This is a genomic window from Rathayibacter sp. AY2B9 (assembly GCF_002931595.1).
Lineage (GTDB): Bacteria > Actinomycetota > Actinomycetes > Actinomycetales > Microbacteriaceae > Rathayibacter.
This window is the reverse complement of sequence record NZ_PSUB01000002.1, coordinates 57,672-114,473: the sequence shown is the minus strand read 5'-3', so window position 1 is coordinate 114,473 and position 56,802 is coordinate 57,672. Positions and strand designations below refer to the sequence as shown.

The window sequence follows — 56,802 nt, the reverse complement described above, 5'->3', positions numbered from 1 at the left end:
GGTCTCGACCGGGGGCGCGCCCGTTCTGCACGGGGTGCAGCTCTGGGTCGCGCTGCCCGAGGAGGCGCGGCTCGTCGATCCGTTCTTCGAGCACCACCGCGGCGTGCCCGTGGAGCTGCCCGGCGCGCTGGTGCGCGTCTTCGTCGGAGGGATGCTGGGCGCGTCGGTGCCCGCGAGCACCTTCACTCCGCTGGTCGCCGCTCAGATCGACCTCGAGCCGGGTGCCCGGGTCGAGCTGCCGGTCGAGGAGTCGTGGGAGTACGGCGTGCTCGTCGACGCCGGCCCGGTGGCGGTCGAGGGCGCGGACGTCCCGCGCTCGGACCTCGCCTACTTGGCGCCCGGCCGCTCGCACCTGATGCTGACCGCCGGGGACGCGGGCGCCCGCGTGGTGCTGCTCGGCGGCGAGCCGTTCGCCGAGGAGCTGGTGATGTGGTGGAACTTCGTCGGCCGCAGCCACGACGACGTGGCGGCCGCCCGCGCGCGCTGGCAGTCCGACGTGATCGCCGGGGCGGATCCCGCGGGACCGTTCGGCACCGTCGACGGGTACGGCGGACGCGCGCTCCCCGCGCCCGTGCTGCCGACCGTGCGCCTGAAGCCGCGCCGCCGGGCCTGAGCCGAGACCGTCAGGCCGAGGCGCTCCGAGGCGGGGCCGCCGACGCGGGAGCGCGGAAGTCGCGATGATCCCGCTCGACCACCGCGACTCCCGCGCTCTCACCGGCGCGTCAGGACGCGTCCGACTCCTTCTTCGCGGCGGCCTTCGCAGCGGCCTCGCGATCGGTGGCCTCGGCCGTCTCGCGGAAGGCGCGGCGCGGATCCTGCAGCGCGCTCATCGGCGAGAGGTCGCGCGGAGTGACGGCGTCGACGAGCCAGCCCGTGATGATCCGCCACTTGCGGTCCAGGGTCGGCATCGCCGCTCCGTGGTAGGCGCGGTGCGCGAGCCAGGCGGGGAGGCCGCGCAGCTTCACGCCCTTGATCAGGCCGGCGCCCTTGCCGATGCCGTACTCGGCGACGGTCCCGACGGAGGCGTGGCGGTACTCCTCCACGGTGCCTCCGGTGAGGTCGGCGATGATGTTGCGCGCCAGGAGCTTGGCCTGCCGGACCGCGTTCTGCGCGTTCGGCGGGTAGTACGCGGGCTGCTTCTCGCTGGTGAGGTCCGGCACCTGCGCGCCGTCGCCGGCCGCCCAGGCGCCGCCCACCGGCTCGCCGTCCTCGCGGATGACCCGCAGGCGCGCATCCGCCATGACGTGGCCCTTCGGCCCGCGGGGCGCGTCGGTCGCGTCGAGGATCGGGTTCGGCTTCACGCCGGCGGTCCACACGATCGTGGCCGTCGGGATGCGCTCGCCCGAGGAGAGCTCCACGACGCCGTCCTCGCAGGAGGGCATCGTCGTCTTCAGGTGCACGTGCACGCCGCGCGAGCGGAGGTGGTCGAGCGTCCACTTCGAGAGCTCGGGACCGACCTCGGGGGCGACCCGGTCCAGCGCCTCGACGAGGTGCCAGGTGACGTCGCCCATCGAGAGGGAGGGCTGTGCGGCGAGAGTCTTGCGGCTGAGGTCGAGCAACTCGCTCAGCGCCTCGACGCCGGTGTAGCCGCCGCCGACGAAGACGAAGGTGAGCAGGCGCCGGCGCTCGGCGGGATCGGTGGTGAGCGCCGCCTTCGCGATGTTCTCGATGACGCGGTCGCGCAGGTGCGCCGCCTCCTCCACCGTCTTGAAGCCGATGCCGTGCTCGGCGAGGCCCGGCGTGGGGAAGGTGCGGGTGACGGCTCCGAGCGCGAAGACGACCTGGTCGAACTCGATCGTGCGGGTGGAGCCGTCCATCGCGGCGACGGTGGCGCTGCGCTCGGCGAGGCTCACGCCGGTGATCGCGCCGCGGATCACGCGGGTGCGCTTGAGCGCGGAGACCAGCGGCACCGTGACGTGGCGCGGCTGGACGTGCCCGCCGGCGACCTCGGGCAGCAGCGGCTGGTAGGTCATGTAGGGGTTCGGCTCGACGACGGTGACGTCGATCGGCGCGTCCCCCCGCCTCTTCTCGAGGCCCCAGGCCGTGTACAGGCCGACGTAGCCGCCGCCGAGGATGAGGATGCGCGTCGTACGGGATGCCGTCATGTCCGTTCCCTTCTCGAACCCGGCGCCGGGCAGGCGGAACCGGATGGTGCTGAGGACGCTCCGACGCTACGCGGGGCGCGGCGGCCCGCACAGGGACTTGCGCGACGAGTCGGGGCCGCGCATCCTCCGCCGTCGGGCGGTGGCGCGGATCGCTACTGCAGTGCCGAAGTGAGCCGCGCCAGGTTGTCGAGCAGGGTCGAGCGGAGCGGCTGCTGCCGCCACTCGCGGAGGGTCAGCTCGCGGGAGTGCTCGCGGTAGTCCTGCTGCACCTGGCGCAGGTCCTCGACGAACTCCGAGCCGCGCACCATCAGCGAGACCTCGAGGTTGAGCGTGAAGGAGCGCATGTCCATGTTGCTCGAGCCGATCACGGCGACGTCGTCGTCGATCGTGAAGTGCTTCGCGTGCAGGATGGTCGGCTTGCGGTACATCCAGATGCGCACGCCCGCGGTCAGCAGCGTCTCGTAGTACGAGCGCTGGGCGTGGTAGACCACGGCCTGGTCGCCGATCTCGGAGACGAAGAGCTCCACGTGCACGCCCCGCCGGGTCGCCGTCGTGATCGCGTAGAGCATCGCCTCGTCGGGCACGAAGTACGGGCTGGTGATGATGATCGACTTCTGCGCCGAGTAGAGCAGCGTCAGGAACAGCCGCAAGTTGTTCTCGCCCTCGAACCCCGGGCCGCTCGGCACCACCTGGCAGTCGATCGTGTCGCGCTGCTGCAGCGCCTCCATCGGCTCCGACTCCCGCAGGAGCAGCTCGTCGGTCTCGCTGTACCAGTCGGTGATGAAGATGGCGTTGATGCCCTGCACCACCGGCCCCTCGAGGCGCACCATCAGGTCGTGCCAGTGCAGGCCGCGACGGATGTTGCCGCGCTTGTTGTAGCTGGAGTCGACGACGTTCTGCGAGCCCATGAAGGCCGCGTTGCCGTCGACGATCAGCAGCTTGCGGTGGTTGCGCAGGTCCGGCCGCTGGTACTGGCCGCGCCACGGCCGCACAGGGAGCATGTACGACCACGAGGCGCCCGCCCGCTCGAGGGCACGCAGCCGGCGATGGGTGCCGCTGTAGTAGCCGGGCACGCGGATCGACGCGATGTGGTCGAGGAGGATCCGCACCCGCACCCCGCGCGCCACCGCGCGGTCGAGCGCGTCGAAGAAGGGCGCGGTGGTCGAGTCGGCGGCGAGGATGTAGAACTCGCAGTGCACGTACCGGCGGGCGCGGTCGATCTCGGCGGCCATCGCGCGGATGGTCTGCTCGTAGTCGCCCTGGAGGCGCGCGTCGTTCCCGCCGACCAGCGGCATCGCGCCGAGGTTGCGGTTGAGGGTGACCACCGACTCCAGCCACTGCGGCCACGGGTGCTCCCGGGCGACGCGGTCGATGCCGTCGGTCGACTCCAGGATGAACCGGTTGATCTCCTGCTGCTTCCGGCGGCGCTTGCGCGGCAGCCGGTAGCTCCCGATGAAGAGGAACAGCAGGATGCCGACGTACGGGATGAGGAAGATCGCCATCAGCCAGGCGAGGCCGGTGGTCGGACGGCGGTTCCGCGGCACGACGATGACGGCGATCACGCGGACCACGAGCTCGACGACGACAGCCGCGATCGGGAGGATCACGGCCCAGTCGGGTGCGGGCACCGCGCCTCCTCGTTCGTCGTGCGGAGCCGCTCAGCGGGCGCGGGAGGCACCCGCGCGGCGGCGGTGGTCAGGAGGCGTCGCGGGGAGGCAGGCCGCGGCGCTCGCGCTCGCGGGCCTCGATGCGGTCGTACGCTCGGCGCTCGTTGCGGTCCGAGCGGATGAGGGCGCGCATCACGAACCAGAAGATGGCTCCGACCGTGATCGTCGGCACGAGGGCCCACAGCCCCTGGTTCCACAGCTCCCAGTCCATGCGGCGATCCTACCCGCGGCACCGGCGCGGGAGCCGTGAGCCCGGAGGCCCGTGCGCCCAGCGGCCTTCGCGGGCGCTGGGCGCTACTGGCTCTCGACCGACTTGTTCAGCGCCGCGGCATCGGAGTTGAGGCCTTCCAGCTCCGAGCGCAGGCCGTCGTACACGGCGATGTCCGCGTCGATGGCGGCGCGGGTGGCGTCGACGGCCTGGCTGCGAGCGAGCAGATCGGCGCGCTCCGTCTCGAACTCGGCCGTCGATCCGAAGTCGCCGCTGTCGGCGCGCGAGTTGAAGTCGTCGATCTCGACGTTGAGCGCGTCGTACTCGGCGTTGTTCGCATCGATCCGCGCCGTGAGGTCGGCGTACATCGTCTCGATCCGGGAGACCAGGTCCTCGATGCGGTTCTCGAGATCGGTGAAGACCGCCTCGTAGCGGGCGTTCAGGCCCACGACGACCGAGCGGTCGTCGAAGAACTCGGCGTAGTGCGCCTCGAGCGCCGGTGGCAGGTCGGCCACCTCGGTCCCCAGGATCGAGTGCAGCTCGTTGACGCGCTCGCCGAGGCCGCCGGTGCGGTACAGCTCGAGGCGCTCGGCGATCGTGCCGTCCTGCGGGAGGGTCTCGTACGCGGCCTCGAGCTCGTCGCCGAGCTCGGCCTGCTCCTCCGCGTCGAGCCGCACCCAGGCGGCGTGCAGCATCTCGTGGGCCGCCGTGACGTCGCGGATCCCGTCGAGGTCGGGATTGGCGACGTCCGAGATGTAGATGCTGGTGCCGGTGTAGCAGCCGAGGACGATGTCGTCGGAGGCGCCGTAGCCGCAGAGGTCGTTGAAGCCGGCGGTCGGCTCGACCGACGGGCTCGACGCGTAGTAGAGGGCGCGGCCGCGGTCCGACATGGCGGTCCGCTCCGCGAAGCCGGCGATCGTGGGGTCGGGCGTGAACGCCTCGGCCGCCCGCCGGTCGGCCAGCGCGGTGCCGACGTCGCCGGAGGAGGTGAGGACGCTCGCGGCGACCGCGGTCCCCACTCCGAACTGCGCGATCGTGAGGACGCCCGCCGCGACGGCCGCGACGATGCTCGATGCCCTGACCATGTCTCCCCCTCGGCTCCTGCGACCCTACTTGACGAGCGGGAAGAGGATCGTCTCGCGGATCCCGAGGCCGGTGATCGCCATCAGGAGGCGGTCGATGCCCATGCCCATGCCGCCGGTGGGGGGCATGCCGTGCTCGAGGGCGCGGAGGAAGTCCTCGTCCAGGCGCATCGCCTCGTCGTCGCCGGCGGCGGCCTGGCGGGCCTGCTCGACGAAGCGCTCGCGCTGCACGACCGGGTCGATCAGCTCGGAGTAGCCGGTGGCCAGCTCGAAGCCGCGGACGTAGAGGTCCCACTTCTCGACGACGCCCGGGATGCTGCGGTGCGCGCGCACGAGCGGCGAGGTGTCGACGGGGAAGTCCATCACGAAGGTCGGACGCGTCAGGCCGCCCTTCACGAAGTGCTCCCACAGCTCCTCGACGTACTTGCCGTGCGTGGGGACGTGCACCTCGACGCCCTCGCGCGCGGCGAGGGTCTCGAGCTCGGCGAGCTCCGTCTCCGGCGTGATCGCGATGCCGGCCGCGAGCGACAGGCTCTCGTACATCGAGATGCGGTCCCACCGGCCGCCGAGGTCGAACTCGGTGCCGTCGGCCCAGGTGACCACGTGCGAGCCCGCGACGGCCTGCGCCGCGTTCTGGATCAGCTCCTGGGTGAGGTCGGCGATCGAGTTGTAGTCGCCGTACGCCTGGTAGGCCTCGAGCATCGCGAACTCGGGCGAGTGGGTGGAGTCGGCGCCCTCGTTGCGGAAGTTGCGGTTGATCTCGAAGACCCGGTCGATGCCGCCGACGACCGCCCGCTTGAGGTAGAGCTCGGGCGCGATGCGCAGGTACAGCTCGGTGTCGAACGCGTTCGAGTGCGTGGCGAAGGGGCGGGCGGAGGCGCCGCCGTGCATCACCTGCAGCATCGGGGTCTCGACCTCGAGGAACTCGCGCGAGGCGAAGGTGTCGCGGAGGGAGGCGTTCACGCGGGCGCGGGTGACGACCGTCTCGCGGGCCTGGGGGCGCACGATCAGGTCGAGGTAGCGCTGGCGCATCCGGGTCTCGTCGCCGAGCTCGTTGTGCAGGTTCGGCAGCGGCAGGATCGCCTTCGCGGCGATCGTCCACTCCGACACCCACACGCTCAGCTCGCCGCGCTTGCTCGAGACGACCTCGCCCTCGACGAAGAGGTGGTCGCCCAGGTCGACGAGCTCCTTCCACGCCGCGAGCGACTCCTCGCCCACGTCGCCGAGCGAGACCATGGCCTGGATCCGCTCGCCGTCGCCGGCCTGCAGGGTCGCGAAGCAGAGCTTGCCCGTGTTGCGCTGGAACACCACGCGGCCCGCGAGGCCGACGCGCTCGCCGGTCTTCACGTCCGGCTCGATGCCCTCGTGGCGCGCCCGGACGGCCGCGATGGTGTCGGTGACTCCGACCGCGACGGGGTAGGCGCCGGCGCCGAGGTCGTCGCCCGCGAGCTCGAGCAGGCGCTCGCGCTTGGCGAGGCGGACGGCCTTCTGCTCGGAGGCCTCCTGCTGCGCGGCCCGCTCGGCGGCGGCCTGCTCGGAGTCGGCCTGCTCGGAGGCGGCCTGCTCGGAGGCGGGGGTCGTGGACTCGGGGACGTCGGGGGTGTCGGCCATGAGGGGTCGCGGTGCTTTCGGTTCGGGGCGGACGGCCGCGATCAGGCGAGCAGGATCGGGGCGTTGTCGAGGAGGCGGGTGGTGCCGACGATCGCGGCGACGAGAACGAGTGCCGGGCCGCGGTGGTCGGCGTCGACCGGGAGGAGCGTCGCGGGATCCACGACGACGAGATAGTCCAGCTTAACGAGCGGCTCGGCGTGCGCGACGGCCTCGGCGGCCTCGATCGCCGCGGCGGCACCGCGGTCCGCGGCTTCCGCGGCGGCCGCGAGGAGGCGCGGCAGCACGAGGCCCGCGCGGCGCTGCTCCTCGTCGAGGTAGCGGTTGCGGCTGGAGCGGGCGAGCCCGTCCTCCTCCCGCACGATGCCGACGCCCTCGATCTCCACGGGCAGGTCGAGGTCGCGGACCATGCGGCGCACGAGGAACAGCTGCTGCGCGTCCTTCTGCCCGAAGACCGCGACGTCCGGCTGGGCGATGCTCAGGAGCTTGGCGACGACGGTGAGCATCCCGTCGAAGTGGCCCGGCCGCGCGCGCCCCTCGTAGAGGCCGCCGACCTCCCCCGCGACGACCCTCGTGGAGGACGGCCCGTCGGGGTACATCTCGGCGACTCCCGGAGCGAAGAGGAGGTCGGCCCCGGCCGCGTCGAGCAGGGCGGTGTCGCCCTCGAGGTCGCGCGGGTAGCGGTCCAGGTCCTCGGTCGGACCGAACTGCAGCGGATTCACGAACACCGACACGACGACGACGTCGGCCAGCTCGCGCGCCCGCTCGACGAGGGCGAGGTGCCCGGCGTGCAGGGCGCCCATCGTCGGCACGAGCGCGATGCGCCGACCGGCCCGCCGCGCCTCCTGCAGCCGCTCGCGGAGGTCGCCGATGCGGTGGACGGTGCTGATCACCCGACGATGCTACCGGCGGTCCCACGGCCGCCCGGGCCCTCGGCACCGGGACGCCGTGCTCCTCCGCGAGGCACCGCCTCCCGAGCGGCGTCCCACCCGGGGAGCGGCGTCACGAGCGGCACCGCGCGTCAGCCCGCCGCGCGGCGCAGGGCGTCGTCGACGGAGGAGCGGACGAGGCTGGAGAGGAAGAAGCCCGGCTTCTCGACGCCGATGCCCGCCAGCAGGCCCGCCGCCTGGTCGACGATCGCGGTCGAGAAGGTCGTGGCGGTCGAGACGGCCTCCGCGTAGGCGGCGCGGTCCGACTCCGCCACGGTGACCGGCTCCCCGCCCATCTCGACCACCAGCGCCTGCGCGATCGGCAGCACCGGGCCCGGCGCCGACACGGCGAAGTAGGTCTCGGAGAGGCGCGCCAGGTCGAGGCTGGTGCCGCTGAAGGCCATCGCCGGGTGGACTGCCAGGGGGATGACCCCGGAGGCGAGCGCCGGAGCGAGCACCCCGTAGCCGTGCTCGGGTGCCGTGTGCAGCACCAGCTGGCCGGGCTGCCACGCTCCGGTCGCGGCGAGCCCCGCGACCAGGGCGGCGATCTCGCTCCCGGGGACGGCGACGATCACCAGCTCGCTGCGCTCGACGAGCTCGGGGATCGCGAGCACGGGGACTCCGGGGAGCAGCGCGTCGGCGCGCTCGCGGCCGCTCTCGCTGGTGGTGGCGATACCGATCACGGCGTGGCCGGCCCCGGCGAGCGCGGCACCGAGCACCGGGCCCACGCGTCCGGCACCGATCACGCCGACGCCCAGGCGTCCGTCGCGGCGGTTCTCAGGCATGCGGTTCCCCCTCCGGAGCGGGCCAGTCGGGCAGGGCGGGTGCGGCCGCCCGCCGCCCCCACTGGTGGCTCGCGTCGCGGTCGGCGGCCCGCACTCCGGCCGTCGCGAGGCTCTCGAAGAAGGCGAGTCCGTCGGCTGCGCTCATCACCGGCACGAGCGGAGTGACGGGGCCGGCCACCGTGTGCACGCGCGCCGAGGCCAGCCCGAGCAGGCGCTGGAGCGGTCCCTGCTGGACCCCGACGCTCTGCATCCGCGCCAGGGGCACCACGGCGACCCGCCGCCAGACCGCTCCGCTGCGCAGGATCGCGACCTCGTCCGTCAGCCGGTACCCGGTCCTCCGGAACGAGAAGGGGCGGAGCCACACCGCCGAGCGCGGCGCCCGGGTGAAGCCGGCCGCGTCGCGGTGCCGAAGCGCGTCTCCGACGGGCGTCGACTCCGCTCCCTCGGCCGGTCCGGGCAGCAGGAGGGCGAGGACGCGCTCGACGGCGGCGAGGTCGCCCACGGGCAGGATCGTGGTGTTCGGCTCGCCGTTCGCCCCGCGGGAGGCCGCGTGGCCGGCGCGGTCGATCCGCACCTGCCACCAGCCGAAGGGGCGCCAGAGCAGCGGCTGCGTGATCTCGACGGCGTGGATCCGGCCGGGCGGGATCGTGTCGCTGCTGGTCGAGAGCACGCCGTAGCCGACCCGCACGCCGTCGGGCGTCGCGGCGATCGAGTACCGGAGCGAGCGCACGAACTGGCGGACGTAGTAGCTGCCCGAGCCGATCAGGCCCGGCAGGATCGCGAAGAGCACGTAGGGCGAGCCGTAGACGGCGACGAACACCACGGCGACGACCGAGGCGGCCAGGAACAGCGTGAAGCCGCTGAAGACGAGCGAGCCGAGGAGCCGGCCCGGCGGGATCGAGACGACCGACTCGGGCGGCGTCTCGTCCTGAGGCTCGCCGAACTCCTCCAGCCGGCGCGCCAGGAACCCGCCCGCCGGAGCCGCACCGTCGACCGTCGCCTCCCGCTCGCGCACCCCGGACGCGAGCCGCAGGATGTCGCGGCGCAGGGCGTCAACCAAGCGCGACCCGAGGTACGACAGCTGGACGTTCGCGTCCTGCCCGGCCACGCTCACCTCGAGCTTCGCGGCTCCGAACAGCCGCGCGAACAGCGGACGCTGCACCGCGATGCCCTGGATGCGGTCCAGCCGCGCCCGCCGGTTGGTCCGGAAGAGCACGCCGGAGCGCACCTCGACGAGCTCGTCCGTGATGCGGAAGGTGTGCATCCGCCAGGACAGCCAGAACGCGAAGACGGCGACCGCCAGGCCCACCGCGACCGCCAGCAGCGCCCAGCCGACGAGACCGCGGCGCAGCAGCTCGTCGACCGGATCGCCACTCTCGAACCCCTCCGGCCCGGGCAGGAACAGCTCGACCAGGCGCTCGCGGAGGTTCGTGATCACGATGCCGAGGACGACCAGCAGGCCGATCCCGCCCTTGAGGACCGGGGTCGCGGGATGGAGGCGGTGCCACTCCCCGTCGGCGAGGTCCGTCTCGACGGCGCGGAGCTCGGTCACAGGCCGGCCCGGCGCGACTCGGCGAGCTCGACCAGGCGGTCGCGGAGCTCCTCCGCGTCCTGCTCGGCCAGGCCCGGGATGCTGACGCCGGTCGCCGCGGCGGCGGTGACGAAGCGGAGGTCGGCGAGGCCGAGCGCCCGGGCGAGCGGCCCGCGGTTGACGTCGATGAGCTGCATCCGCCCGTACGGCACCGACACGAAGCGCTGGAACATGATGCCGCGGCGGAAGAGGAGGTCGTCCTGGCGCAGGAGGTAGCCGTAGGCGCGCGCACGGCGCGGGGCCACGATCAGGAGGGTCACCGCGAGGGCGGCCGCGGCGGCCAGCGGGATCCAGCCCCACGGCAGGCCGATCAGCATCAGCACCACGGGCACGGCGAGCAGCATCACGCTCGACACGACGGCCGACACGATCTCGACCGCGACGTACCGGGGCGAGACGCGGCGCCACTCCCCCGTGATGTCGAGGCGGTCCCGCCGGCGTCCCCTCGCGTCGCGGCGGGTCGTCGGCGACGCGTCCTCGGGCTCGGCGGGCATGGCGTCGTCCTCACTGCCCGCGGCGATCCGGGCGTCGGCGTCAGGCGTGGTTCACCTCGCCGACGGCGCTGTCGTCGTCGTCGCTCGGCGGGATGGTGCACAGGTGCTCGGCGACCAGGCCGGCCACCAGCAGGACGAGCGCACCCACGATGGTCGCGACGTCCTGCCACACGGAGCCTAGCGAAGGGATCGCACGGCTCAGCAGGTACACCAGGATGCCGCCGGAGGCTCCGAGCAGCAGAGCACCGACGTGGCTGGACGCCTTCGCCAGTACCACGACGCGCATCGCCCGGAACGGATCGATGGGCCGGCGCAGCGTGCCCTTCGTGGCGCGGTGGATCGGGACGGCGAAGCCGAGCACGAGGGCCGCGACCACGATCAGGGTCAGCGGAACCGTCAGCGGCGGGATGAGCACGGGGCGGCCGGCGGCGGCGATCGCGAGGTCGAGGAGGAACCCCGCGACGGCCCCGGCGAGGCCGAGTCCGAGCAGGGTGCTGATGCGGGTGCGCCTCATGGGGTCCTGCTCTCGGGGTCGGCGGTGGTGCCGCGGGCGGAGTCGCGCCCCGGCCAGGTCAACCCGGCCGGGTGGTCGGTCACGCGGTCGGTCGCCCGTGCGCGCAGCTCGGCCACGGGTCCGGCTCCGGGAAGGACCGCCGCCGGCTCGGCGTCGAGCCACGGCTCGAGCACGAACGCCCGCTCGGCGGCCCGCGGGTGCGGGAGGGTCAGGTGCGCGTCGTCGCGGAGCACGCCGCCGACCGCGATCACGTCGATGTCGAGGGTCCGGTCGCCCCAGCGCTCCTCGCCCTCGCCGCGGATCCGGCCGCCGGCCGATTCGATCGCCGCCGTCGCCGCGAGCAGGTCGTCGGGCTCGAGGACGGTCGAGCCGGTCACGACCGCGTTGAGGTACCCGGGCGCGTCCGCGTCGACGCCCTCGGGCTTCCACGCGGGCGACTCGACGACCTTGGACACCGCCTCGATGCGCAGGCCCGGCGTCGTGGCGAGGGCCCGCAGCGCCTCCTCGAGGTGCGCCAGGCGGTCGCCGAGGTTGCTGCCGAGCGCGAGCACGACGTGGCGCACCGGGCGGACGCGCTCCTGCCGCGGCCTCACGAGCGGGTCCTCGTGATCTGCACGGCCACGTCCTCGAACGGCAGCGGGATCGGCGCGTCCGGCTTGTGGACGGTGATGCGGACGACGTCGGCGGCGGCGAAGCCCAGTGCCACCCGGGCGAGGCGCTCGGCCAGGGTCTCGATGAGGTCGACCGGGTCGCGGGTCACCGCGTCGGCCAGGGCGATCGCGAGCTCGCCGTAGTGCACCGTCTCGGCCAGCGCGTCGCCCTCGGCCGCCGGCGCGGTGTCGAGCCAGACCGTCGCGTCGATCACGAAGTCCTGGCCGTTCTCGCGCTCGAAGTCGAAGACGCCGTGGTGCGCGCGCACGCGCAGCCCGGTGAGGGTGATGGAGTCGCGCACGGCCAGGGCGGCGGGGTCGATCGCGGTCACGGGGTCTCCTCCTGGAGTCGGGCGGCGAGGGCCAGGGCGCGGGCGGACGAGCGGACGTCGTGGACCCGGACGCCCCAGGCGCCGTGCTCGGCGGCGACGAGGCTCAGCATGGCGGAGACCTCGTCGCGCTCGGCGGCCGGGGCGCCGGCGGGGGCGAACGGAGCGAGGAACCGCTTGCGCGAGTGGCCGACCAGGACCGGGAAGCCCAGCGAGACGATCGCGTCGAGCCCGGCCAGCAGCGCCCAGTCGTGCGCGCCGACCTTCGCGAAGCCGAGGCCCGGGTCGAGCAGGAGGCGGTCGTCCCGGATCCCGGCCTCACGGGCGGCGTCGACGCGGCGCTCGAGCTCGCCGCGGACGTCCGCCACCACGTCGCCGTAGGAGGCGAGAGCGGTCATGCCCGCGCTGTGCCCGCGCCAGTGCATCGCGATGTACACTGCGCCGCGCTCGGCGACGAGCTGGAGCATCCGCGGATCGGCGAGGCCGCCGGAGACGTCGTTGACGACGACGGCGCCCGCGTCCAGAGCGGCCTCCGCCGTGGCGGCGCTCATCGTGTCGATGCTGACGCGCACCCCCTCCGCGGCGAGGGCGCGGACGACGGGCAGCACGCGGCCCTGCTCGGCGGCGGAGTCGACGCGGGCCGCACCGGGGCGGGTGCTCTCTCCGCCGACGTCGACCAGGTCCGCGCCGAACGCGGCGGGTCCGTCCCCGGCGGGCCGGGTCAGGTCGAGGCCGTGGCGGACGGCGTCGTCGACGGACAGCCAGCGTCCGCCGTCGCTGAACGAGTCCGGAGTGACGTTGAGGATCCCGAGGAGCGCGGCGCGGCCGGTCGGCGTGAGGTCGGCGACGGTGGTGGCCACGTCACTCCCCCCGCGCGGCGCCGATCAGCGCGATGATCTCGGCGCGGGCGGCCGGGTCGGCGAGGGAGCCGCGGGCGGCGACCGTCACGGTCGAGCTCGCGGTCTGGCGCGGCCCGCGCATCCGCACGCAGCCGTGCTCGGCGTCGACCACGACGAGCACTCCCTCGGGAGCGAGGCCCTGCTCGAGCGCGTCGGCGATCTGCTCGGTCATCCGCTCCTGGATCTGCGGTCGCGACGCGACCGTCTCGACCACGCGCGGCAGCCGGCCGAGGCCGACGACCCGCTCGCGCGGCCGGTAGGCGATGTGCGCGACGCCGAGGAACGGCAGGAGGTGGTGCTCGCAGACGGAGCGGAAGGCGAGGTCGCGCACGACCACCGTCTGGTCGAGCGGCGACTCCTGGCCGCCCTCCACCACCGCGAACGTCTCGGTCAGCTGGGCCGCGGCGTCGTCGTCGAACCCGCCGAAGAACTCCTCGTACGCCTCGGCGAACCGCCGCGGCGTGTCGAGGAGTCCCTCGCGGCCCGGGTCGTCCCCGATGGCCGCGAGGATCTCGGCGACGGCCGCCTCGATGCGCGCCTTGTCGACGGGCACGCGCGCGCTACGCCGTCGCGGGGCGCGGGTTGATCAGCGGCGGGCGCTTCGGCGCGACCTCGTCGGCACCGGCGGAGGAGACTCCCCCGTCGGTCGCACCCGAGTCGATCGGCGCCTTGGCGACCGGGACCGCGATGGGCGGCAGGTCGGACAGGGGGCGCTTGTCGCTCGAGAGCCACTGCGGGCGCTCGTCGATGCGGCGGACGTCCTTGAAGATCTCGGCCAGCTGGTCGTGGTCGAGCGTCTCCTTCTCGAGCAGCTCCATCGCGAGGCGGTCGAGGATGTCGCGGTTGTCGTTGATGACCTGCCACGCCTCGTCGTGCGCCTGCTCGATGAGCTGGCGCGTCTCGGCGTCGACCGTCTCGGCGATCTGCTCGGAGTAGTCGCGCTGGTGGCCCATGTCGCGGCCGAGGAACATCTCGCCCGACGACTGGCCGAGCTTGACCGCTCCGACGTTCGCGGACATGCCGTAGTCGGTGACCATCTTGCGGGCGATGGAGGTCGCCTTCTCGATGTCGTTCGACGCTCCGGTGGTGGGGTCGTGGAAGACGATCTCCTCCGCGACGCGGCCGCCCATCGCGTACGTGAGCTGGTCGAGGAGCTCGTTGCGGGTCGTGGAGTACTTGTCCTCCAGCGGGAGCACCATCGTGTAGCCGAGGGCACGACCGCGCGGAAGGATCGTGACCTTGGTCACGGGGTCGGTGTGGCGCATCGCCGCCGCCGCCAGAGCGTGTCCGCCCTCGTGGTAGGCGGTGATCAGCTTCTCCTTGTCGCGCATGACCCGCGTGCGGCGCTGCGGCCCCGCGATGACGCGGTCGATCGCCTCGTCGAGCGCACGGTTGTCGATCAGCTGCGCGTTGGAGCGGGCTGTGAGCAGCGCGGCCTCGTTGAGGACGTTGGCCAGGTCGGCGCCGGTGAAGCCCGGGGTCTTGCGGGCGACGACCTCGAGGTCGACTCCGCCGGCGAGCGGCTTGCCGCGGCCGTGGACCTCGAGGATCCGCTTGCGGCCGAGCAGGTCGGGGGCGTCGACGCCGATCTGGCGGTCGAAGCGGCCCGGACGCAGCAGCGCGGGGTCGAGGATGTCGGGGCGGTTCGTCGCCGCGATCAGGATGACGTTCGTCTTGACGTCGAAGCCGTCCATCTCGACCAGCAGCTGGTTGAGGGTCTGCTCGCGCTCGTCGTGACCGCCGCCCATGCCGGCGCCGCGGTGGCGGCCGACGGCGTCGATCTCGTCGACGAAGATGATGGCCGGCGAGTTCTCCTTCGCCTGCTGGAAGAGATCGCGGACACGGCTCGCGCCGACGCCGACGAACATCTCGACGAAGTCCGATCCGGAGATGGAGTAGAAGGGGACGCCCGCCTCGCCCGCGACCGCGCGCGCCAGCAGGGTCTTGCCGGTGCCGGGAGGGCCGTAGAGCAGGACGCCCTTCGGGATGCGGGCGCCGACGGCCTGGAACTTCGCGGGCTCCTTGAGGAACTCCTTGATCTCGTGCAGCTCCTCGATCGCCTCGTCGGCGCCGGCGACATCGCCGAACGTGACCTTGGGCGACTCCTTCGAGACGAGCTTCGCCTTCGACTTGCCGAACTGCATGACGCGGTTGCCGCCGCCCTGCATGCCCGAGAGCATCAGCCAGAAGAACGCGCCGATCAGCAGGATGGGGAGCAGGAAGCCGAGAGCCGAGAGGAACCAGTTGGTCTGCGGGACCTCGTCGTTGTAGCCGGTGCTGCCGAGATCGGCCGCGGACACCGCGTCGACGACCTCCGCGCCGCGAGGTGCCACGTAGTAGAACTGCACCTGCGTGCCGTTGTCGCCGTCGGCCTGCTTGAGCGTGAGGTCGACGCGCTGCTCGCCGTCCACGATCTTCGCCGAGTCGACCTTGCCGTCCTTCAGGAGGTCGAGACCCTCCTGCGTCGTGACCGGCCGGAAGCCGGACATGGTGATCAGCGAGGAGCCGATCCACACCGCGACGATCGCCAGGACGACGTAGAGGATGGGACCCCGGAAGATGCGCTTCACGTTCATGCTTGTTGCGGGTGCGACACCCGGCGCCTTTCTGACGAGGAGATTGTGCCTGCCAGGCTACCTCCCGCACTCTGAGCGCCGCCCACGCGTTCGCCGTGGGCCGAACGGCCGCGGGCTGTGTTGTCCGGCGGGGATGCGGCGGGCGGCATCCCCGCGCGCGGTCGGCTTCACGAGATGGTGCGTTCCGCAGAGCGGGTCTCGTCGGACTGCCGGGAAACGCTGACACGCGTCGGCACCGTCCGGCGGGGATGCGGCGGGCCGCATCCCCGCGCGCGGTCGGCTTCGCGAGATGGTGCGTTCCGCAGAGCGGGGTGCGTCGGACTGCCGGGAAACGCTGGCACGCGTTTCCCGGTCCGCGTCCTCTGCCTTGCGGGTGGAGGTCGCGGGGATCGGCGCTTCGGCGGTAGGGACGCGCCGCGAGAACGCAGGAGTTGTCGCACTCGAGCTCGACAGCGACAACTACTGCGGTCTCGGGAAGGAGGCGAAGGTGTCCGAGCGGGCGCGCCGCGAGAGCGCAGGAGTTGTCGCACTCGAGCTCGACAGCGACGACTACTGCGGTCTCGGAGGGGGCGAAGGTGTCCGGGCGGGGCCGCCGCGAGAAGGGGCGGCAGACGCGGACGGACCGGGCCCGCACAGCCCGGGTCAGGCCGACTCGAGGAGGGGCTCCGGGTCGCGGAGGGCGGGCACGAGGCCGCGGCGGCGGCGGGCGGCGGCCAGCACGGTCACGGCGAGCGCCCCGACCAGCCAGAGCACGAGCACCAGGACCGCGTGCGCGACTCCGATGCTGCCGCCGGCGATCAGCGAGCGGAACGCCTCCACCGTCCAGGTCAGCGGCAGCACGCCGTGGATCGCCTGGAAGAAGGCGGGAGCGGTCTCGACCGGGTAGGTGCCTCCGGCCGAGGACAGCTGCAGCACGATCATCAGCAGCGCCAGGAACCGGCCCGGGGCGTCCAGCAGCGCGATCAGCGCCTGGTTGATCGCCACGAAGGTGAGGCTCGTGAGCACGGCGATCCCGATCAGCCCGGGCAGGTTCGACGCCTCGACGCCCACTCCGAAGCGGATGACGAGCGCGGCCAGGACGCCCTGGGCGACCGCCATCAGCGCGCCGGGCAGGTAGCTGCGCAGCGCGATGACCCAGGCGGGACGGCGCGCGGCGAGGAGGCGGGAGCTGAGCGGGGCGCTCATCAGGTAGAAGGCGAGCGCGCCGACCCAGAGCGCGAGCGCCATGAAGTAGGGGGCGAGGCCGTAGCCGTAGGACGGCACGCGGTTCATCCGCTCGGCGTCGATCCCGACCGGGGCGGCCGCGACGGTGCTGAGCTCCTGCGCCTGCTCACCGGTGTAGGTGGGCACGTCGTCCGCGCCGTCCGAGAGCTTCGTGTCGAGGGTGCGCGATCCGGAGGCGAGCGAGTCGATCCCGTCGGCGAGGTCCTGCGAACCGGTGGCCGCGTCGGCCGAGCCGGTCGCGGCGGTCTCGGCGCCGTCCGCGAGGTCCGAGGCGCCCGTCGCGAGGGCGGCCGTCCCGGAGGCGAGGTCGGAGGCGCCGGCGGCCGCGGAGGCGATTCCGCTGGTGAGCGGGCCGACCGCGCCGGAGAGGGTGTCCACTCCGCCGGCGACCTGCGCGGCTCCGCTGTCGAGGGTCGCAGCTCCCTGGGCGAGGGCCTGCGCACCGGTCTGCAGCTTCTGGGCGCCGTCTGCGGCGGAGGTCGCCCCGGTGGACAGAGCGGCGGTGCCGGTCGCGAGGTCGGCGGCTCCGCCCGAGACCGTGGCGGCACCGGCGGCGAGCGCCGTCAGTCCGCTGCCGTCGTCGCCGACGAGCGCGGTCGCACCGGAGGCGAGCGTCTGCGCGCCCGCGTCCGCCGAGGCGGCTCCGCCCGCGAGGGCGGCCGCACCCTGCTCGAGGGCGGTCAGCTCGGCCACGCGCTGGGCGTCGGACAGCGAGTCGTACCGCGAGAGCAGGGAGGCGAGGCCGGAGTCGACGCCGGTCGCCCCGGTGGCGAGTTGCGGAGTGGCGGTCGCGAGCGCTCCCGCGCCGGTCGCGAGCTGCTGGGCTCCTGCGAGGGCCTTCCCCGCTCCGTCGGAGAGGGAGGCGGACCCGGTGGCCAGCGCCTCGGCGCCGGACGCCGCCGAGGCCGCGCCGTCCTTCAGGGTCGACGTCCCCGCGGCGAGGTCGGCGGCGCCCGAGGCGAGCGACGCCGCTCCGCCGTCGAGCTGCTGGGCGCCGTCGGCGACCGTGCGGGCTCCCGTGTCGAGCGCCGCCGCCTGGTCGGGCAGCTGCCCGGTCCCGCTCGCGATCCGCTGGAGTCCCGACGAGAGGTCGGACGCTCCGGAGGCCGCGCTCCCCGCGCCCGAGCGGAGGGAGTCGGCGCCGGTCGCCAGCTGCGCGGTGCCGTCCTGCAGCTGCGCGAGCCCGACGACCAGCTCGGAGGAGCCGGACGCGGCGGTCCCGGCGCCGTCCGCCAGCTGAGCGGCGCCGTCGGCCGCCTGCTCGAGGCTCGAGTGCACATCGGTGAAGCCGAGGTAGACGTTCTCGAGGTAGGTCGCGCCGACCTTCTCCTCCAGCGTCTTCGTCACGGTGGTGCCGATGGTGGAGGCGATGTTGCCGACGATCAGGTTGGCCGCGTCGTTCGTCTCGATCGACAGCTTCGCCTGCACGGCCGCGGCGGGGTCGTCGCCGCCGACGGAGGCGACGTCGGCCGAGAAGCCGGCCGGCACCGTCAGCACGGCGAGGACGTCGCCGGAGGCGAGCTCGTGGGACGCCTCGTCGGCACCGGTCGCCGTCCAGGCGAAGTCCGAGCCGGACGTGTCGGTGGTGAGCTGCTCGGTCAGGTCGTCGCCGAGGGCGAGCGCGGAGCCGTCCGAGGCGGTCGCGCCGGTGTCCTCGTTGACGATCGCGGCGGGCACCGTGTCGAGGTGGTGCGTGGGATCGAGGTTGGCCGAGGTCAGCAGTCCCGCGTAGATCAGCGGGATGAGCGCGATCGCGGCGAAGACGACGACGAGGCGCGGGTTCACGGCGCGCAGGGCGCGGCGGAGCGGGGAGGTGGTCATGGTCCTTCTACTTCGTGGAGTGCAGGGCGGCGAGCCGCGGCGAGGCGACTCCGGTGACGAGGAGCTCGGCGATGTCGGCGGAGGCCGAGGCCACGGGACGGCGGGCGTCGCCGTCGAGGAGCCAGCCGACGACCAGCCAGGTGGTGCCGGCGGCGAGGAGGACGGCGAAGCGCTCGACGCGGGCGTGGTCGCCGCCGCCCGATCCGCGCTCGGCGAGGGGCGAGAAGGCGAGGAGCCGCTGCGCGAGGAACGCGACGACCGACTCCTGCACGGCGCGGGCCGTGCCTCCGCTCAGCACGCGGCGGTAGAAGTCGGCGTGCACGAGCAGGCCCTCGAGGAGCCCGCGGACGATGCGGGGGACCGCGCCCTCCCAGTCGGCGGGGGCGGTGCCGGGAGCGACGTCGCCGAACAGCGCGTGCATCCGCTCCACCGCGGCGGCCTCGATCAGGGACGGCACATCGCCGAAGTGCTGGTAGAACGTGGGGCGGCTGACGCCCGCGGCGCCGCAGAGCTCCGTGATGGAGGGCTGGTCGTCGCCCGGGCGGTCGAGGGCCGTCGTGATCGCGGTGAGCAGGAGCTCGCGCGAGCGGGTGAGCCGCGGATCGGTCACGGGGTCCTTCTTCCCGGCGCGAGAAGCGCCTTCTTTACGTCCGTCAGATAACTTACAACCGTAAAGAAGAGCGCGCAAGCGTCAGGAGGAGGGCGGCTCCGGGAGCAGCGTCGCGATGGCGGACGTGTCGACGATCACCGAGTCGTGCGGAGTCAGTCCCGGGCTCCGGGGCGTCGGCACCGGCAGGCGCACGAGGAGGGCGCCCGGATCCACGCCGAAGCGCCCGGAGCGGGTGCGGCCGACCGGATCGCCGTCCAGCTCGGCGAGCACCGGCTGGTCGAGCTCGAACGAGAACTCGCGGCCGGGCCACTGCCGGAGGGAGGCGAGCCCGTTGCGGTTGCCGGTCGCGACATCCAGCGCGAGGCCGAAGCGCCGACGCAGCAGCACCAGCTCCAGGTCGCCGTCGTCGAGCACCGCGCCCGCGGCCAGCTCGATGTTCGCCACCACGGAGCTGCAGTTGCAGGCCAGCACCATGAAGCAGCGCTGCGGAGGCTCCTCCGCGCCGTCGATCGTGAGGGTCACCTCGAATCCGGCCTTGAACATCGCCGGCGCGCCCGCCGCGAAGTAGGCGCCCCAGCCCACCCGCTTCTTCAGCTCCTCGTCCGTCTTGTCCATGATCTCGGCGTCCAGGCCCACCCCGCCCATCACCATGAACACCCGCTCCTCGCCGTCGTCGAACGCGGCCGTGCCCACGTCGATGGCGCGGTCCTGCCCGAGCAGGGCGATCTCGACCGCCTCGGGCAGCGAGCCGAGCGGGATCCCGAGGTTCCGCGCGAGGAGGTTGCCCGTGCCGCTGGGCAGCAGGCCGTAGGGGACGCCGGTCCCCCGCAGCACTGTGGCGACGGCGCGGACGGTGCCGTCGCCTCCCATCGAGCACACCAGGTCCGGGCCCGCCTCGAGCGCGGCGCGGGCCGCGGCGGCACCGGAGTCGCCCGGGCTGGTCTCGAACCAGAGCGGCTCGTTCCAGCCGTGGCGGCGCGCGATCGTCGCGACCAGGTCCTCCGCGGCGCCGACGTCGTCGAACTTGCTCGGGTTGATCACGACGGCGACGGTGCGCTTCTCGGGTGCCTTCACCCCGTCAGTCTGACGGCACCGGCGACCGGTCCAGTCGCGCTGACGCCTCCAGCGCGAGCACGGCGCCGATCTCGGCCGAGAGCGTGGCGGGCAGCGACGGAGGCGCGTCCCACCGGGGCCCGGCCAGCAGCACGCCGCGGCGGACGCTCGAGCTCTGCAGCGCGGCGACGCTGCCGGTGACGAAACCGCGGACGCGAGCCGCCACCGCGGGCGCGACTCCGCTCGTCGTGGCGAGGTCGACGAGGTGCCGGTAGGCGATGCCGCCGAACAGGGCGCCGTCCCCCGATCCCTGGTCGACGAAGACGCCGTCGGGGGCGAGCCGGTCCAGCAGGTCCTCGGCCGTGCGGGAGGCGTGGGCGACCAGGCGGGGGTCGGGCCGCAGGCGGTGCAGGGCGAGCGCCGCGCCGATGTAGACGGCGTAGTTGTAGCTGAAGGCCCAGTCGTCGCGCGCAGAACCTCCCTCGCGGCCGATGCCGTCGGCGACGAAGCCGGTGTCGTCGTCGCGGAGGCGCACGTGCATCCAGTCGAGGGCGGCGCGCGAGAGCTCCTCCCGGCCGTCGGGCCGCAGCCGCTCCAGGCGCGCGCCGAGGATCGCGAACGGGCCGTTCGCGGGCGCGTTCTTGTAGTCCAGCTGCCGGCGGCGCCAGGCGAGGCTCGCCCCGTGGCGGAGGTTCCAGCCCTTCGCGACGGCGAAGCGCCACAGGCGGTCGGCCCGGTCGAGGAAGCGCGGGTCGCCCGAGGCCTCCCCGAGGCGGGCGAGCGCGCCACCGAGCCACATCATGTCGTCGAAGTAGCCGTTGACCAGGCGCCCGCCGTTGCGGAGGCGGATCGCGCGATGGATCCGCCGGGCACGCTCCAGGTGCGCCTCGTCGCCCGTGCGCTCGAAGGCGTCGACGGCCGCGTCGATCGCGTGCGCGAGCCACCAGTAGTTGAACTCGAGGTCGGCCCGCAGCGAGGTCGGGTAGCTCATGTGGTAGCCCAGCAGCGGCACCGCGAAGAGCCGCTCGAGGCTCTCCTGCGCGGTGTCCGAGGGGCTACTCGTAGACGTGCGGGGCGAGGACGGCGACATCGCGGAGGTTGCGGTAGCGCTCGGCGTAGTCGAGCCCGTAGCCGATCACGAACTCGTTCGGGATGTCGAAGCCGACGTAGGCCACGTCGACCTCGACCTTGGCGGCCGCGGGCTTGCGGAAGAGCGCGCAGATCTCGACGGACTCGGCGCCGCGGCTGCGGAGGTTGCCCTGCAGCCACGAGAGCGTGAGGCCGGAGTCGATGATGTCCTCGACGATCAGCACCTTGCGGTTCGTGATGTCGGAGTCGAGGTCCTTCAGGATCCGCACGACGCCGGAGGACTTGGTGCCGCTCCCGTAGGACGAGACGGCCATCCAGTCCATGACGATGTCGAGCTTGAGCTCGCGGGCCAGATCGGCCATCACCATCACGGCGCCGCGCAGCACCCCGACGATGAGCAGGTTCTCGCCCGCGTAGTCGCGCTCGATGGCGCGGGCCAGGGCGCGGATCCGCTCGTGGATCTCGGCCTCGGTGTAGAGGACCTCGGTGATGTCGTCGGCGATGTCGGCTGCTTCCACCCGGCCACTCTACGGGTGACCGGCGCCCGTCTCCCCTCCGCGAGACGCCGCTCTCGTACACCTCCGTCGGCGAGTCGCGTGCCGGAGCGGCATCTCGCGGGGAGGGGCCGGGCGTCGCGCGGGGACCGGCGTCGCGGGGACAGGGTCAGGGGGCTGCGGGTGCGAAGACGAGGGTGGTGCCGCGGCGGGTGGCGAGGACGCCGGGGAGGTCGACGCCCTTCTGGCCGTGCCAGTCGGTGACCAGCGCGGCGACCGCCAGCGTCTGCGAGCGCGAGAGCGCGACTCCGAACTCGTTCGCCACGACCAGGCGGATGATCCGCTGCCGCAGCGCCGGCGGGTCCGCGGCGAGCCCGCGCGCGTCGACCGTGACGTGCCCCGCCTCGTCCTGGCCCACCAGCTCGAGCGCCCAGTCGAGGGCGAGCGCGTCGAGCGCGTCCCCGTCCTCCCGCAGCTGCTCGGCCGTGCGCGCCAGGGCCTGCGCCACTCCCGGCCCGAGCTCGTCCTCCAGCACGGGCAGCACGCGGTTCCGCACCCGGACCCGCGAGTAGCGGGGGTCGTCGTTGTGCGGGTCGTCCCACGGCACGAGCCCCTGGTCGGCGCAGGCGAGGCGGGTCGTCTCGCGCCGCAGGCCCAGAATCGGCCGACGCAGCGGCCCGCTGACCGGCGCCATCCCGTGCAGCGAGGCCGCACCGGCTCCGCGGGCGAGCCCCAGCAGCACCGTCTCGGCCTGGTCGTCGAGGGTGTGGCCCAGGAGGATCGCGGCGGCGCCCGTCGCGGTCAGCGCGTCGTCGAAGGCGCGGTAGCGCGCGCTGCGGGCGGCCGCCTCCGGACCGCCCTCGGCGGACACCGTCACCACCTGGCGCAGCACCGGCGCGAGCCCCAGCCCGTGCGCCTGCTCCGCGGCCCGCCGCGCGACCTCCGCCGACGCCTCCTGCAGCCCGTGGTCGACGATCACCGCGCCGGCCCGCCTCCCGCCCCGCGGGGCCTCGAAGGCGACCGCCGCCGCGAGCGCGAGCGAATCCGCTCCCCCGCTCAGCGCGACCAGCACGAGCGCTCCGGGGTCGAGCCCGTCGAGGCTCTCGCGCACCGCCCGCCGCAGATCGGCGACGGCGGGGGTCAGGCGGGGGCGATCGGGCACATCAAGTAACGTAATGCCAGCGATCCGCCCCTCCCGCGCGCGCACCCGCGCGAGCGTTCCGGAGGCCGATCCGTCCGCCGATGCGCCGCTCACGGCGCCACCGACTCAAGGAGAGAGCATGGCCGCATACGACGTCGTCGTCGAGATCCCCAAGGGGAGCCGCAACAAGTACGAGGTCGACCACGAGACCGGTCGCGTCTACCTCGACCGCGTGCTCTTCACCTCCTTCGTCTACCCGACGGACTACGGGTACTTCGAGAACACCCTCGGCCTCGACGGCGACCCCGTCGACGCGCTGGTGCTGCTCGAGTACCCCGTCTTCCCGGGCGTGGGCGTCTCCGTCCGCCCGGTCGGCGTGCTCAACATGAGCGACGAGGCCGGCTCCGACGCGAAGGTGATCGTGGTCCCCGCGAAGGACCCGCGCTGGCAGCACATCCAGGACATCGGCGACGTCCCGGAGCAGACGAAGAACGAGATCAAGCACTTCTTCGAGCGCTACAAGGACCTCGAGCCCGGCAAGTGGGTCAAGGTCGACGCGTGGGGCGACGCCGCCGAGGCGGAGCAGATCGTCCAGGACGGCATCAAGAAGCTGGCCGAAGAGGGTCACTGACCCCTCGCATCAACGAAGGAACCCCCTCCCGTCGTCTCGACAGGAGGGGGTTCTCTCGTTGTGCGGTGCGGCCGCGGCTCAGGCGGCCGGGCGGCCGACCATGCCGGCGGGCGTGCCCCAGGTGTTCCAGATGCGCACGGGCTTGCCGTAGTCGGCGGCCTCGATGATCTGGTTGTTCCCGAGGTAGATGGCCACGTGGTAGTAGTCTCCGCCGCCGCCCCAGAAGATCAGGTCGCCGCGCTGGCGCTGGCTGTAGGGGACGAGCTTGCCGGCGCCGGCCATAGTGTTGTACTGGTTCGTCGCCGAGTGGGTGCCGATGTAGATGCCCGAGGACGCGTACGAGGCCTTGGTGAGGCCGGAGCAGTCCCACTGGTCCGGGCCCATGCCGCCGAGGACGTACTCCTCGCCGAGCTGAGCCATCGCGTACGAGATCGCGTTCTCGACGGCGCCGCTGGTCGGCACCAGGACCGGAGCGGTCACCGGCTGCGGGAGCGGCTGAGCCGCCGGCTGGGCGACCGGCTGAGCAGCGGGCTGGGCCGGAGCAGGAGCGGGCTGCTGCTGCGCGGGCTGCGGCGCGGCGGGCTGCGGGAGGGACGCGGTCTGACGCGACGGGGCGGCGGTGTCGGCCTGCGCCGAGGACTGCTGCTGGGCGGAGCGGGCGGTGGACTGCGCCTGAGCGGCGGCCTCCGCCTCGGCCTGCGCCTGAGCGGCGGCCTCGTCGGCCTGGCGCTTCTGCTCGCCCGCGAGGTACTGGGTCTCGGCCTCGACCGAGGAGTCCTTCAGCAGCGCGAGCTGGGCGACCAGCTCCTGCGACTTCTCCTCCTGCGTCGAGAGCGACGCGCGGGCCGACTCGGCGGCGGCGTCGGCGTCCTTGCGGGCGGCGTCCGCCTCGTCCGAGAGCGCCTGGTGCTCGGTGACGGCGCGGTCGGCCTGGTCGCCGAGCGACTCCGCGTTCTGCTTGTCGGCGAGGGCGTCGGCGTAGACCTTCTGCGACTGCTCCGAGAGCTGCGACATCGCGCCGAGCTGGTAGAGCAGGTCGCCCGCGTCCTTGCCCTTGGCCACGAGGCTGGCGGAGAGGTCGCCGCCGGCGGCGCGAGAGAGGTGCGCGGCCAGCAGGCCGGCGCGCATCTTCGAGGTCTGGGCCTTGGCGGAGGCGGTGGTCGCCTTCTCCTCGAGGTCGGCGACGGCCTTCGCAGCGGCGTCGAGCGCCTCCTTGGCCTGGCGCCAGGCCTCGGCCTTCTTCATCGCGGTGATCGACTTCTCGTCGACCGCGGTCTGCAGGCTCGCGATGAGGCCGGTGATCGAGTCGATCTCGGCCTGCTTGCTCGCCTCGTCCTTCTTGGCGTTCTGCACGTCGTCCCACGAGGGGTACTTCGCGTCGTCGGCGAGGGCCGGGGTGATGCCGAGGGACGCGGTGACCGCCGTGACCGCGAAGGCGGCGGAGATGACGAGCGGGAGGCGGCCCTTCCAGGCGCGCTCCCGGGGTGCCGGGGTGAAGGTGCGTGCGGTCGTCTGTGCGTCAGCCAAGGGTGACTCCTCGTTGGGCCATGAAAGGTTGGGCGTCGACGGCGGAGCCGTTGACGCGGGTCTCGAAGTGCAGGTGGCAGCCGGTGGACGCGCCGGTCGAGCCGACGGCGGCGATCTGCTCGCCCGCCTGGACCTGCTGGCCGACGCGGACGTAGATCCCGCCGGACATGATGTGGGCGTAGCCGGTGCTGATGCCGCTGCCGTGGTCGATCAGCACCCAGTTGCCGTAGGTGCCGTTGGGGCCCGCGTAGGAGACGGTGCCGCTGTGCGCCGCGAAGATCGGGATGCCGCAGCCGCCCGCGAGGTCGGTGCCGCGATGGTACGAGCCGGAGGATCCTCCGCCGGTCGAGATGCTGTCGCGCGGGCCGAAGGTGCCGGTGATGCGGCCCCCGGCAGGGCGGACCCAGCCGGAGTCGCTGACGGCGCTGGAGCCGCCGCCGCCCGAGGGGGCGACGTACCCGCCGCCACCGCCACCGCTTCCGCCGCTGGACGCGGCCGCGGCTCGGGCGGCCTCGCGGCGCGCGGCCTCGGCCTGGGCGGCGGCCTGACGGGCGGCCTCCTCCTCGGCGAGCTTCCGGAGGCGCTCGGCCTCGCGGGCGGCGACGCCGGCCTCGTACTCGGCCACGGTCTTCGACTCGGTGTCGCGGAGCGCGGCGAGCTGCTGCTCGAGCACGACGCTCTGCTCCTGCTGCTCGGCGAGCGCGGCCTCGGACGCCTCCTGAGCGGCGGTCGCCTCGGCCAGCTTCTGCTCGGCGGCGACGCGGAGGCGCTCGCGCTCCGTCTGCGCGACCTCGGCCTGGTCGGCGAGGGACGACGCGGTGTTGCGGGCGGTGCTGGCCTGCTCGTAGATCGCGGAGGAGCGCTCGACCAGCTTGGTCATGCTCCCGATCTTCGACAGCAGCTGGTCGGCCTGGCCGGCCTTCTGGTCGAGGAAGATGTTGACGGACAGGTCGGTGCCGGTGCTGCGGTAGAGCTGCGCGGCGAGGAGGCCCGCCTGCTGCGAGGCCTTGTCGGCCTCCTCGGCGCTGGCGGCGGCCCGGTCCTCGAGCTTCTTCGACTGGTCCGAGGCCTCGTCGAACGCCTGCTGAGCGGCGAAGTGCTCGTCGCCGCGCTGCTGCGCGAGCTGCTGAGCGGAGGCGACCTCGCTCTGGAGGTCGCCGATCAGGGACGTGATCCGGTCGACCTGAGCGGCCGCGGCGGCGGTGTCGCCCTTCGCCGCCTCGACGTCGGCCCACGACGGGTACTCGACCGCCTGGGCGGGAGTGGCGACGAGCAGGCCGGCGACGAGCGCGACGACGGCGGAGGCCAGGGCAGCACCTCGGAGTCGCCCGAGTCGCGGCGCGCCGGGGAGGCGAGCGGAACGCGGACGGCGCAGGGAGTGGGGCATGGGACCTCGGGGATAGGGGGCCCTCCCTCCGCGGCGGTGCGGCTCCGGCGCGCGGGTGGGGGGAAGAGCGATTCCGCCCCACCCTAACCGCGGCCCTGCCCGATCTCCTAGACCCGGGTCAACCCCGGACGGGGTGCACGTCGCCTGCGGAACCGTCGATTTTGCATCCTGCGCCGCGGCCCTCTATGCTTGCGTGTCGGTAGTCATGGGGGGTCGGCCGCAGGGTCGCCCCGCGAGTCTCCGGCCCCATCGTTTAGTGGCCTAGGACACCGCCCTTTCACGGCGGCAGCACGGGTTCGAATCCCGTTGGGGTCACGGATGGGTCGGTACTACCAGCACCACCAGAAGTACCAGCACCACCGGAAAGTGCGCCGGCTCGAGAGGGTCGGGGCGTGAAAATAGAACAGCCTCGAAGGCAGTATGCTTGTCTTCGCAACGAGGCCCTGTAGCGCAGTTGGTTAGCGTGCCGCCCTGTCACGGCGGAGGTCGCGGGTTCAAGTCCCGTCAGGGTCGCAAAGAGGCCCTTCCGAGAGGAAGGGCCTTTTTCAGGAGATCACCTCTCCAGCGACATCACGTCGCAACGGCTCTGTAGCTCAGTTGGTAGAGCGCACGACTGAAAATCGTGAGGTCACGGGATCGACGCCCGTCGGAGCCACTGGAACCCTCGCCTAGCTTCTACATGGCGGGGGTTTCTTCGTACCCGGAGGTCCCCGCCGCCGCGATCCGCTACGTGCGTCCGTCCTGCCGATCCGGACCGCGCCGAGCAGTGACGGCAGCCCGGATCTCGTCCAGGCGGTCTGCGTAGGCTGGCCCGGCCATGCAACCCGACGCCTTCCCGCCACCCGATCCCGCGACGCTCGCGCCCGACTCCGCTGCGACGACGTCGTGGCCGGCCGAGCCCCTCCCCTCGGTCCACGCGCCCTACTCCTCCCTCCTCTACCTGCCCGATCCTCGGGTCCGCTGGGGCCTGCCGACCGCCGTGCTCACGATCGTCGGGATCGTCCTGCCGCTGGCCGTGCTCATCCTGCTGTTCGGGTTCGGCGTGCTCCCCTACTCCGCCGGACTCGCCTTCGCGGGGGCGCTCGCGAGCTACCTCGTCGCGCTGATCGTCCCGTTCGCGGCGTCTCGGCTGCGCGGGCTGGGCACGATGGCGGCCGACTTCGGGCTGCGGTTCCGCTGGATCGACGTGCCCATCGGGATCGGGCTCGGCATCGCGGTGCGCGTCGTGATCCTGTTCGTGCTCGCCGCGTTCGCTCCGCTCCTCCAGGACGCGCAGGGGAACCTCGACATCGACCCCGACCCGCTGTGGTTCGTGCTGAGCTCGGTCCTCATCCCCGTCGTCGTCGCGCCGCTGGTCGAGGAGGTCCTCTGCCGCGGCGTCGTGATGCGCGCGGTGCGGAACCGGATGCTCCGGGGCTCCGCGGAGTCGGCGCCGCCCACCCGCGGCCGCCGGGTCTGGGCGATGGTGTTCAGCATCCTGGCGTCCACGGCGGTCTTCGCCCTGCTGCACGGGCACCAGATGGTGAACCCGGCGACGATCGTGACGCTCGGCGTGACGACGGTCACCGCGGGACTCGCGCACGGCTGGATCGCGACGATCACCGGGCGGCTCGGAGCGGCGATCGTCTCGCACGCGACGCTGAACGGCTCCGCGGTGCTGCTGCTGGCGCTGCTGCCGCTGCTGACTCCGTAAGGGGGGATCTCGAGACGCCCGCTGCGCGGGCTGCTCGATCGGCAGGAGTCGGAGCGGCCCGATCGGCGGCGTGGGGCGGCCCGTCAGACGTCGTAGGTGCGCGCCCCGGGCAGCGGGCCGCGGACCTGGCGGTGGAGGCGCTCCATGTCGGCGTCGAGGGTGGCAGCGGTGCGGGCCGCGTCGGCGAGGCCGTCGAGGAGCTCCTGCGGGACCTGGCGGTCGTACTTGTAGTAGATCTTGTGCTCCAGGCTCGCCCAGAAGTCCATCGCGATGGTCCGGAACTGCACCTCGACGCAGACGTCGACCGATCCGCCGGAGAGGAACACCGGCACTTCGACGATCGCGTGCAGGCTCTTGTAGCCGTTCTCCTTCGGCTCGGCGATGTAGTCCTTCACCTCGAGCACCGTCACGTCGGACTGCGAGGTGAGCAGGTCGAAGACGCGGTAGACGTCCGAGACGAAGCTGCAGGTGATCCGCACGCCGGCGATGTCGGTGATCGCGTCGGCGATGCCCTCGAAGGTCGTCTCGCAGCCCTTGCGCTCGATCTTCTCGATCAGGCTGTCGGCCGACTTGAGCCGGCTCGTGACGTGCTCGATCGGGTTGTACTCCTGCAACTCGCGGAACTCCTCCTGCAGGATCGACACCTTCGTGACGATCTCGTCCATCCCGAACTTGTACTGGAGCATGAAGCGCGCGAAGTCGTCGCGCAGTGCGCGGATCTCGGCGACGGTGGTGGCGTCGAGCGCCTCGGCGACGGCGTCCGTCAGCGGAGGGACGGCGTGCGCGGGTTCGGGGATGCGGGATTCCACAGTCGGACACCCTACGCGCGGAGTCGTTCGAGACCGGTGGGAGGCACCCGGCCTAGCCTGGGAGCGTGATCACCGAGCCCCGCCCGCTGCGCTTCTGCGCGTTCGTCATGAACACCGCCTCCCACATCCAGCACGGCCTCTGGCGCCACCCCGACGCCCGGCAGCACGAGTTCGACGACGTGCAGCTCTGGATCGACCTCGCCCGGACGCTGGAGCGCGGCCGCTTCGACGCGATGTTCTTCGCCGACGTGGCGGGGCTCTACGGTCCGGCGGACGGCGACTGGGACGTCAACGCCCGCGAGGGGCTGCAGCTGCCCAGCAACGACCCGTCGGTGCTGCTCTCGGCCCTGGCGGTGAGCACCGAGCACCTCGGCTTCGCGTTCACGAGCTCGGTGCTGCAGTCGCATCCGTTCGACTTCGCCCGGAAGGTCTCGACCCTCGACCACCTCTCGAAGGGGCGGATCGCCTGGAACATCGTCACCAGCGCCCTCGACGGCGCGGCCCGCAACTTCGGCTACGACCGGCTCGAGGAGCACGACGAGCGCTACGCCTGGGCGCAGGAGTACCTCGACGTGGTCTACAAGCTGTGGGAGGGCTCGTGGGACGACGGCGCGCTCCTGCGCGACAAGAGCGGCTCCTTCGCCGACCCGGCGCGCATCCACCGCATCGACCACGTCGGGAAGCGCTACCGCGTGCAGGGGCCGCACCTCTCGGCTCCGTCGCCCCAGCGCACGCCCGTGCTCTTCCAGGCCGGCTCCTCCCCCGCGGGCCGGCGCTTCGCCGCGCGGAACGCGGAGGCGCAGTTCGTGTTCTCGGGGTCGCCGGAGAAGACCCGCGAGCTGATCGAGGACACGCGGGCCCTCGCCGCGGCGGCCGGTCGCGGAGCGGGTGCGCCCTCCTTCTACCTGGGCCTCTCCTTCATCACCGGCGACACGGAGGAGGAGGCGCGCCGCGCCGAGCGCGAGATCGACGAGTACCTCTCCTCGGACGCGTTCCTCGTGCACTCGAACCTCGGCTTCGACCCGGCGACGGGCGAGAAGCTCGACCCCGACCTGCCGCTCTCGGCGATCGAGACCTACGCCGGCCAGAGCCACCTGCAGTGGATCCGCGACGCCTCCCCCGACCGCGAGCCGACCGTCCGCGATCTGGCCCGGCTCTCGGCGAAGCTGCGCGGACGGGTCGTCGGCACTCCGGAGCAGATCGCCGACCACCTGGCGGGCTGGCGCGACGCGGGGATCGACGGGATCAACGTCGTCAACTGGATCCTGCCCGGCAGCTACGAGGAGTTCGTCGACAGGGTGATGCCGGTGCTCCAGGAGCGGGGCCTCGCGCAGACCGAGTACGCCGAGGGGACGCTGCGCCGCAAGCTGTTCGGGACGGACGAGCTGCCGGCGACGCACCCGGCGCGGGCGTACCGCGGGGCGTTCGCGGGCTGACCCCCTGCGGGCAGGGCTCTGCGCGTCCGCTGCCCCTGCACGGGCCGCTCGCCCCGCCCCGCGCACTCCGTCGGGCGGGGGACGCGAGGGCGGGTGCGGCTCCGTAGCGTCGAGGGATGATCCAGACCTGGGGAGTCCTGACCGCGCTGTACGGAGTCGTCGTGACGGCGGTCGCGGTGCTCGCGATCGTGCTGCTGGTGCTGCTGTGCCGCCTGGTGCTCGCCGCGCGCGAGAACCTGCAGGCCTCGACGCGGCTGCGCGAGCTGCAGATCGAGCGGATGCTGCTCGAGGACGAGTAGCGGGCCGCGCGTCGCCGGCCGCGACCAGGTCTCCTCGGCGAGGAGCACTCGCGGCCGACGACGCGCGGACCGGTCAGGGCAGAGCGGGTCGCGCCTCCGGGCGGGGCGCCCGCGGGATGAGCAGGCCGAGGGCGACGGCGACCAGCGCTCCGATCGCGCCGATCACGAACGTGGTCTCGAAGCCCTGCGAGCTCGGCAGCTGCACGTCGCCGACCGACACGGTCAGCTGCGCGAGCACGCCCGCGGTCACGGCGGAGGAGAGCGTCGTGCCGAGGGTGCGCATCAGCGAGTTCAGCCCGTTCGCGGCGGCGGTCTCCGAGGCGGGGACGGCGTGCATGATGAGCGTCGGCATCGCGGCGTAGGCGAGGCCCAGCCCGACGCCGATGAGGGCGTTGATCACCAGGATCTGCCACACCTCGCCGCCGAACGGGAGGATCAGCAGGTACGAGACCGCGATCAGCCCGGAGCCGGCGATCAGCACGAGCCGCGGCCCGGACTGCGCCGAGAGGCGGGCGGCGAGCGGGGACGTCGCCATCATCGCCAGGCCCGAGGGCGCGAGCACGAGGCTCGCCACGATCAGGCTCAGGCCGAAGCCGACGCCGGACGCGGTCGGCAGCTCGAGGCGCTGCGGCAGCGTGATCTGGGCGCCGAAGAACGCGAAGCCGACCGCCACCGAGGCGAGGTTGGTGAAGAGGACGGCGGGGCGGGCGGCCACCCGGAGGTCGACGAGCGGGCTCTCCTGCCGCAGCTCGTACCAGCCCCAGAGGAGCAGGACGGCGATGCCGCCGAGGCCGGAGCCCAGGATCGCGGGACTGGTCCAGCCGGAGTCGTTGCCGCGCGAGACGGCGATCAGCACGCCGCTCAGTCCGAGGGCGAGGCCGATCGTGCCGACCACGTCGAAGGTGCCCGGCGAGCGCAGCGTCGACACCGGCACGACCAGGAGGACGAGGACGATGTCGAGGACACCGAGGCCAGCGGACATCCAGAACAGGACGTGCCAGTCGGTGTTCTGCGCGATGAGGGCGCTGAGCGGCAGGCCGAGCGCGCCGCCGATGCCGAGGGTCGCGCTGACCAGGGCGATCGCGCCGGGGAGCCGGTCGCGGTGGAGTGTGTCGCGGAGGATCGAGATGCCGAGCGGGATGACGCCCATCACCGCGCCCTGGAGGGCGCGGCCCACGACCAGCGTCCACACGTCCCCCGCGAAGGCGCACACGATCGAGCCGATCACGAGCACGACCAGCGCGGCCACGGCCATCCGCCGCTTGCCGTAGAGGTCGCCGAGGCGGCCGGAGACCGGGGTGAGGATGCAGGCGCTGAGCAGCGTCGCGGTGATCACCCACGCGGTCTCGGTGCGGTCGGCGCCGAGCAGCGTCGGCAGCTCGGACTGGATCGGCACGACCAGCGTCTGCATGAAGGAGGCGCTCATCCCCGCGAAGGCGAGGACGGCGGTGATGAGGCGCGGGTCCGGCGAGCGGGTCAGGGAGCGTCTGTCGGAGTCGGGCACGGCTGTCCTTCGTGTCGGCGGCGGACGCGCACCCGGACCGCGGCGGCGGGCGGGCCGTCGTCGGCGGGATCGTATCGCTCGGCTCTGCTTTCGACCGGCTCGGGGCTCAACAGCGCGGGCCGCCGCTTTGTTCCCTCCTCCTCCTTCCCGCGCGCGTCGGGCAGGACGAGGATGGGCGGATGATCGACATCGAGAGCTGGATCACCGGCTACGAGAAGGCCTGGGCCACGGACGACGCGGCCGACGTGGCCGCACTGTTCACCGAGGACGCCGAGTACTTCACGGCGCCGCACCGCGACGCGATCACTCCGCGCGACGCGATCGTCGAGTGGTGGCTGGCGGAGGAGGAGCCCGCCGACCCGACGTTCGCGTGGGGCCTGGTCGCGCTGACGGAGGAGACCGCGGTGGTGGAGGCGCGCACCGTCTACCCGGGCGACCGCACCTACCTGAACCTCTGGGTCATCCGCTTCGCCCCCGACGGGCGGGCGCGCTCGTTCACCGAGTGGTACATGGAGGAGCCGGCCGACTCCGTGTCCTGACCCGCAGGGGTCCGCAGGCAGCGGCGAGGAGCCCTCAGCGGCGTCCGGTCAGAGCTGCGCGGCCGTGAAGGTGTCGCAGCTGGTGGCATCGCCCTCGAAGCCGGCCTCGAACCAGCGCTGCCGCTGCTCGGCCGAGCCGTGCGTCCACCCCTCGGGATCGACGGTGCCGGTCGCCTGCTCCTGGATACGGTCGTCGCCGACGGCGGCCGCGGCGCCGAGCGCGTCCTGGTACTCCTGCGCCGTCACCGGCTTGAGGTAGGGCGTGCCGGTCTCGTCGGGCACCGTCGAGGCGTCGCCCACCCAGGCTCCGGCGAAGCAGTCGGCCTGCAGCTCGAGGCGCACCGAGTCCGACTCGGGGCCGGTGCCGGAGCGGTCCGCCGACTCCATCGCGCCGGTCAGGTTCTGGATGTGGTGGCCCCACTCGTGGGCGAGGATGTACATCTGCGCGAGCGATCCGCCCGAGGTGTCGAACCGGGTGCGCAGCTCGTCGAAGAAGTCGGTGTCGAGGTAGATCGTCCGGTCCGGCGGGCAGTAGAACGGGCCGACCGCGGCGGTCGCGCTCCCGCAGCCGGTGGTGGTGCTGTCCTCGAACAGGTCGACGCCGGTCGGGGTCGTGTAGGCGACTCCGAGGGTCGGAGTCTGCTCGCCCCAGTAGCGGTCGAGCGACTCGGCCGCACCCTCGAGGCGGCAGTCGACCTGCGTGTTCGCGTCGGCGCCGCTGTCGCAGGCCACCGCGGTGGAGGTGACGCCCTCCGGCGAGGACCCGCCTCCGCCGAACACCTCGCCGAGGCCCGAGAGGTTCACGCCGAGCAGCTGCGAGAGCAGCGCGAGCACGACCACGCCCACCGCGCCCCCGCCGACGGCGATGCCGGTGGTGCGGCCGCGACGGCGGACCTTGCCGCCGCTGAGCTGGGAGTCGTCGTTGAAGGTCATGCCGACGAAGCTAGCGCTCCGCGGACGGGCTCCGCTCGGGCTTGCGGTCAGCCCCAGCGCGACTCGCTGGCCGAGCGGATGATCTCGAGCAGCGCCTCGCGCAGGGGGCCGTGCTCGAGCGAGCCCGGGAACATGTCGACCTCGAGGCGGTGCGCCCGGCGCCAGGCCTCGCCGCCCACGTCGGTGAGCGCGACGAGCTGCCGGCGGCGGTCCGACGGATCCGTGGTGCGCGAGACGTGGCCCTCGCGCTCGAGGCGCTCGATGGTGCGCGACATGGTCTGCACCTCGACGTGGGCCGCGGCGGCCAGCTCCTTCTGCGCGACGGGACCCGCCTGCAGGAGGTGCAGCACGATCAGGCCGGCGTGGGTGAGGCCGATCTCGGCGAGGGCGCCGTGCCAGGCGTGCTCGACCATCCGGGAGGCGGTGGAGAGCAGCCGGCCGGTGGGCCAGTCCTCCATCCCGGAGGCGTCGTCCGCGCGCATCTGATCAGGGTAGACCCGCTCCCGGGACACGACGGCACCGGGCGCGGGACGCTCAGGCACGGGCGCCCGGGCATCCCGGCCGCGAGGCGCGGACCGCCCCGCGCGTCAGGACGCGAAGCGGTCCGTCGCCTCGATCAGCGCGTCGAGGATCCCCGGCTCGTCGAAGGCGTGGCCCGCGTCGGCGATCATCCGGAAGTCGGCCTCGGGCCAGGCCCGGTGCAGGTCCCAGGCGGTGAAGGCCGGGGTGCACATGTCGTAGCGGCCCTGCACGATGACGGCCGGGATGTCGCGGAGGACACCGGCGTCGCGGATCAGCTGCCCCTCCTCCAGCCAGCCCCTGTGCACGAAGAAATGGTTCTCGATGCGGGCGAAGGCGAGCGCGAAGACGGGATCGGACCAGTCCGCGATCAGCTCCGGCTTCTGCAGGAGGGTGATGGTCGACGCCTCCCAGGTGGTCCAGGCGACACCGGCGGGGCCGTGCACGGCGGGGTCCGCGTCGTGGAGGAGGCGGTAGTACGCCTCGATGAGGCTGCCCCGCTCGCCGGCCGGGACGACGGAGGTGTAGCCCTCCCAGAGGTCCGGGTAGACCGCGGCGGCGCCGCCCTCGTAGAACCACTCGAGCTCGGCGCGGCGGAGGGTGAAGATCCCGCGGAGGACGATCTCGCTGACCCGCTCGGGGTGGGTCTCCGCGTAGGCGAGGGCGAGGGTCGAGCCCCAGGAGCCGCCGAGCACGAGCCAGCGCTCGACGCCGAGGTGCTCGCGGAGGCGCTCGATGTCGGCGACGAGGTACCAGGTGGTGTTGGTCGAGAGGTCGGCCTCCGGCTCGCCGGCGTGCGGGGTGGAGCGGCCGCACATGCGCTGGTCGAACAGCACGATGCGGTACTTCTCGGGGTCGAACAGCCGCCGGTGGGCGGGCGAGGTGCCGGCCCCGGGGCCGCCGTGCAGGAACACGACGGGCTTGCCCTCGGGGTTGCCCGAGACCTCCCAGTAGAGCGAGTGGCCGTCGCCGACGTCGAGCATGCCGGAGTCGTGGGGCTCGATCTCGGGGTACAGAGTGCGCATGGCCCGCACCCTACCGACTGTCAGGGTCGCGGTCCGCGAGGCGGGCGGCCCGGCCCCGGAGTGGGCGGGAGCGCCCGCGTCCACCCGGCGCACCCGCCTCCCGCGGTCGTTACTGTGGATCGGACCTGCACGCCCCCGTCGAAGGAGCCCCCATGCCCACCACTGTGCGCGGCGTCATCGCCCGGTCGAAGGGCGCTCCCGTGGAGCTCGTCGACATCGTCGTCCCCGACCCGGGCCCGGGCGAGGCCGTGGTCGACATCGAGACCTGCGGTGTCTGCCACACCGACTTCCACTACCGCGAGGGCGGGATCAGCGACGACTTCCCCTTCCTCCTCGGTCACGAGGCGGCCGGACGGGTCAGCGCGATCGGAGAGGGAGTCACCCATGTCGCGGTCGGCGACTTCGTGGTCCTCAACTGGCGCGCGGTCTGCGGCGAGTGCCGGGCCTGCACCCGGGCCGAGCCCTGGTACTGCTTCGACACCTTCAACGCGACGCAGCGGATGACCCTGGAGGACGGCACCGAGCTCAGCCCCGCCCTCGGGATCGGCGCCTTCGCCGAGAAGACCCTCGTGCACGCGAAGCAGTGCACGAAGGTCGATCCGGAGGCGGACCCCGCCGCGGTGGGCCTGCTCGGCTGCGGGATCATGGCCGGCCTCGGCGCGGCGATGAACACCGGGAACGTGACGCGCGGCGACTCCGTCGCGGTCATCGGCTGCGGAGGAGTCGGCACGGCCGCCGTGGTCGGCGCCGCTCTCGCGGGCGCCGGCACGGTCATCGCGATCGACCGGGACCCCAAGAAGCTGGTCGCGGCCGAGAAGCTCGGCGCCACGCACGTCATCGACTCCAGCGGCCTCGACGAGGCGGGCGTCGTCGCGGCGGTGCAGGCTCTGACGAACGACTTCGGAGCGGACGTCGTCATCGACGCCGTGGGCCGCCCCGAGACCTGGCGCCAGGCGTTCTACGCCCGCGACCTCGCCGGGACCGTGGTGCTGGTCGGGGTGCCGACTCCCGAGATGACGCTCGAGATCCCCCTGCTCGACGTCTTCGGCCGCGGCGGCTCGCTGAAGTCGAGCTGGTACGGCGACTGCCTGCCGGAGAGGGACTTCCCGATGCTGACCGGCCTCTACCTCCAGGGCCGACTTCCCCTGGACGAGTTCGTGAGCGAGCGGATCGGGATCGAGGACATCGAGGAGGCCTTCGCCACGATGGCCGGCGGCGACGTGCTCCGCTCGGTGGTGGTGCTCTGATGGGCGCGCGGATCGAGCAGCTCGTCACGAGCGGCACCTTCAGCCTCGACGGCGGCACCTGGGACGTCGACAACAACGTCTGGATCGTCGGCGACGACTCCGAGTGCGTCGTCATCGACGCGGCCCACGACGCGGACGCGATCCTCGCGGCCGTCGGCGAGCGCCGGCTCCTCGCCGTACTGCTGACCCACGGGCACGACGACCACCTCGACGCGGTCGAGGGAGTCCGCGCTGCGACCGGCGCTCCGGTGCTGCTCCACGAGGCCGACCGGATGCTGTGGGACGCCGTGCACCCCGGCACGGCCCCGAGCGGCGGTCTGGTCGACGGGCGGATCGTGCCCGTCGCCGGCGTCGAGCTCGAGGTGCGGCACACCCCGGGCCACACCCCCGGCGCCGTCTGCTTCGTCGCCGAGGCGCTCGGCACGGTGTTCACCGGCGACACCCTCTTCCAGGGCGGGCCGGGGGCCACCGGCCGCTCGTACAGCGACTTCCCGACGATCATCGACTCGATCACGGAGCGCCTGCTGACGCTGCCCGCCGAGACGGTGGTCCGGACCGGCCACGGCGACTCGACGACGATCGGGGCGGAGGCGCCGCACCGCGAGGAGTGGATCGCGCGCGGGCACTGACCGGGCGGGGCCGGCGCAGAGGCTGCCGGCCCTCCCGCTTCGGCGTTCTGCTCGCCCGGATGTCCGACGGGTGTGGGAGTTTCGCAACCGATGGTCGTGCTCCCTTGTTACCGTGAACAATCGCCGGTACCGTGCGATGACCACACCGCAGGCGGGATCCCCCGTCCGCCCACCGGTTCGCTGCAGAACCCGAGAGGACACGTCGACGATGACGTCACGACCCCCGGGCGGAGGCAGGCCCTCGCGCCTGCTCGCCGCCACCCTCGCCGCATCCGCGACGATCGCCCTCGCCGCCGGCGCCGCCGTGCCGGTCGCCGTCGCCGCGACAGCGGCGACCACTCCCGCGCAGAGCCTGCTCGCGGACTTCACCTTCGACACCGCCCCGAGCGGAGGCGCCTTCACCGACAGGTCGACCCGCGCCGCCGTGAAGGGCACGCCGACCCTCGTCGCCGGCCGCACCGGGCAGGGCAGCGCCGTCTCGCTGTCGTCCTCGTTCTGGCTCGACCTCACTGCGACCGACGGGCAGCCGCTGCTGAAGGGTCGCGACTCCGTCACTCTGTCGTACGACTCCAAGCCCGCCGCCGCGGACAACGTCGGCTGGTCGGTCTTCGCCGCGCGCTCGGCCGCGACCCAGGACTACGCCCAGGAGAAGTACGTCGGCGTCCTCGACAGGACGAACGGCATCACCGTCGAGCGGTACGCCAACAGCGGCGCCCGCGACTCCTCGGGCAACCTCACCGGCCCGAGCAGCACGGAGTGGAAGCACGTCGATCTCGTGCTGAGCGCCGGCACCGCCCGCCTCTACGTCGACGCGAAGCCCGTCGCCGTCACGACGGCCGGCCCCTCGCTCGCGACGGTCCTCGGATCGACCGGCGGAGTCCTGCAGATCGGCAAGGCCAACTGGGGCGGCGGGGAGTACTTCACCGGACTCCTCGACAATCTGCGCGTCTACGACCGCGCCCTGACCGGGGCCGAGCTGGGCGCGACGAGCAGCACCGTGGCGACCGACCTGCGCGCCGCCCTCGACGTCCCCACGACCGTGCTCGGCGACCTGCCCGCGCAGGTCCTCGGGAACACCGTGACGTGGACCGCCTCCGGCGCCGGCGCCGCGCGCGTCTCCTCCACCGGCGCCGTGAACCTCTCGGGCCTCACCGCTCCCGTCGCCGTCCGCCTCCAGGCAGCCGTCGCCGGGCAGACCTACGCGTGGGACAGCACCCTCGCCGTGCCCGGCGGGCGCATCGCCACCTCCGTCAAGACCGTCACCACGACGAACGGAGTGAAGGACGACCCGCTGGCGTACAACGACGACCGCCGCGCGGACTCGCTCTTCACGGCCGCACTGCCCGCCGGCGCGACCACCTGGGAGCCGCTGAACCGCTCGCAGTCGATCCTCTCCGTCCTCAAGGACGGCGATCAGGCGCAGCGCCCGAACGCCCAGATGGGCTCGCCGCTGCTGTTCCGCTCGAAGGACGGCTCGCTCGGCGCGGTCTCGTCGCAGAACAACGCCACGGACTCCGTCTACCTCTGGAGCTCCGCCGACGGCCGCACGTTCCGCGACCAGCGCGTCCTCCGGGTCGCGCCGGGCTCGGTCGTGACCGACCCGCGGATCGTCTTCGACTCCGCCCTCGGCGTCTACAAGCTGTTCTGGACCGATCTGCTCACCACCGAGGGCCGCGTGACGCTGTTCACGGACCTCGCCTCCGGCACCGCTCCCGGAGCGACCACCCGCGCCGACGCCCGCGTCCCCGGTGTCCAGGGCTCGGGTCTCCCCGCCGGGTTCACCCAGGGCCAGGCCGGCGAGACGGCGCTGACCTCGACCGAGTTCAGCACGTTCTACCGCGAGTACGTCGACCTGAAGAACACCGGTGTGAAGTCGCTCAGCGGCTCCGTCGACTCCGGCGCCGGATCCGCTGCGATCGCCGCAGCGCTCCCGGGGCAGGCCGTGATGGAGTACAACGACGGCTCGACCAAGTCGCTCAACGTCGACTGGCAGGACGATCTGACCACCGCCGTCGACACCTCGCGTCCCGGGACCTACCGGGTCACCGGCTCCGTCCAGCAGGACCCCGAGGCGATGGTCAACGAGGCCCGCGCGGATCCGCACGTCTTCTTCAACGAGGACGACGGCTACTACTACCTCACGGGCTCGCACTACGGTCAGGACTCGCTCGGCCCGATCGAGGAGAGCTCCAGCTACCGCAAGATCGGCCTCAAGCGCTCGAAGACCATCGCCGGTCTCGACTCCGCTCCCGAGCAGATCGTGATCGACCCCGACGCCGGCACGCCCGGTCGCCAGAGCCAGTACCCGAACACCTTCTACGGCTGGGGCGGATACATCTGGGCGCAGGAGTTCCACAAGATCAACGGCACCTGGTGGATCGTCGCCGGCATGAACAAGGGCTACGCGCCTGTGGGCGGCTGGTGCGACAACACCGTCCTGATCCCCTACACCGGGACCGACGCCTCGATCGCCCAGGGCGGATTCCTCGACCAGACGAAGTGGGGCGAGCCGGTCGTCCTCGAGGGCGCGGCCTTCGACGTCAGCTACATCGACCGCCAGGAGAACGGCGCCACCCAGGGCTACTGGGTCCTGCCCAACGGCAACACGCTCTCCCTCGCCAAGGCGACGATGGGGCCCAAGGGCACCGTCCCGCTGGTGACCGGTGCGGTCACCCGCATCTACGGCGAGAGCCAGCCGTGGGAGTCGGGCAAGCGCTCGCCGACCCCGTCCGACACCACCGAGGGCAACGACCAGGGCGTCGTCGAGGCGCCGTTCATCGTGTCCAAGGGAGGACGCATGTACCTCACCTACTCGGGCGGAACGGTCGACAAGTACTACTCGCTCGGCCTGCTCACGGCCGACGCGAGTGCCGACCTCCTCAACCCCGCGACGTGGACGCAGACCGCGTTCCCCGTGCTGGACACCGAGGACACCTACCTGGGCCGCCTCGGCGCGGACGAGACGCAGTACTTCTCGCGCCAGCAGGCCGGCACCGGGCACAACTCGTTCGTCGAGGACGAGTCGGGCAACCTGCTCCTCGCCTACCACGCCCGCCCCTACCCGGACCCGCACACGGCGACCGATCCGCAGAACGCGGGCGGCCTGTTCGATTCGGACCGCAACACCTGGTTCAAGGGCGTGAACATCCGCGCGAGCGGCCGGCTCGACCTCTCGCTCTCGAAGGAGCAGGAGGTGGCCTCGGCCAACCGCACCGTCACGGCGACGATCACCGTGAAGGCGCCGGCTGTGCCCGTCACCGCCACTGCAGCGGCTCGCTGCGTCGCGGGCAAGGTGGTGGTCACGCTGACCACTGTCAACAAGGCCGCGTCGACCGCCGACCTCCGCTGGAACACCCTGTGGGGCGCGAAGACGCAGCAGATCGATGCGGGCCGGACCGCCTCGCTGGCCGTGACCACGCGGGCCGCCTCGGTCGCCGCCGGCACCGTCCAGGGGGTCGCCACCGTCGGCAGCGCCTCCGCTCCCGTGAGCGCCGCCTACCCGGCGCTCCGCTGCGGCTGACCTGACCGGGTCCTCCGACCGACGACGCCCGGCCGCCTCTCACCTGAGGGCGGCCGGGCGTCGTCGTTCCGGTCTGCGGTGATGTGCCGGGCGACCGGGTCGCGACCCTCGATGATCTCGGCGGTGCAGCCGGCATCGCGGGAGAAGACCCACCGGATGACGCGGCCGCGTCGGACGACCGGACCGTTGCGATCCACGAACGACTCCCCATCGAGGGGAGGTCGTCGGTCGGCGACGTACGGGGTGTCGTGAGTCGGACGGGAAGAGGCGAGCCGGTCTGCCGCTGCTGCACGAACCGGCCCGCCCCTTCGGCATCGTCTCAGTGGACGAGGGCGGCCTCCGCCTCGTCCCAGGCGGGGTTCAGGTCTTCCTTCTTCCCTCGGATGAGGAGGAATCCGGTGAGAGAGGCGGCGACCATGGTCACTGCTGCGGCCAGGAACACGGCCTTGTAGCCGTCGGTGAATGTGGTGAGCTCGGCCGTTCCGGACGCGATGGCGGAGTCCGCGGTGCTCGCGTAGAACACGGTGAACACCGCGAGACCGATGGACCCGCCGATGTGGAAGACGGAGTTGACGACGGCGGAGGCCACTCCGGCGTCCTCGTTCTCGACCCCGAGAAGGGCGAGGTTCTGGACGGGCACGAAGAGCATGGAGAGTCCGATTCCGAGCACGACCAGGGCGGGCAGGACCTGGAGGAAGTAGTTTCCGTCCGGGGTGATGCCGAGGAGCAGGAAGAGCCCTGCTGCCGAGACGAGCGGCCCGACGATCATCAGGGGTCGGGGGCCGAACGTGTTGAGGATCTTCGTGGTGACGGGCGAGAACGCCATGATCGCGACGGTCATGGCGAGGTTCGCGAGTCCTGCCATCAGCGGTCCCATTCCGAGCACGATCTGGAAGTAGAACGCGAGATAGAGGATGGCCCCGATCATCACGGCGCCATTGGCGGCCTGGATCAGGATCGCGCCGCCTCGCACACGACGCAGGATGACGCGCAGGGGCAGCAACGGCTGGTCGACCGTGCGTTCGATGAGCACGAAGACGGTCAGCAGGACGATGCCGAGTGCGAGGAAGGCGACGGTGTCGATCGCGCCCCATCCGTGCTCGGCTCGGGTGAACCCGTAGACGATCGCGCCCAGTCCCAGGGTCACGGTGACAGTTCCCCAGACGTCGTAGCGGTTGTCTCCTTCCGCCTTGCTCTCGCGGAGCACGAGAGCCCCGCCGACGAGGCCGAAGGCGACGAAGATGAGGTTGACGAAGAGGCACCAGCGCCAGTCGGTGAATTCGGTGAGCACGCCGCCCAGGATCAGGCCGATTGCGGCTCCGGATCCGGCGACCGTGCCGAAGACGGCGAAGGCGAGATTGCGCTCCTTGCCGTGGGCGAACGTCACGGTGAGCATGGCGAGTGCGGCGGGGGCGAGCAGTGCCGCGAAGGCGCCCTGGACGCCGCGAGCGATGACGAGTTCCATGCCGCTCTGCGACAGTCCGGCCCAGAGCGAGGCCGCTCCGAAGCCGATCATTCCGACCATGAAGGTGCGCTTGCGGCCCCAGTAATCGGCGATCCGACCGCCCAGAAGGAGAAGTGCTCCGAAGGCGAGGGCGTAGGCGGTGACGACCCACTGGCGCAGGCTGTCACTCATCCCGAGATCCACTTGGGCCTGAGGCAGGGCGATGGTGACGATCATCGTGTCGAGGACGACGACGAGCTGGGTCATGGCGAGAACGGCGAGCGCCCACCAGCGGGCGTTCGGCTTGTCCGCGATTCTGGACATGAAGAAACCTCCAGGCTTCTGAGGAATGAAGTCACTGGAGGTTTTCAGCCTCGGATCCCGCACCGGCAGTGCATCTGACCGCCCGCAGCTCCGAAGCTGGGCAGGCCGTTACCGTACCACAACTGTACAATCATGAATGTACAGTTGCTTTCTGATTCGTCGACCGTGACAGCCGTCCCTCCGGCTGCAGTCCGTCGTCAGGACGACTCGACACCGAGGGGGTCGAGCCTCACCTTCCGACGTCGGCAGGAGAGGATGGCAGACTGGCGGCCGACGCTGTCGCACCCGCTCGTGCGGTGACGCGTCGACACCCTCCGGGCGCCTCAGCACCCGCCGTCCCTAGCCGCTCACTCGGACCGAGGGAGCGGCGGAATCGATCACGACATGGAACCGAACCCGCCCAGCGGTGAGGGGGTCCTGCCTTCTCCTCGGACGTCTCCTCGCGCGACGCGACCCAACAACCGGACTCGGATCCTCGACGCAGCGGTCCGTGTCGCGGCGAGGGAAGGTTCTGTTCGCGTCACGCTCGAAGCGACTGCCGAAGAGGCTGGGCTGACACGCGGTGGAATGATGTACCACTTCCGCGATCGAGCCGATCTCGCCCATGCTCTCCAGGAGCACGTCGCGGCCGGCTGGGAAGCCCAGCTGATCGACGTCGCGGGGAAGACCGCGGACGAGGCCACCTTGACGGAGCGCGTGAGTGCCTACGTCGCCGTCGCCCTGACGCCGTCGACGCACATGCAGATCGGACTCCTCCAGGCCACGGGCAGCGACACCGCTCTCCGAGCGCCGGTAGCGGAGGTGCGCCGAAGGTGGACGCCCTCCGCAGAGGAGACCGCGACCGATCCGATCGCTCTCCGCCAGTTCATCGCCTGCCTTGCGGCTGACGGCCTGTGGTCGCACCACTCCCTCGGAGGCGATCGGATACCGGACGACACTCGAGCCGCGGTGATCTCCGAGATCATCCAGCTCTCCAGCACGGGGTGATGCACGAAGGGCGCGTTCCGGCGTGAGGCGGGTCCCCCGCCCGCCTCACACTGCTGAGGATGCAGCAGCGACGGCGTCCTCGAGGAGCGCCGCCACCGCCTCGCGCCGCGGCAGCACGGTCGCGAGCGCGGCGCCCATGACGGTCGGCGATGCCTCGTGCTGCCCCGGAGCGCTCGGGACGCGGTCGGAGGCGACGCACGTGTCGAAGTCGCTCCACCTGGAGCGTCACCGACACGACCGGTCCGACGACGGCCGACCAGGAGACGTCCCGCGTGCGCCCGCACTGGCACTCCGCTCGTCAGCGGGACAGCAGCGCGACGTGGATCTCCTCGGCGAGGAGGTCCAGCGCTCTCGCGTGGGACGCCAGGAAGGCCCGGCCGTCGCGCGTGATCGAGAAGCGCTCGATGCGCTGCAGTGCGGTCCTCCTGCCTCTCTCCAGGAGCACCAGGCCCCGGCGGGAGAGCCGGAGGAGCCGCTTGCGCACCTCGAGGACCTCGACACGGTCGCCGGAGCGGAGGTCGAGGACTGCTCGCAGGCGGGTCTCGTCGCGGTTCTCTCCGGTCGCGAGCGCGATCAGGATGAAGACGTCGATGCTGCAGTCGAGCCCGCAGGCTCCGCAGCGGTTCGTGCACCGCGCAGAGCGTGCCAGGGACACGAGGAATCGATCGAGGCGCATCACGGGTATCTCCTGGGGAACGGCGGTCTCCTGCTGCAACGAGAGGAACGGGCCGGACCGGTCACGGTCGGCCCGCATCCGGGAGTCCGCTCAGGAGAGGTTCGCACATCAGCGATCGGTCCGGACAGCAGGATACGGCCCGATCGCCGCCCCGGTCCGCAGCCGGTGGTGATGCCGCCGCGGCGGGATCGTCGGGCGATCAGGGTCGAGGACCCGTCCGAACGGCGCAGGGGGGCTCAGGAGAGAGGGAGGGCGTTGCCGTTGATCAGCAGGAGGTCGTGTCCTCCGACCGCAGCTGCACTGCCGGCCGCTCCGTCGTCCTTCTCCTCGGTGAGGGTGTGCGACTGCGCGACCTTCGTCAGCACGGGCCCGATGGACGGGACCGTCCCGGTTCTCACTCTGTGGTGCATCTCGTCGGTCGTCCTTCTGAGGTGGCGGCACTGCAGGGCGGCGCAGTGCCGGTCGGGGGCGGGGCGACGAGGGAGCGGGCGATCGTGGCGCCCGCTCCCTCACCGTCTCAGCGGCAGCTGCGCGCCGGGTAGTCGACGCTCGTCTGCGTGCTGACCGTCTTCCCGTCGACGACGGCCTTTCCTGTCGCGGCCACCGACCCCGCGGGGATCGAGACCGCGCGGGTGGTGACGGCGCTCGAGGCGGACGCTCCCGGCGCGACTCCGGTCACGGTCTTCGAGCCGAAGGCGGTGACCGTCGTGATGTCCATGATCGAGCGGCTGTCGTTCTTGACCACAGTGGTCAGGACGACCTTCCCGCTGACGCAGCGGGTCGACGCCGTGGCTGTCACGGTCAGCGGCGACGTGACGGTGACCTTCGCGGTCACAGTCCGGTTCGCGGGTGCGACCTCCTCCGTCGGCGTCAGATCGAAGACCGGCCGGCCGTCGGCGGCGTAGTGGATGCGGGCGAGACGGGTGTCGCGGCCGTCACCCCCGACTCCGTTGCCCCAGGTGTGGTAGACGTACACGTCGTTGCCGTCCTCGTCCTGGGTGACGGCTCCGTGGCCGGGACCCTGCTCGTAGGTGCGGTAGTCGAGGACGCCGTCGGGCATGGGAACGCTCTGCAGGAGCGGGGCGTCGTACTTGGTCCAGCTCGCGATGTCGGTCAGGTCACTGCCCTCCTTCGCCCAGGCGCCGCCCACGATGTACTTCGGGCTGACGCCGCTGCTGGAGTAGACGAGCGTGATCCTCCCGTCGCGCTGGATCGCGAACGCTCCCTCGGACAGGTGGTCCTCGAACGTCAGCGAGGGCACGATGATCGGGGTCGGCTCGCCGATGACGCGGGTGGGGTTCGCGGGATCGACCTTGGCGATCCAGGTCGCCGGGTCGCTCACTCCGTTGTCGACGTAGCGCTGGGACCAGGCGTAGTACGCAGTTCCACCGGACTCGAAGTAGGTCATGTCGAGGCTGATGTTGCGTCCCGTGCCGGGGCGTCCGAGGGCGCTCCCATCGCTCTTCACGACGGCGCGCGGCGCGCTCCAGTCGGAGGGGTTCGCGGGGTCTCCGCCGTCGCGCAGCTGCATGATGTGCGCCTGCACCGTGAACCACTGACCGTTCTGGTTCGACTGGTCGTTGTCCGGGTTGAAGCACGGGGCGAACAGGATGGAGAGCTTGCCGCCGATCTCGTGGATCTCGGGGGCCCAGTAGCAGCCCGCGATCACCTTGCCCTCGGCGGTGCGGTCCATCCGCGTGGTGCGGTTGAGGAGGTCCACCTCACGGGCTCGTCCGCCGTTGTCGTCGCTGAGCTGGTCGATGCTGTCGGCGACCCGGATCGGCAGGTGCTGCGAGGCGACGTTGTTGTTGTTCGTGTCGTCCGTGGCGGTGAAGAGGTACTGCGTCTTCCCGTTGCGCTCGTAGCGGTAGATCGTCGGATCCGCGCGGTTGTAGGCGAACGGCTCGTTGTACTGCCGCTGGCGGACGGTCCCGGAGAGGTCGTACGTTCCCGGGCCCTTCGCGGCGAGGTCGGCGAGCTGCTGCTGGTTCCAGTCGATGCCGAGGCTGCCGGTCGAGCCGTCGTTGTAGGAGAGCTGCGCCTTCACTCCGGACAGGGCGGAGGTGTCGCCCTGATCGATCGTCTGCGGTGCGACCGAGGATCCGGTGTTGACCGTGCGGCCGAACTTCTTCACGAGCGAGTCGGCGACGGAGCCGGAGACGGTCAGCGCGCCGCCCGGCAGAGCGTCGGCGACGCGGCCCGGGACTCCGGAGAGGTCGGGAGCGGCGACGGTGGCGGGGCTTCCACCGAGGACCGCACCGCGGTTCCCGTCGGTCACGACGACGCTGCGACGGCCGCCGTCCTTCGGCCAGAACGCCTGCGCGCGGAGCTCGGTGCGGGCGAGGTCCGTGACGGTCGTGTACTTCGCCGCCCCGGAGGAGTCCGTCCAGGAGACGAGGTAGCGGTTCTGGTCCGTGTCGAAGACGGCCTTCGGCGCGACGACGCCGCCGGTGGTGCCGAGGTCGATGAGGCCGAGCTCGGTGAAGTCGGACGCGGTGGCGTCCGTGGCCTTGAAGACCAGAGCGCTCGAGGCCCCGGTGCCGTCGGACGCGCCCGACTGCAGGACGCGGGTGGCGATCACGCCGACGGTGCCGTCGGCGAAGGTGAACAGCGAGGGGTTCGCGAGGCCGCGGTTGTCGGCCTTGTCGGTTCCGAGGAAGACCCCGTCGGCGAAGAGGACTCCCGAGTTGCCCGAGAGCGGTGCCGCGTCGGCGACGGACGAGCCGAGTGCCAGGTGGAGGCCGCGGGCGATCGTGTCCTGGTTCGCCTTGTCCTCGCCGGTCGGCGTCCGGGTGTACGACACCACGGTCTTCGCCGTGGAGGCGCTGAGGACGGTGGTGCGGAAGGTCTTCGTCAGCGTGGTGGCGCCGACCTTCACGGAGGCGGTGAGCGCGAGTGCCCGGTCGGTCGCCGAGTCGTTCACGAGGCGGCTGCCGGACAGGCCGGCACCGTCCGCGCTCCACGACACGGTGTAGCCGGCGACCGTGGGAAGAGCGGTTCCGGAGGCGACGGTCGGCGGGACGACGAGAGCGGTGCGCAGGCGCGCCGTGGCGTCGGCCTCGGTGTCGGCGGCGACGGTGACGGTTCGCGCGGTGCCGGTGGCGGCGGATCCGGCGAACGTCGCGGTCGGGGTCAGGGTCACGGTGGCGTTCGCCGAGCCGGGTGCCGGGCGGCGCACGGAGCCGTCGGTGCCGATCACCGCGGGGTCGCTGCTCGCCCAGGTGAGGACGGAGCCGCCCGCGCCGCGGGTCGGGAGGGAGAGGTCGCTGGTGACGGGTCCGGTCACGGCGATGGTCGCCGCGGCGGCGTCCGATGCAGCGATCGCGGCAGCGGCCGGAGCCGCGTCCTCGCGCACCTGGTCCTGGGTCAGTGCGGAGGAGTAGACGTGCACGTCGTCCATCGCCCCGGCGAAGAGAGGGTCGGGCCCGTAGAACGACTTGCCGAGGAGGCCGGAGAAGGCGGAGGTGCCGACAGTCGCCGCTCCGGTCGCGGAGGTCGGGGTGGTCTGGGCGAGCCGGCCGTCGACGTAGGTCGAGACGCTGACGCCGCTGCGCAGGACCACGGCGACGTGGCTCCAGCGGCCGGTGGCGGCGGGACCGGAGTCGGCCGCGCGCTGCTCCGAGCCGTTCTTCACGGCACCGATCAGGCTGCTTCCGCACTGGGGCGTGGTGAAGAGGTACCGCTCGGTCGACTGCCCGAGCGCGTACGCCCAACTGCAGTTCTGGTTCCCCTCCCAGCGCAGCCAGGCCGACATGGTCACGTCGGTGGTGGCCGCAGTGGTCAGTCCCGGCGCGATCTCGGCGTAGGCGGCGGAGCTGCCTGCGGCGCCGCCGGGGAGGCGGAGTGCGCGGTCGGTGCCGCCGCGCGGACCGGCGACGGTCGTCGCTCCGGTCCCGCGCACGGTGGCGGAGCGGCCGGCAGCGGAGTCGGTCAGGGTCGTGCCCGCGCCCACGGCGGAGCCGACGGCGGCGGACGAGGAGAAGTCGTAGGAGAGGACCGGGCTGGGCACCGCGGCCTGTGCGGGTGCCGCGCCGAGCGCAGCCCCTCCCGCTGTCAGGCTCGCGGCGACCAGGAGGGCCGTCGTGCGTCGGAACCGCATTGTTCGTCTACTTCCGTGGGAGAGGTGGATGCGGGGAGCACGGACGCGGGGTCCATGCTCCCCTGCTCCGGTGGCCGGAGGCCCCGGAACGGAGGAGGTCAGGGGAGGGGCGGCTGGACGCCGCCCCTCCCCTGTCACCGGCCTAGCGGCAGGTGAGTGCCGAGTACGGCGCGGTGGCCGTCCTGGTACCGTTCGCGTCCTTCGAGGCGACGCTCACCTCGCCCGCGGTGACCGAGGTCGCCCGGGTGGTGAAGGCGGCGGACACGGACTTGCCGGGAGCGACCCCGGCGAAGGTCCTGCTCCCCCACTGCGAGCCGACGGTCATCTCGACCGTGGAGCCGCTCGTGTTGGTGCCGGTCGCGGTGACCGTCACCTTGCCGGCGACGCAGCGGCTCGCGGCAGAGGCCGTCAGCGACGGTCCGGGAGGAGCCGTGGCGGTGATGGTGGCGATGGCCGGCGTCGCTGCCGAGTTGGCGAGCTGTCCGCGCACCTGCACGGTGTCGCCCGCCTTCTTCAGCGAGCTGAGATCGGCGGTCGCCCACGTCACGGCGACCGTCTCACGGTGGCCGTCCTTGAACGTCGCGCCCACCGTGGCGGGCAGGTCGACGGTGGTCGATCCGGCCTGCACGGTCCGCGCCACGGCGTCGATCGAGGTCACCAGGAGCGACGGGTTCCACTTCGCGGCGAGCCCGTCGCGCTCCTTCGCGGTGATGGAGACGACGGATCCGTGGCGGGGCGACGTCGGCAGCGAGAAGCTGCTGGGGATCGTCCACTGGATGTCGCCCTCGAGCGAGTTCGTGCCGAGCGGGATGTAGCCGCGTCCGCCGTAGTTGTCGGTCCAGAGGAAGTACTTGTACCCCGCCCGGTCACCCTCGTTGGTCTTGAAGATCTCGGGACCCTCGACCTCCGGCGTTCCGGCGGTGCGGCCGATGCAGGTGTCGATGAGGCTCCACGCGCCGGAGGCGGTGGTGGCCCGCAGGTTCGTCGACTTCTGTCCGATGATGTCGGGCGAGGGGCAGCCGCTGGTCTCGGTCGCCTTCGTGAAGCGGTAGTAGGTGTCGCCGTCCTTGAGCATCGTGGCGTCGATCAGCCCGTTGCGGCTGTTGAGCGAGGGGACGTCGGCGGCCTTGAACCAGACCTCGGGGGTGGTGAACTCCCGGAAGTCGCGGGTGGTGGAGGTGAGGATCTGCGGTCCGTTGCCGTCCTCAACGTTGCGGGTGCTGTCGGTGAAGAGGGCCGAGGTCCAGTAGACGACGTACGCGTCGATGGTGGGGTCGTAGGTGGCCTCCGGCGCCCAGGTCATGCCCGCGTTCGGCAGGTTGACCTCGACGTGGCGCTGCTGGCCCCAGTTGACGAGGTCCGTGGACTCCCAGATCTCGAGGTAGCGGCTGCCGCGGTTGGTCGAGCCGCCGAAGCCGGTGGTGCCGACGGAGAGGTCGGTGGCCATCAGGAAGAAGCGGTCGCCCTCCTTCGAGCGGAAGACGAACGGGTCGCGCAGGCCCTTCGTGCCCAGGGTCGAGGTGAGGATCGGCTGCGCGTCGTTCAGGGTCTTCCACGTGAGCGAGTCGTTGCCGTCGGAGGTCGCGAAGCGGATCTTCTCGCCCTCGATGCTGTCGCCGGTGAAGTACGCGAACAGGTACGCGTCGAGGTCGCTCGCGGCGACGGGGGCCGCGGCCGGAACGGTGCGCGTGAGGGTCCGGACGAGGGGCGTGGTGCCGGGGACGGTGATCGTCGCGGTGAGGGTGACGGTGGTGTCGGCGGACGGACGCGTGAGCGAGCCCTTCGCGACGACGTTCGGCGCGGTGCCCTTGTCGGCGGAGGTGATGACGGCCTCGTTCGACGAGGTCCAGGTCACCACGGCGCTGGCGCTGTTCGCGCGCGCGGCGGTGGTGGCGACGTCGGCTCCGGTCGAGGGCAGGTTCAGGCTGCCGCGCACCGGTCCGGCGAGGGCGGGATCGTTGGCGATGCCGTCGGCGACGGCCCGGGCGAGCTCGGCCTCGGCGCTGTCACCGGCGGCGTACGCCGGGACGGAGACGGTGGTCGCTCGGCCGACGACGGTGATGCCGCCGTGGACCGCGGTCGGGGTCAGCGTGACGGTGGCGTCCGGGCTGCCCGCGGCGGGCCGGGTGACGACGCCGCTGGTGCTGACGACGCCGGGGGCGCTCGACGTCCAGGTGATCGTGGAGCCGTTGGCGCCGGTCGTGGGGAGAGTGAGGTTCGAGGTGACGTTCGAGGTGTCACCGAGCGAGACGGCGGCGTCCTGGTTCGCGAGCACCGAGTGCACGGACGCGGCGCTCTGCTGCACCTGGCCGGCGGTGAGCGCGGAGGTCCAGACCTGCATGTCGTCGATCGCGCCGGCCCAGTAGGCGTCCGCGCCGTAGAAGGACTTGCCGAGGAAGCCGGAGAACGTGGAGGTGCCGATCGCCGAGGCGGCGGTGAAGGTCGTGCTGCCCTGGCCGACGAGGGTTCCGTCGAAGTAGGTCGAGACCGACTGGCCGCCCTTGACGACGACCGCCATGTGCACCCAGCGGTTCGCGGCGACCGGAGTGGTGCCTGCGGCCCGCACCTCGGAGCCGCTCTTGATCGCGCCGAAGCCGGCCGGTCCGCACTTCGTGGTGGAGAGGACGTGGGAGTCGACGCTGGAGCCGAGCGTGAAGGGCCAGGTGCAGTCCGGAGCACCGCTCCAGCGCAGCCAGGCGGACATCGTGACGTCCTGCGTGCCGGCGGGGATCAGGCCCGGGGCGATCCGGACGTGCGGCGCGGCCGACGTGCTCGATCCGCCCGGGAGCGAGAGAGCGCGGTCGGTGGAGGCGCCGGAGGGACCCGCGACGCTGGTCGCGCCGGAGTTGATCAGGGTGCCGGGGTGATTGCCCGGAGCGGAGTCGGCGACGACGGCTCCGTTGGCGAGCGTCGCGCCGATGCCGTCGAACGAGTACTGCAGCGCGGGAGCGGGGACGGTCTCTGCGGCGCCGGCGGCGCCGATCGGTCCGAGGACGCCGCCGAGGCAGGCGATCGCGAGCGTCAGCGCGGCGCCCGCTCGGGGGAGGCGTGAGCGCCGGGTGCGCTCCTGCCGGGGGGTTCGTGACATGGGGGGTCCTTCAGGTGAGGGGTCGGAGGGGGAGGACGGAGCCCGCGCGATCGGCCGGCGGAGTGGTGAGTCCGGCGTCCGTCTGGCGGGGAGGGAATCGCCGGAAGGCGGCCCGGGACGCGGGCCTGGCGACCCGTGATCGGGAGGCGGAGGTCGACGTGGGTGCGAGGACGAGACGTCGCGCGCTGCGGGCGCCGACCGCGGTCACCGCGTGGGAGGTGTCGGCCGGGCCGACAGTCATCGGGGCCGGGCGTGGGCCTGCGGCGGGAGGGTGCGGCGGGAGGGTGGTGCTGTCGTCATCATCGACGTTCCTCTCAGGTTCGCCTTCGAACCGGTCGGAGTGGGACGCGAGGCGCGAGGACGCGCTTGCCCACTTCAGGTGACACCGTACCGACTTTTGTTAACGGTAACAATGGCGGATTCCGGGCGATGCCGCAGCGACGGCGGGTGTGAGCGCTCTCTCCCTGCGAGCACGGGGATCCGCGTGGACGGATCACCCTCGCCCGGCGGGGCTCGGACCGGATCCGCTCGAGACCGGCACTTGACACCGGCTCCGCGACCGGTCGATGGTTGTCCACGTCAACATGCAGGTCGTGATCAGCTTCCCGTCCCACTCGGAGCGTCGGCGCTGACGCGTCCCGCGGCGGGACGACCGGATCACCATCCCGGTCGCTCCGGCGCATCCTCTGCCGTGCTCCGACCCCTTCGGACACGGCTCCTTCCTGCGACCCTCACCCGCGTCCCTTCGGGGACGCCGGATGTCTGTGAAAGGCACCCATGTCCCGGACAACGAAGTCCCACCCCTCCAAGCGCCTGATCGGCGCCCTGATCGCGGCCGTCGTCGGCATCACGACCTTCGGCATCAGCTCGCCCGCCTCTGCAGCCACCGCCCCGGTCGGCCTCGGATCGGCGCAGGAGATCCGCAACCAGCACAGCAGCATGTGTCTCGACGACTTCGACTTCGGCACTCAGCCCGGAGCCGAGGTGCGGCAGTGGAGCTGCACCGAGGGGAGCAACCAGCGCTGGCAGGTCACCGACCTCGGCACAGGCTACGCCGAGATCAAGAACACCTTCAGCAACCTCTGCCTCGACAACTTCGACTTCGGCACCACCCCGGGCTCGGAGGTGCGGCAGTGGAGCTGCAACGGCAGCACCGCCCAGCAGTGGCGGATCACCTCCGTCGGCGGAGGCTACGCCGAGATCGCCAATCGGCACAGCGACCTCTGCCTCGACAACAAGGACTTCCGCCAGCTCGACGGCTCCCCCATTCAGCAGTGGACCTGCACCGGCTCCAAGGCCCAGCGCTGGGCACTGACCGATCCGACCGTGCAGAAGATCACCTGGACGCTGAACCGCGTCGCGAGCCCGACCGCTGACGAGGCCGACGCCTACGCCCGCATCACCGACGCGATGGACCGCGCCGTGGCCCGCTACAACCGCCTCAGCAACATCTCCCGCTCCCTGACCGTCTCGTACAGCCCCGGAACCCCGACGGCCGATGCGAACATCTACGGCCAGATCCGCTTCGGCAAGGAGCGCGTCTACATGGTGGAGGGCACCGCCATGCACGAGATCTCGCACACCGTGGGCTTGGGCACGTCGACCACCTTCAACACGAACTGCGAGAACAGCAGCTGGGACTCGGCCCTGGCACTGCTGCGCACCTGGGACGGACCGGACGCGACAATCCAGTGCACCCCGGGTCACATCTTGAACTACGGCCTCAACTACAACAGCGAGTTCAGCCAGCTGAACCTCGAGCGCCACGTGAAGCTGGTGCAGTCCATGCTCAGTGACGGCATGTAGCCGTCACTCGAGGCACGCCCGAACGAGCATCCTCGCCGCCCCTCGCGGGCGGCCGGCGCCGGCGGGGCGGGGAACCAGAGCCCTCCCCCCCGCCGGCGCCGCATGCCCCGATGTCTCCCTCCGGAGGCGCGGGGCAGCGGAGCGCTCGGGAGTCGAGGAGGGCCCCTCGACCGGGTGGTCGCAGCCGACGTGCCGGACGCCGCACCCTGGGGAGGGGGCGTCCGGCACGTCTCCCTCGTGTCCGCGCCGTCCGGTCCGCCGGACCCCCCGGAGGCGCATGACGGGCGGCGTCTGCGGGCGCTAGCGGTTCTGCTCGACGGTGCTCGGCGCGGTCCGGTGCGTCTCCGGCGCCTCCGTGCCGACGGGCTCCGCCTCCCCGCTCGCCGCGGCCTCCCGCAGGTACTGCGCCGACATGACGCGGTAGGAGCGGGTGAGCATCGCCGCGCCGGCCGCGATGATCATGACGACTCCGCCGACCAGGAACACCAGCGCGATCCCCCGGCCGATGCCGTCGCCGAGCAGCCCGCCGAACGCCGAGCGCCCGGCCGGCGACTCCATGTACGGGATGAGCGCGAACTCGGCGATCGGGGCGATGAGGAACGACGTGATCGGAGCGGCGGCCGACTCGAACGCCGCCGCGAAGCCGAAGACGCGCCCCTGGGTCTCGAAGGGGACGACCTTCTGGATCACCGTCTGCTCGGCGGCCTCGACCGCCGGGATCAGGGTCATGTAGATCCAGATGCCGCCGGCGTAGAGCCACCACCAGTCGCGGAGGGTGAAGACCGCGCCGATCAGGCCCATCGCCATCACGAGCAGCAGCATCGTCCGGATCGGGTTCCTCCCGAGACCGAACCTCGCGACGAGCAGACCGCCGATGACGAAGCCGCTCGCCGTCACTCCGAGCACCACGCCCCACAGCTCGACCGGGAACAGCTCGAGGCCGTACGGGTCCATCAGCGCCATGTAGACGCCGCCGATCAAGTTGTTGAACGTCGAGAAGACGATGAGCGCGAACAGCCCGGTCGCCGCCCGCACCGCGGTGATGCTGCCGCGGAGATCGATCAGCGGCGCCCTCTCCCCCGTCGGCGCGGGCCGGTCCTCCGGGATGCGCAGGAAGAGGAGGTGCAGGAGCGCGGCGGCGGAGAGGCCGATCGCGATCACCAGCGTCCACCCCATGCCGAGCAGGCCGATGGCGAGCCCGCTGAAGACGCTCGTCACCACGAAGGCGAGGCCCTGGACCGTGCCGACGAGGCCGTTCGCGCGGGCGTGCCCCTCCACCGGGACCAGCAGGGTCACCGTCGTGGACAGGGCGATGTTGCGCATGTTCTCGATGACGGCGCCGAAGAGGATCGTTCCCGAGAACACCCAGAACCAGGGGGCGCGGAAGTCCAGGAGCGCCGCCTCGGGCAGCGCGAGGAAGAGACCGCCCGCGACGCCGAACGACACGAGCGTGACCGCCCCGGCGAAGACCATGACGCGGAACTTGCGGTGCCGGTCCACGATCGTGCCGAAGGCCATCGCGAAGACCGCGACGAGCAGCATGTAGGCGCCGCCGATGATCCCGGTCGCCAGGACGGAGCGCGTCTCGAGGTACACCCAGAACGTGAGCGCGAACCAGAGGAAGCTCGTCGTCACGTTCGCGACGGCGGTGTTGAGGAGGATCTGGTGGAAGTCGCGGAGCTTCGTCGAGGTGTCGGCGTCGGCTCCGGGCACGGGGGCGGTCGAGGACACGGCTTCCCTCCGCTCGCGACGGCGCCGTCGGTCCCGCGGCGGGAGTCGAGGGTCGTCGCAGCCACTGTAGGACCGCGCCGTCGGCGAGTCGAGAGGGGCCGGGCGTCCGGCGGGGATGCGCTGCCGCCTCCCGCGCGGACGCGGGCGCCGCCGCCCTCGCGACCCGGATCAGCGGGCCTCGGGGGCGGTGGCGCCGACGGGTCAGACGATGGCGGCGCGGAGGGCCGCGGCGGCCTCGCCGACGTCCGGGGCGCCGTAGATGGCCCCGCCCGCGACGGCCACGAGGGCGCCGGCGCGCTGCACCGACTCGATGGTGGCGGTGCTCACGCCGCCCGCGACCGAGAACGGCACGCCGGAGGACTCGCCGTCGCGCAGCAGGGTCTCGAAGGTGAAGCCCTCCTCCGCCTGCTCGTCCAGACCGGCGTGCATCTCGACGAACTCGGCGCCGAGGGCGACGACCTCGCGGGCGCGGGCGGCCTTGTCGGGCACGCCGATGAGGTCGACGACGACGCCCTTGCCGTGCTTCCTCCCGGCGGCGATCGCGCCGGCGATGGTGCTGTCGCCGGCGACGCCGAGGACCGTCACGAGGTCGGCGCCGGCCGCGAAGGCCATGTCGGCCTCGAGCTCGCCCGCGTCCATCGTCTTGAGGTCGGCGAAGACCGTCTTGTCGGGGTGCGCCTCCTTGATGGCGGTGATGGCGGAGAGGCCGGCGCTCTTGATGAGCGGGGTGCCCAGCTCGAGGATGTCGACGTGCGGGGCGGCGGCAGCGGCGAGCTCGAGGGCGGCGTCGGTGCTGAGGGTGTCCATGGCGAACTGGAGCTTCACGGGGTTCTTCTTCCTGTCGAGGTGGGGAGTCGGGTCATTCGAGGTTCGCGTGGCGCGGCCAGAGCTCGTCGGCGCTGTCGCCGCGGCGCTGCCAGAGCGCGTGGAACAGGGCGTCGCCGGTGAGCACGACGACCTGCTCGAAGAGCCCGCCGGAGTACTGCGCCGAGGCGGCCCCGGAGCGGTCGAGCTTGTCGGCGGCGGGCACGACCACCACGGCGGAGGCGAGCCCGGCCAGCGGGGAGTCGGCGGCGGTCGTGATCGCCGCGACCCGCGCTCCGGCGTCGACGGCGGCCTGCGCGGCGCGGACGATGCCCCCGGTGGTGCCGGAGCCGCTCGCGGTGAGCAGCACGTCGCCGCCGCGGATCGCCGGGGTCGTCACGTCGCCGACCACGTGCACGACGAGTCCGAGGTGCATGAGGCGCATGGCGGTCATCCGCAGGGCGAGGCCGGAGCGGCCGGCGCCGTGGACGAAGACGCGGTCGGCGCCGGCGAGCAGCTCGAGGACGGGCTCGAGCCGGTCGGTCGTCAGCGAGGCGGTCGCGGCGGACACCTCGGCGGCGATCACGGCGAGCGCCTCTGCGGGGTCGGTGGTGCGGTCGTCAGCGGGCATGGGTCCACAGTGCGCCCGGCGACCGGATCCGCGCGCCACCTGATCGAGGAGGTCCGCCTACCCGATCGGGTGGGCGGTGCCGCTCGCGGGTAGGACGGGTAGGTTCGGGGGATGGATCCCGCCGAGTCCCCCGCCTCCCGCACCCTGCTGCAGCAGCACGCCCGCACGGTGGCCGAGCAGGCCGACCGGCACGCGGTGGCGCTGGAGTCGGTGCTCGCCGCCCTGCGCGCCGAGCGCCTCGACGACCGTGCGGCCCGCACCGTCGCGATCGACATCGCCGCGAACGCCCTGGTCGAGCTGCGCACCGCCTCGGACGAGCAGCGCAGCGCGATGCTGGAGCCCGTCGTGGGCGCGTTCGCGCGGCTCCGGAGCGACCTGCGTCCGCTCGTGCGCTTCGGCGACCTCGACGTGCAGTTCGTCGAGCCGCCCGCCACCGGGCGCGCCCTCCCCGGCGAGGTGGCGCACGCCGCCCGCGCGATCGTGCGGAGCGCCGTGCTGGCCTTCGTGGAGTCGGAGCAGACGCGCCGGGTGCGGATCCAGTGGGACTGCGACGGGCTCAACCTGCTCATCGAGATCCGCGACGACGGCCGGGGCGAGCTGACGACCCGCGACGACGCCCTGCGCCCGATCGCCGAGCGCGTCCGC

The 56,802-nt window shown here is 72.4% G+C and carries 48 protein-coding genes and 3 tRNA genes (2 of these 51 running past the window's edge); 15 read left to right on the top strand and 36 right to left on the bottom strand.

Features of this window, described 5'->3' with window-relative positions:
• Window positions 1–613: the 3' portion of a pirin family protein gene (locus tag C5C25_RS03185; protein WP_104249709.1), read on the top strand. Its footprint begins 377 nt before the window's first position; the window shows 613 of its 990 coding nt (coding positions 378–990); the start codon falls outside the window, past its left edge; it ends in the stop codon at window positions 611–613.
• Between the two features lie 109 nt (window positions 614–722).
• On the opposite strand, the gene C5C25_RS03180 is transcribed toward C5C25_RS03185, so the two are convergent.
• The 21 genes from C5C25_RS03180 to tilS all read right to left on the bottom strand — a co-directional run bounded on the left by C5C25_RS03180 (window position 723) and on the right by tilS (window position 22,890).
• Window positions 723–2,105: an NAD(P)/FAD-dependent oxidoreductase gene (locus tag C5C25_RS03180; RefSeq protein ID WP_104249708.1), complete on the bottom strand. Its 1,383-nt coding sequence runs from the start codon at window positions 2,103–2,105 to the stop codon at window positions 723–725.
• 152 nt (window positions 2,106–2,257) lie between these two features.
• Window positions 2,258–3,733 carry a cardiolipin synthase gene (gene cls / locus C5C25_RS03175; protein ID WP_104224093.1) on the bottom strand — a complete coding sequence of 492 codons (1,476 nt, stop codon included), beginning with the start codon at window positions 3,731–3,733 and terminating at the stop codon, window positions 2,258–2,260.
• Window positions 3,734–3,800: 67 nt separating this feature from the next.
• On the bottom strand, window positions 3,801–3,983 hold the full coding sequence (locus tag C5C25_RS03170) for a hypothetical protein (protein ID WP_104224094.1): 183 nt from the start codon (window positions 3,981–3,983) through the stop codon (window positions 3,801–3,803).
• Between the two features lie 83 nt (window positions 3,984–4,066).
• The gene (locus tag C5C25_RS03165) at window positions 4,067–5,065 is read right to left on the bottom strand and encodes a hypothetical protein (RefSeq protein ID WP_104249707.1); all 999 of its coding nucleotides are present in this window, start codon (window positions 5,063–5,065) and stop codon (window positions 4,067–4,069) included.
• A gap of 24 nt (window positions 5,066–5,089) precedes the next feature.
• The gene (gene lysS / locus C5C25_RS03160) at window positions 5,090–6,673 is read right to left on the bottom strand and encodes a lysine--tRNA ligase (protein WP_104249706.1); all 1,584 of its coding nucleotides are present in this window, start codon (window positions 6,671–6,673) and stop codon (window positions 5,090–5,092) included.
• A 41-nt stretch (window positions 6,674–6,714) separates the two neighbouring features.
• On the bottom strand, window positions 6,715–7,563 hold the full coding sequence (gene panC / locus C5C25_RS03155) for a pantoate--beta-alanine ligase (RefSeq protein ID WP_104249705.1): 849 nt from the start codon (window positions 7,561–7,563) through the stop codon (window positions 6,715–6,717).
• A 128-nt stretch (window positions 7,564–7,691) separates the two neighbouring features.
• On the bottom strand, window positions 7,692–8,384 hold the full coding sequence (locus tag C5C25_RS03150; protein WP_104249704.1) for a Rossmann-like and DUF2520 domain-containing protein: 693 nt from the start codon (window positions 8,382–8,384) through the stop codon (window positions 7,692–7,694).
• Window positions 8,377–9,936, bottom strand: coding sequence for a PH domain-containing protein (locus C5C25_RS03145; RefSeq protein WP_104238409.1), 1,560 nt, complete (start codon window positions 9,934–9,936; stop codon window positions 8,377–8,379). Before C5C25_RS03145 ends, C5C25_RS03150 begins: the two co-directional genes overlap by 8 nt.
• On the bottom strand, window positions 9,933–10,469 hold the full coding sequence (locus C5C25_RS03140; protein WP_104249703.1) for a PH domain-containing protein: 537 nt from the start codon (window positions 10,467–10,469) through the stop codon (window positions 9,933–9,935). Before C5C25_RS03140 ends, C5C25_RS03145 begins: the two co-directional genes overlap by 4 nt.
• A gap of 40 nt (window positions 10,470–10,509) precedes the next feature.
• On the bottom strand, window positions 10,510–10,983 hold the full coding sequence (locus tag C5C25_RS03135; protein ID WP_104238407.1) for a DUF3180 domain-containing protein: 474 nt from the start codon (window positions 10,981–10,983) through the stop codon (window positions 10,510–10,512).
• The gene (gene folK, locus C5C25_RS03130; RefSeq protein ID WP_104249702.1) at window positions 10,980–11,576 is read right to left on the bottom strand and encodes a 2-amino-4-hydroxy-6-hydroxymethyldihydropteridine diphosphokinase; all 597 of its coding nucleotides are present in this window, start codon (window positions 11,574–11,576) and stop codon (window positions 10,980–10,982) included. The genes C5C25_RS03135 and folK overlap by 4 nt, the downstream gene beginning before the upstream one ends.
• Window positions 11,573–11,965 (bottom strand): dihydroneopterin aldolase, encoded by a 393-nt coding sequence (gene folB, locus C5C25_RS03125; RefSeq protein ID WP_104347803.1) that lies wholly within the window; start codon window positions 11,963–11,965, stop codon window positions 11,573–11,575. Before folB ends, folK begins: the two co-directional genes overlap by 4 nt.
• Entirely contained in the window at window positions 11,962–12,822 is an 861-nt protein-coding gene (gene folP, locus C5C25_RS03120; RefSeq protein WP_104249701.1) for a dihydropteroate synthase, read from the bottom strand. Before folP ends, folB begins: the two co-directional genes overlap by 4 nt.
• Window position 12,823: 1 nt before the next feature.
• Window positions 12,824–13,414: a GTP cyclohydrolase I FolE gene (folE, locus tag C5C25_RS03115; protein ID WP_104249700.1), complete on the bottom strand. Its 591-nt coding sequence runs from the start codon at window positions 13,412–13,414 to the stop codon at window positions 12,824–12,826.
• 7 nt (window positions 13,415–13,421) lie between these two features.
• Window positions 13,422–15,437: an ATP-dependent zinc metalloprotease FtsH gene (gene ftsH, locus C5C25_RS03110; protein ID WP_104224104.1), complete on the bottom strand. Its 2,016-nt coding sequence runs from the start codon at window positions 15,435–15,437 to the stop codon at window positions 13,422–13,424.
• A gap of 642 nt (window positions 15,438–16,079) precedes the next feature.
• The gene (locus tag C5C25_RS03105; RefSeq protein WP_104249699.1) at window positions 16,080–18,482 is read right to left on the bottom strand and encodes a YhgE/Pip domain-containing protein; all 2,403 of its coding nucleotides are present in this window, start codon (window positions 18,480–18,482) and stop codon (window positions 16,080–16,082) included.
• A 7-nt stretch (window positions 18,483–18,489) separates the two neighbouring features.
• Window positions 18,490–19,092 carry a TetR/AcrR family transcriptional regulator gene (locus tag C5C25_RS03100; RefSeq protein WP_104226013.1) on the bottom strand — a complete coding sequence of 201 codons (603 nt, stop codon included), beginning with the start codon at window positions 19,090–19,092 and terminating at the stop codon, window positions 18,490–18,492.
• Window positions 19,093–19,173: 81 nt separating this feature from the next.
• A complete protein-coding gene (locus C5C25_RS03095; protein WP_104234307.1) occupies window positions 19,174–20,166 on the bottom strand; it encodes a diacylglycerol kinase family protein in 993 nt (330 codons plus the stop codon).
• Between the two features lie 4 nt (window positions 20,167–20,170).
• The gene (locus C5C25_RS03090) at window positions 20,171–21,235 is read right to left on the bottom strand and encodes a glycoside hydrolase family 76 protein (protein WP_104249698.1); all 1,065 of its coding nucleotides are present in this window, start codon (window positions 21,233–21,235) and stop codon (window positions 20,171–20,173) included.
• Window positions 21,201–21,752 (bottom strand): hypoxanthine phosphoribosyltransferase, encoded by a 552-nt coding sequence (gene hpt, locus C5C25_RS03085; RefSeq protein ID WP_104238400.1) that lies wholly within the window; start codon window positions 21,750–21,752, stop codon window positions 21,201–21,203. Before hpt ends, C5C25_RS03090 begins: the two co-directional genes overlap by 35 nt.
• A 145-nt stretch (window positions 21,753–21,897) precedes the next feature.
• Window positions 21,898–22,890 (bottom strand): tRNA lysidine(34) synthetase TilS, encoded by a 993-nt coding sequence (gene tilS / locus C5C25_RS03080; protein WP_104249697.1) that lies wholly within the window; start codon window positions 22,888–22,890, stop codon window positions 21,898–21,900.
• 118 nt (window positions 22,891–23,008) lie between these two features.
• Between tilS and ppa the strand changes: the two genes are divergently transcribed.
• Window positions 23,009–23,500, top strand: a complete 492-nt coding sequence (gene ppa / locus C5C25_RS03075) for an inorganic diphosphatase (RefSeq protein ID WP_068255683.1) — start codon at window positions 23,009–23,011, stop codon at window positions 23,498–23,500.
• A gap of 78 nt (window positions 23,501–23,578) precedes the next feature.
• Here the strand turns inward: ppa and C5C25_RS03070 are convergent, their stop codons facing one another.
• Entirely contained in the window at window positions 23,579–25,027 is a 1,449-nt protein-coding gene (locus C5C25_RS03070) for an NlpC/P60 family protein (protein WP_258069321.1), read from the bottom strand.
• Complete coding sequence (locus C5C25_RS03065) at window positions 25,020–26,414, bottom strand: peptidoglycan DD-metalloendopeptidase family protein (protein ID WP_104249696.1); 1,395 nt, start codon at window positions 26,412–26,414, stop codon at window positions 25,020–25,022. Before C5C25_RS03065 ends, C5C25_RS03070 begins: the two co-directional genes overlap by 8 nt.
• Before the next feature lie 242 nt (window positions 26,415–26,656).
• Here C5C25_RS03065 and C5C25_RS03060 point away from each other — a divergent pair.
• The 4 genes from C5C25_RS03060 to C5C25_RS03045 all read left to right on the top strand — a co-directional run bounded on the left by C5C25_RS03060 (window position 26,657) and on the right by C5C25_RS03045 (window position 28,107).
• Window positions 26,657–26,729, top strand: a tRNA-Glu gene (locus C5C25_RS03060).
• Between the two features lie 124 nt (window positions 26,730–26,853).
• Window positions 26,854–26,927 (top strand) — tRNA-Asp (locus C5C25_RS03055).
• A gap of 69 nt (window positions 26,928–26,996) precedes the next feature.
• A tRNA-Phe gene (locus C5C25_RS03050) sits at window positions 26,997–27,069 on the top strand.
• A gap of 162 nt (window positions 27,070–27,231) precedes the next feature.
• Window positions 27,232–28,107, top strand: a complete 876-nt coding sequence (locus tag C5C25_RS03045; RefSeq protein WP_104224403.1) for a CPBP family intramembrane glutamic endopeptidase — start codon at window positions 27,232–27,234, stop codon at window positions 28,105–28,107.
• Window positions 28,108–28,190: 83 nt separating this feature from the next.
• Here the strand turns inward: C5C25_RS03045 and C5C25_RS03040 are convergent, their stop codons facing one another.
• A complete protein-coding gene (locus C5C25_RS03040) occupies window positions 28,191–28,793 on the bottom strand; it encodes a GTP pyrophosphokinase family protein (RefSeq protein ID WP_104234325.1) in 603 nt (200 codons plus the stop codon).
• Window positions 28,794–29,023: 230 nt separating this feature from the next.
• On the opposite strand from C5C25_RS03040, the gene C5C25_RS03035 reads away from it, so the two are divergent.
• Together C5C25_RS03035 and C5C25_RS03030 are read left to right on the top strand one after the other, a co-directional pair.
• Window positions 29,024–30,352 (top strand): NtaA/DmoA family FMN-dependent monooxygenase, encoded by a 1,329-nt coding sequence (locus C5C25_RS03035; RefSeq protein ID WP_374953130.1) that lies wholly within the window; start codon window positions 29,024–29,026, stop codon window positions 30,350–30,352.
• 116 nt (window positions 30,353–30,468) lie between these two features.
• Window positions 30,469–30,651 (top strand): hypothetical protein, encoded by a 183-nt coding sequence (locus C5C25_RS03030; protein WP_104224402.1) that lies wholly within the window; start codon window positions 30,469–30,471, stop codon window positions 30,649–30,651.
• A 73-nt stretch (window positions 30,652–30,724) separates the two neighbouring features.
• Here C5C25_RS03030 and C5C25_RS03025 read toward each other — a convergent pair whose 3' ends face one another.
• The gene (locus tag C5C25_RS03025) at window positions 30,725–32,155 is read right to left on the bottom strand and encodes an MFS transporter (RefSeq protein ID WP_258062342.1); all 1,431 of its coding nucleotides are present in this window, start codon (window positions 32,153–32,155) and stop codon (window positions 30,725–30,727) included.
• Between the two features lie 179 nt (window positions 32,156–32,334).
• Here C5C25_RS03025 and C5C25_RS03020 point away from each other — a divergent pair, with 179 nt between their 5' ends.
• A complete protein-coding gene (locus tag C5C25_RS03020) occupies window positions 32,335–32,694 on the top strand; it encodes a nuclear transport factor 2 family protein (RefSeq protein ID WP_104249695.1) in 360 nt (119 codons plus the stop codon).
• Between the two features lie 48 nt (window positions 32,695–32,742).
• Here the strand turns inward: C5C25_RS03020 and C5C25_RS03015 are convergent, their stop codons facing one another.
• The 3 genes from C5C25_RS03015 to pip all read right to left on the bottom strand — a co-directional run bounded on the left by C5C25_RS03015 (window position 32,743) and on the right by pip (window position 35,171).
• The gene (locus C5C25_RS03015; RefSeq protein WP_104249694.1) at window positions 32,743–33,627 is read right to left on the bottom strand and encodes a neutral zinc metallopeptidase; all 885 of its coding nucleotides are present in this window, start codon (window positions 33,625–33,627) and stop codon (window positions 32,743–32,745) included.
• 47 nt (window positions 33,628–33,674) lie between these two features.
• Window positions 33,675–34,109, bottom strand: coding sequence for a MarR family winged helix-turn-helix transcriptional regulator (locus C5C25_RS03010; protein WP_104249693.1), 435 nt, complete (start codon window positions 34,107–34,109; stop codon window positions 33,675–33,677).
• Between the two features lie 105 nt (window positions 34,110–34,214).
• Window positions 34,215–35,171 carry a prolyl aminopeptidase gene (gene pip / locus C5C25_RS03005; protein WP_104226020.1) on the bottom strand — a complete coding sequence of 319 codons (957 nt, stop codon included), beginning with the start codon at window positions 35,169–35,171 and terminating at the stop codon, window positions 34,215–34,217.
• Window positions 35,172–35,323: 152 nt separating this feature from the next.
• On the opposite strand from pip, the gene C5C25_RS03000 reads away from it, so the two are divergent.
• From C5C25_RS03000 to C5C25_RS02990, 3 genes are all read left to right on the top strand, one after another.
• On the top strand, window positions 35,324–36,418 hold the full coding sequence (locus C5C25_RS03000) for an S-(hydroxymethyl)mycothiol dehydrogenase (protein WP_104249692.1): 1,095 nt from the start codon (window positions 35,324–35,326) through the stop codon (window positions 36,416–36,418).
• Window positions 36,418–37,047, top strand: coding sequence for an MBL fold metallo-hydrolase (locus C5C25_RS02995; RefSeq protein ID WP_104226022.1), 630 nt, complete (start codon window positions 36,418–36,420; stop codon window positions 37,045–37,047). Before C5C25_RS03000 ends, C5C25_RS02995 begins: the two co-directional genes overlap by 1 nt.
• Before the next feature lie 208 nt (window positions 37,048–37,255).
• Window positions 37,256–40,567 (top strand): family 43 glycosylhydrolase, encoded by a 3,312-nt coding sequence (locus tag C5C25_RS02990; protein WP_181133620.1) that lies wholly within the window; start codon window positions 37,256–37,258, stop codon window positions 40,565–40,567.
• A 319-nt stretch (window positions 40,568–40,886) separates the two neighbouring features.
• Here C5C25_RS02990 and C5C25_RS02985 read toward each other — a convergent pair whose 3' ends face one another.
• Window positions 40,887–42,335, bottom strand: coding sequence for an MFS transporter (locus C5C25_RS02985; protein WP_104249690.1), 1,449 nt, complete (start codon window positions 42,333–42,335; stop codon window positions 40,887–40,889).
• A 384-nt stretch (window positions 42,336–42,719) separates the two neighbouring features.
• Here C5C25_RS02985 and C5C25_RS02980 point away from each other — a divergent pair, with 384 nt between their 5' ends.
• On the top strand, window positions 42,720–43,322 hold the full coding sequence (locus C5C25_RS02980; protein WP_104226025.1) for a TetR/AcrR family transcriptional regulator: 603 nt from the start codon (window positions 42,720–42,722) through the stop codon (window positions 43,320–43,322).
• Between the two features lie 298 nt (window positions 43,323–43,620).
• Here the strand turns inward: C5C25_RS02980 and C5C25_RS02975 are convergent, their stop codons facing one another.
• The 4 genes from C5C25_RS02975 to C5C25_RS02965 form a co-directional block, all read right to left on the bottom strand.
• Window positions 43,621–44,001, bottom strand: a complete 381-nt coding sequence (locus C5C25_RS02975; protein ID WP_104249689.1) for a hypothetical protein — start codon at window positions 43,999–44,001, stop codon at window positions 43,621–43,623.
• Window positions 44,002–44,234: 233 nt separating this feature from the next.
• Entirely contained in the window at window positions 44,235–44,396 is a 162-nt protein-coding gene (locus C5C25_RS16385) for a hypothetical protein (protein WP_181133619.1), read from the bottom strand.
• A 119-nt stretch (window positions 44,397–44,515) separates the two neighbouring features.
• On the bottom strand, window positions 44,516–48,097 hold the full coding sequence (locus C5C25_RS02970) for a family 43 glycosylhydrolase (protein WP_104249688.1): 3,582 nt from the start codon (window positions 48,095–48,097) through the stop codon (window positions 44,516–44,518).
• Between the two features lie 142 nt (window positions 48,098–48,239).
• Window positions 48,240–51,185: an immunoglobulin-like domain-containing protein gene (locus C5C25_RS02965; RefSeq protein ID WP_104249687.1), complete on the bottom strand. Its 2,946-nt coding sequence runs from the start codon at window positions 51,183–51,185 to the stop codon at window positions 48,240–48,242.
• Window positions 51,186–51,962: 777 nt separating this feature from the next.
• On the opposite strand from C5C25_RS02965, the gene C5C25_RS02960 reads away from it, so the two are divergent.
• Entirely contained in the window at window positions 51,963–52,991 is a 1,029-nt protein-coding gene (locus C5C25_RS02960) for an RICIN domain-containing protein (RefSeq protein WP_104233666.1), read from the top strand.
• Window positions 52,992–53,291: 300 nt separating this feature from the next.
• On the opposite strand, the gene C5C25_RS02955 is transcribed toward C5C25_RS02960, so the two are convergent.
• From C5C25_RS02955 to hxlB, 3 genes are all read right to left on the bottom strand, one after another.
• Window positions 53,292–54,722: an MFS transporter gene (locus C5C25_RS02955; RefSeq protein WP_104249686.1), complete on the bottom strand. Its 1,431-nt coding sequence runs from the start codon at window positions 54,720–54,722 to the stop codon at window positions 53,292–53,294.
• Window positions 54,723–54,923: 201 nt separating this feature from the next.
• Window positions 54,924–55,547: a 3-hexulose-6-phosphate synthase gene (gene hxlA, locus C5C25_RS02950; protein WP_104224387.1), complete on the bottom strand. Its 624-nt coding sequence runs from the start codon at window positions 55,545–55,547 to the stop codon at window positions 54,924–54,926.
• A gap of 34 nt (window positions 55,548–55,581) precedes the next feature.
• Window positions 55,582–56,157, bottom strand: coding sequence for a 6-phospho-3-hexuloisomerase (gene hxlB, locus C5C25_RS02945; protein WP_104249685.1), 576 nt, complete (start codon window positions 56,155–56,157; stop codon window positions 55,582–55,584).
• Between the two features lie 111 nt (window positions 56,158–56,268).
• Here hxlB and C5C25_RS02940 point away from each other — a divergent pair, with 111 nt between their 5' ends.
• Window positions 56,269–56,802 carry the 5' portion of a response regulator transcription factor family protein gene (locus tag C5C25_RS02940; protein WP_104239653.1) on the top strand. 282 nt of this gene lie beyond the right edge of the window, so the window shows 534 of its 816 coding nt (coding positions 1–534); the start codon lies at window positions 56,269–56,271; the stop codon falls past the right edge of the window.

Excerpts from the sequence above, each read along its gene's own strand:
- C5C25_RS03045 (WP_104224403.1), top strand. The coding sequence starts at position 27,232 with ATGCAACCCGACGCCTTCCCGCCACCCGATCCCGCGACGCTCGCGCCC.
- C5C25_RS03040 (WP_104234325.1), bottom strand. The coding sequence starts at position 28,793 with ATGCTCCAGTACAAGTTCGGGATGGACGAGATCGTCACGAAGGTGTCG.
- C5C25_RS03090 (WP_104249698.1), bottom strand. The coding sequence starts at position 21,235 with ATGTCGCCGTCCTCGCCCCGCACGTCTACGAGTAGCCCCTCGGACACC.
- ftsH (WP_104224104.1), bottom strand. The coding sequence starts at position 15,437 with ATGAACGTGAAGCGCATCTTCCGGGGTCCCATCCTCTACGTCGTCCTG.
- C5C25_RS03180 (WP_104249708.1), bottom strand. The coding sequence starts at position 2,105 with ATGACGGCATCCCGTACGACGCGCATCCTCATCCTCGGCGGCGGCTAC.
- C5C25_RS03165 (WP_104249707.1), bottom strand. The coding sequence starts at position 5,065 with ATGGTCAGGGCATCGAGCATCGTCGCGGCCGTCGCGGCGGGCGTCCTC.
- C5C25_RS03170 (WP_104224094.1), bottom strand. The coding sequence starts at position 3,983 with ATGGACTGGGAGCTGTGGAACCAGGGGCTGTGGGCCCTCGTGCCGACG.
- C5C25_RS02980 (WP_104226025.1), top strand. The coding sequence starts at position 42,720 with ATGGAACCGAACCCGCCCAGCGGTGAGGGGGTCCTGCCTTCTCCTCGG.
- lysS (WP_104249706.1), bottom strand. The coding sequence starts at position 6,673 with ATGGCCGACACCCCCGACGTCCCCGAGTCCACGACCCCCGCCTCCGAG.
- C5C25_RS03140 (WP_104249703.1), bottom strand. The coding sequence starts at position 10,469 with ATGCCCGCCGAGCCCGAGGACGCGTCGCCGACGACCCGCCGCGACGCG.
- C5C25_RS03015 (WP_104249694.1), bottom strand. The coding sequence starts at position 33,627 with ATGACCTTCAACGACGACTCCCAGCTCAGCGGCGGCAAGGTCCGCCGT.
- C5C25_RS03150 (WP_104249704.1), bottom strand. The coding sequence starts at position 8,384 with ATGCCTGAGAACCGCCGCGACGGACGCCTGGGCGTCGGCGTGATCGGT.
- C5C25_RS03020 (WP_104249695.1), top strand. The coding sequence starts at position 32,335 with ATGATCGACATCGAGAGCTGGATCACCGGCTACGAGAAGGCCTGGGCC.
- C5C25_RS03035 (WP_374953130.1), top strand. The coding sequence starts at position 29,024 with ATGAACACCGCCTCCCACATCCAGCACGGCCTCTGGCGCCACCCCGAC.
- pip (WP_104226020.1), bottom strand. The coding sequence starts at position 35,171 with ATGCGCACTCTGTACCCCGAGATCGAGCCCCACGACTCCGGCATGCTC.
- C5C25_RS03030 (WP_104224402.1), top strand. The coding sequence starts at position 30,469 with ATGATCCAGACCTGGGGAGTCCTGACCGCGCTGTACGGAGTCGTCGTG.
- C5C25_RS03000 (WP_104249692.1), top strand. The coding sequence starts at position 35,324 with ATGCCCACCACTGTGCGCGGCGTCATCGCCCGGTCGAAGGGCGCTCCC.
- C5C25_RS03105 (WP_104249699.1), bottom strand. The coding sequence starts at position 18,482 with ATGACCACCTCCCCGCTCCGCCGCGCCCTGCGCGCCGTGAACCCGCGC.
- C5C25_RS02960 (WP_104233666.1), top strand. The coding sequence starts at position 51,963 with ATGTCCCGGACAACGAAGTCCCACCCCTCCAAGCGCCTGATCGGCGCC.
- C5C25_RS02990 (WP_181133620.1), top strand. The coding sequence starts at position 37,256 with ATGACGTCACGACCCCCGGGCGGAGGCAGGCCCTCGCGCCTGCTCGCC.
- hxlB (WP_104249685.1), bottom strand. The coding sequence starts at position 56,157 with ATGCCCGCTGACGACCGCACCACCGACCCCGCAGAGGCGCTCGCCGTG.
- C5C25_RS03135 (WP_104238407.1), bottom strand. The coding sequence starts at position 10,983 with ATGAGGCGCACCCGCATCAGCACCCTGCTCGGACTCGGCCTCGCCGGG.
- C5C25_RS02965 (WP_104249687.1), bottom strand. The coding sequence starts at position 51,185 with ATGTCACGAACCCCCCGGCAGGAGCGCACCCGGCGCTCACGCCTCCCC.
- C5C25_RS02985 (WP_104249690.1), bottom strand. The coding sequence starts at position 42,335 with ATGTCCAGAATCGCGGACAAGCCGAACGCCCGCTGGTGGGCGCTCGCC.
- ppa (WP_068255683.1), top strand. The coding sequence starts at position 23,009 with ATGGCCGCATACGACGTCGTCGTCGAGATCCCCAAGGGGAGCCGCAAC.
- C5C25_RS03065 (WP_104249696.1), bottom strand. The coding sequence starts at position 26,414 with ATGCCCCACTCCCTGCGCCGTCCGCGTTCCGCTCGCCTCCCCGGCGCG.
- C5C25_RS02970 (WP_104249688.1), bottom strand. The coding sequence starts at position 48,097 with ATGCGGTTCCGACGCACGACGGCCCTCCTGGTCGCCGCGAGCCTGACA.
- C5C25_RS03010 (WP_104249693.1), bottom strand. The coding sequence starts at position 34,109 with ATGCGCGCGGACGACGCCTCCGGGATGGAGGACTGGCCCACCGGCCGG.
- C5C25_RS02995 (WP_104226022.1), top strand. The coding sequence starts at position 36,418 with ATGGGCGCGCGGATCGAGCAGCTCGTCACGAGCGGCACCTTCAGCCTC.